The sequence below is a fragment of the Sediminibacterium roseum genome (genome assembly GCF_009939005.1).
GTDB lineage: Bacteria > Bacteroidota > Bacteroidia > Chitinophagales > Chitinophagaceae > Sediminibacterium > Sediminibacterium roseum.
Map to the genome: position 1 here is coordinate 1 of NZ_JAACJS010000004.1, position 48,227 is coordinate 48,227.

A 48,227-nucleotide genomic window follows, 5' to 3' on the forward strand; every position below is an offset into this window, starting at 1 on the left:
CGAGGGAACGATCCCTAAGCGGTGGAAGAAATACAAAAGAGCAACTGAATCAATAGAAACGTAATTTAGTGTAAAGAAAATACCAGGATTATCTACTAACAGTGTAAGGTTTTTTCAGGACGAGTCATGGTCTTTTCCTGCCTTTCTACAGGTTCTTCAGACTTGCCATTATATTTTCTTAGGCTAGAGTCAAACTGCTGGTGTAAAATGTCCTGTTCAATTTGTGAGGCTACCTTTTTGCCTTCACAAGATTGGCCTTGTTGTACAGAGAGAGGTTGAGGGAATATCTTTCTCCCTGAAATCTCCACCTTAACCTTAACCGTGTTCTGTAATTTTCAATGCTTACAGTTCCTTTTGGATTTTTGATACCCATTTGATACCCAATTTTGAGGTGAGAGGGTCTGCAAGGATCATTTTAGCACTTCCAAAATATTTGAGAGGATAGGGTTTATTCTGAAGCCAGAATAGCTATAAACCCCTAATATGATTGACTATAGCACAAAAAAAAGACCCTTCATTTCTGAAGAGTCTAAAGTCGCCCTGCCTGTACAAATTTCGAACTTATTCTTAATGGATTTAAAGCGGCTCGCAAGCATTGCGGTTTAATAACCCGTGCTTGCAGCCGCTTTTCTATTGCATAACCCAATAAAGAAATAAGTATATGGAAAAGCTCACATGCAGCGGGGCAAAGCAGATTGATCTGGTCGATTATCTCGCCTCGTTAGGGCATCAGCCCCAAAAAGTAACCAATCAGGATTACTGGTATCTCTCGCCATTAAGAGAGGAGAAAACACCTTCTTTTAAGGTAAACCGTAAACTAAACATGTGGTATGACCATGCTACAGGTAAAGGCGGCAACTTGATAAACTTCGGCACGCAGTATTTCAAATGTAGCGTTGCCGATTTATTGCGACGGTTATCAGGACGGGCAGTGCCTACTTTTTCTTTTCACCCGCAACAGCAAACAAGCCAGTCGCACAATATCCAAAATCTCTCTGCTGGTGAAAAGAAAGAAAACCCTGAAAGTAAAATCGTCATTTTGGGGAGCCGGGTACTGGCGGATAAATCATTACTGGACTACCTGCAAAAACGGAACATACCGCAGGACATTGCGAGCCGGTTCTGCCGGGAGGTGGACTTTCTTTTGTACGGCAAAAAGCAAACGGTCATCGGTTTTCAGAACAACGCCGGAGGTTATGAGCTAAGAAGCCAAAACTTCAAGGGCAGCAGTTCGCCAAAGGACACCACTTTTATAGATAACGGAAGTAAGTTATTAGATGTATTTGAAGGCTTTTTCAACTACCTGTCCTACCGGACTATGATCCATAAAGCGGGAGAACCCCTGACAAATTTTCTGGTGCTCAATTCCCTTTCCTTCTTTGAAAAGTCACGCAACCTGATGGAAAATCATGAGCAGGTAAACCTTTATCTGGACAGGGACAAGGCAGGCATTAATTGCACTCAGGAAGCCTTAAAGTGGAACCAGTATCTGTACAAAGACCAGAGCCATTTATACAGCAATCATAAGGACTTAAACGATTGGTTTGTGAAAAAGCAGCCGGACATAAAGCAAGGTCAGAAGATTGGAAGGTCTTTTTGACGTTTTGGGTAGCCAGCTATGTTTTGGTAAAACCAAAACGCTGGCTCACCTCATGCTATCGCATTCGATGAGGGATTTTTTTCATGCTATCGCATTCAAAAAATAAAGAGGAGGAAGATTATGGAGGAGCAGAATGTTATTACAAAGAACAAAGGCGGCAGACCTAAAAAAGCCGTTAAAAAAGACCAGCTCATGGCAATTAAATGCACGCTCTACGAGCGCAAGGTAATTGAGGCCAGAGCCAAAAGTGCCAACCTTTCCGTTTCGGAATACCTGCGGGAAATCGGGCTGACCGGAAAAATTGACAGGCGGGATAAGGCATTGCCAAAGGAAGTTTTAAACCTTACAGCTGCGCTCAACCACATGGGTGCCAACCTTAACCAGATCGCTAAAAAGCGGAATGGTACGGATGAATTAAGCCCGTTGGAGCGTGCAGAATTAAAGGTACAGTCAGGCCAGCTAAAAGAGATTGCAGTACAGATTAAAAGCTATTTACAATGATAGGGCATGTATCAATAGGGGCGTCTTTTTATCACTGTATCAGCTACTGTCTGGAAGATAAAAAGGAACTGTCCGAGCAGCAGAAACAGGAGCTTTCCATGCAGGATCATTTGCAGCACAGGGAACGTGCGGAAGTACTGGAATACAATAAGTGCTTTGGCAATAAGCATGAACTGACCCAGCAGTTTAAGGACGTTCAGAAATTAAGCAGGCGGGTCGAGAAACCTGTACTGCATTTATCCCTGCGGCTGGCTCCGGGCGAAACGCTGACCAAAGAGCAGCTTATGGAAATTGGCAGGGCTTGCGCCGCAGCGTTTGGCGTGGCAGAGAACCAGTATATCTGCGTGCTGCACAAGGACACCAAAGAGCAGCATATCCATATTGCAGCTAACCGTGTAGGGTTTGACGGTAAGGTTGCCAGCGACAGCAACAGTTATAAACGCATGGCCAGCCTTTGCCGGAGCTTGGAGAAGCAATACAACTTGCAAGAGGTATTAAGTCCCCGTGCGTTTCTTTCACCAAAGGACAGGCTATTGCCTCGCCACGACCAGCGCAAGAAACGGTTAAAGGAGGATATCCGGCAGACCTTAGAGAAAGTAAGCCTCTATTCCGCCTTTGAAAAGCAGATGCAGGCATTGGGCTATAAGGTTATCAAAGGCAGGGGTATTTCCTTTATCGACGATAAAAAAGTAAAGATTAAGGGCAGCGCGGTTGGTTTTTCGTTGTCAAAGATTGATAGGATTTTAAGTATCAAGCAGCAACTGGAAATAAACAAGGCCAAGCAGCAAAGACAGGCAGACGGTAATAAACCATCCATGACTTACTTAAAAGCATCGGTGCAGGAGCATAAACAGGAAGTACAAGAATCCTTTGGAATGATTGAAAAACAGCTTTCCAGCATCTTATACGAATTACTAACCTGAATACGAGGTGGATTATATCAATCCTGAACTTATCAAAGAGGCTAAGAAAAAAGGTAAAAGGCCAACAATACAAGTAAACAGATAATATTAAAACGCATTATTATGGACACTACAGGAAAAAATGAACAGATCGAAAAAGAAACATTGGGATTGGTGCTGGAAGAATTTGCCCAGGAACAGAAAACCACCAATCAAACCATTAACAATCTCGTAGCTGCCGTTAATTCTATCGGTAGCAAGGTTGATAATTTTACGCAAGAACTGGATAATCCTAAATCCGTTTCGGTAACAACCGATACCAAGCCCATTCAACAGATTGTGCAAAACGGCTTTGCTGATGTAAAGCTAATGATCGGCACACAACCGAAAAGTATTGTCAGGAAATTCCAGATACTCCTATTTCCTGAGCAGGATGCCAAGCTGTTTTACAAAGTGGTTTTCAGCCGTTGGTTTTTGTGGCTGACTATTATGCTCTTTCTCACCAATCTTTATAAGTGGGGTATCCATTACAGTGACAACCAGAAGGAGATCAAGCTGGAACAGATTGAAAACGACCGCATAAGGAAGTCGTGGAACTATATATATAATAATAATGGCAAAGAAGTAAAAAAGCTGATGGAGAAGGCTTATGTCAATTCAGAAAGTTCTGAAGGAGAATAATTGCAGAGAATTGCAAATACAGTGTATTCGCAATTAAAATTACGTTCCGTAGCTATTTAGTCAGCTTTATCCTGACTAAATAGCTACCTTTACAAAAAAAATAGCTCTATTTGTATATCAGTAAGATTATTTTTCATATCATTGTAGTCAGGTTTAACCTGACCATTCAACTATGAGAAATAAGTATATCTCTACGCAATCTAATGAACTTCTCTCATATTTTAATGAACAGGACAGGTTTTGCTTTGGTTATGCAGAGGCTTTTAAAGCTTTACCTGAATCAAGCGAAAGCGCAGTAAAGGAATTACTCAGTGATATGACCAAAAGGGGGCTTTTAATGCGCTTAAAAGAGGGAGTTTATTATATTATACCCTACGAACAGGATGCTGAAACATTTATGCCCGACTGGCACCTAATACCGGAATTTATTGTAAAAGATGCCCAATATTATATTGGCTACTATTCTGCGTTGCAAATTCATAATTTGATTACACAGCCATCACTAAAGGAGCAAATTGTAGTTTCCAAACAGCTTAGGCCTTCAGTAATTAAGATTAAAAACGTTCCCTTTCAGTTTATATACCATAATCCGGATCACTTCTTTGGTATGAAAAAGATTTGGATTGACAACTTTCATAAAGTGCAATGCTCAGATCTTGAAAAGACAGTAATCGACTGCCTTTTTAAGCCTGATTATGCAGGAGGCATCGTTGAAATTGCAAGAGCAATCGGTATTTCTGCAAATCAAATTAAATTTGACAAGCTGCTGGAATACGCTAAAAGGTTTAATTCACAGGCGGTTATTAAGCGGCTTGGCTTTCTCTTGGAGCTGTTAGAAATTAATAATCCGATTATAGAAAAATTATTAAAAGAAAAGACGGCCTCTTATGTTTTATTAGATACTGAACTACCTAAGTCAGGAAAAATGATAAGCAGGTGGGGCATTCAGCAAAATCTGGAAACAGAAACTATTAAATCAGCTATTTACACATGATTAAGCCCGGAGAAATACAGCAAAAAGCAAGAGAAGTCGGTGTTCGTGACCAGCAGATAGAGAAAGACTATATTCTTTCCTGGATATTAAAAGGTGTGTCTCAACATGACCAGCTTTCAAACATCATGGCATTCAAAGGTGGAACTGTATTAAAGAAAATCTATTTTCCCGACTACAGGTTTTCAGAAGACCTTGATTTCACATTGTTGAACAACGAAATTACCAATGAGCAAATATTTGCATGGTTTAAAGAAGCATTTGAATATATCCGGGACGAAGCAAATATTCCCCTTGACATAATCGATAATAATGAGCATGAAGATGGTGGAATAAACTTCTATATCAGTTATGTAGGGCCATTGGGTGGACAAGGCAATAATAAACGGGTAAAAGTAGATATTTCAAGAAGCGAAAAACTTGAATTTAAACCTGTCTTAAACGCTGCTTTTATTGATTATACTGATTTAGAAGAATATGATCTGCTATGTTATCCACTCGAAGAAGTATTGATCGAAAAGCTACGCTCTGTAATGCAGCGTATGGCAGCAAGGGATTTCTACGATATCTGGTATTTATTGGTCGAGCATGGAATGGAAGCTGATTTTTACTTAGATGAGTTCAAGAAGAAATGCGCAAGCAAAGGATTAAACGCCGCTGATTTTCCTAAGAAATTAGTGGAACGTCTGCCGCAATATAAAGGCCGTTGGAAAAGCTCCATGAGTGAACAGATAAAAGACTTACCTGAATTTGACAAAGTAGAAAGAGAGGCTCTGAGACAACTAAAACAAATTAAGCTGTGACGATATCATGAACAAAAAGACTTTATCGGAAAGAGATATTTGTACCAAGTTTATCACCCCTGCACTTGAAAAAGCAGGTTGGGACAAACACGTTCAGCTATTAGAGGAAGTGTCTTTCACTGATGGTAAAATCTTTGTTCGGGGTAAATTGACAGCAAGAGGAAAAGGGAAAAGAGCTGACTATATTCTTTATTACAAGCCGAATATTCCCATTGCCATTATTGAAGCGAAAGACAACAGTCATTCCATAAGATCAGGTATTCAGCAGGCGTTAGACTACGCTAAAATATTAGATATTCCTTGCGTATTCAGCAGTAATGGAGATGGGTTTTTATTTCACGATCGTACGGCAACGGACGGAAATATTGAAACTGACATTGGTTTAGACGAGTTTCCAACTCCCGAACACCTTTGGAAGAAATACAAAAAGTATAAAGGCATTGAAACACCTCAAGCAGAGAAAATAGTTTCACAAGACTATTACTTTGATGGTAGTAACCGCAAACCAAGATACTATCAACAAATTGCTGTAAACAGAACAGTTGAAGCCATTGCCAATGGGCAGAACAGGATTTTGCTGGTTATGGCAACAGGAACAGGAAAAACTTATACCGCTTTTCAAATCATCCATCGACTTTGGAAAAGCGGAGCAAAAAAACGCATTCTTTTTTTAGCAGACCGAAATGCCTTAATCGACCAAACACGCAGAGGAGACTTCAAACATTTCAAGGATAAAATGACTGTCGTAAAACATAGGCAGATCGATAAGAGTTTTGAAATTTACTTGGCACTTTATCAAGGACTTTCAGGAACAGATGAAGCGGCCAATGTTTACAAACAATTTTCAAGGGATTTCTTCGACCTGATTGTAATTGACGAATGCCATAGAGGAAGTGCAAAGGACGACAGCAGTTGGAGGGAGATTTTAACCTATTTTCAAAAGGCTACACATATAGGTTTGACCGCAACACCAAAGGAAACTAGCGAAGCGAGTAATTCAGAATATTTTGGCGATCCTGTTTATACCTATTCTTTGAGACAAGGGATTGATGACGGTTTCTTGGCCCCCTATCGTGTGGTGCGTATTGCATTGAATGTAGATACAGAAGGTTGGCGCCCAGAGCAAGGAAAAACCGACAAAGATGGAAACGAAATTGAAGACCGAATTTATAACCGGAGGGACTTTGATAAAAATTTAGTAATTGAAGAAAGAACAAATACCGTTGCAAAAAAACTAAGTGAGTTTTTGAAGGGTTACGACCGTTTTGCAAAAACCATTGTGTTTTGTGTGGACATTGACCACGCTGAACGTATGCGAACCGCATTATCAAGACATAACGCGGACTTGGTTGTCGAGAATTACAAATATGTAATGCAGATTACAGGTGACAATGGCGAGGGGAAACGAGAGTTGGACAACTTCATCAATCCCGAAGAAAAATATCCTGTTATTGCAACTACTTCCGAGTTGATGACCACGGGTGTAGATGCTCAAACTTGTAAAGTGATTGTGTTGGATTCCAATATCAATTCAATGACCAAGTTCAAACAGATCATCGGTAGAGGTACAAGAATTAATGAGGAATATGGGAAACTGTATTTTACCATTTTAGATTTCAGAAATGCAACAGACCTTTTTGCTGACCCTCAATTTGATGGTGACCCAATAAGAATCAAACCTGTTACAGAGGCAACTGACTTAGGAGATATTATTGACGAAGAGGAAGAAAACGCAGAACCAATCATCGATATCGAAACAGGGGAAGAAATCGAAGTTACTCCACCAGAAATTCGTTATCCTGAACAAGAATTTCCGCCATCAACTGTAAATGAACCAAGGCGAAAGGTCTATGTAAATGGTGTTGATGTTTCGGTTTTGATTAGTCGGGAATTACATTTTGACCAACATGGAAAACCCATCACAACAAGTCTTAAAGACCACACCAAGGAAATCATCAAAGAGCAGTTTTCCTCCTTAGATGATTTTCTAAACAAGTGGAAAGGTTCAGATCGAAAAGAAGCAATCATTGCGGAATTGGTAGAACAAGGTGTAATGGTGGAAGCATTGTATGAAGCCGTTGACAAGCAAGTAGATTTATTTGATTTAATCTGCCACGTTGCGTATGACCAGCCACCAATGACAAGAAAGGAAAGAGCAAACGGAGTGAAAAAACGTAACTACTTTACCAAATATGGCGACCAAGCTCGAAAAGTATTAGAAGCGTTACTCGACAAATATGCTGATCAAGGCATCGAAAACATTGAGAATATTCAAATCTTAACTGTTCCACCCATAAATGAGTTTGGTTCGGTAACTGAAATCATCAAAGCGTTTGGTAGTCGTGAAGAGTACGAAAGAGCCATCAAAGAATTAGAAAACGAACTATATAATATAGCATAATTTATGAACGAAAGAGTAAGAACATATTTAGTTGAAATTGCTCGTAGTGGTAAAACAATTACATACCAGGAATTATCAGACCAATGTAAACTTGGTTTAGTAATGAGAGAATCTGAATATGCTAGAGCTGAAATCGGCAGAATATTAGGTGAGATTTCTGTTTACGAACATGAGAATGGCAGACCACTCATCAGTTCATTGGTAATTAGTAAAGGAGACAATTATCAAGGAGATGGTTTTTACAAATTAAGCGAGGAATTAGGATTTGGAAATTGGAAGAAATTAAAGGCTGACATATCTTTTGAAATTGGTCAAATGAATGCCTGTTATGATTTCTGGAAAGACAATACCAATTATTCAAAATATAAATTGAAATGAGCAACATAGGAGGAATAATAAAATCAATCAGAGATATTTTCCGAAAAGATCCGGGCTTGAGCGGTGATGCACAACGCATAGAACAGTTGGGCTGGATGATATTTCTAAAACTTTTTGATGATAAAGACAAGGAGAAGGAAATACTTGAACCTAATTACAAATCACCTATTCCTGCGGAATTGCAATGGCGAAATTGGGCGGAAAATGATGAAGGCATTACAGGAGATGAACTGATTGCTTTTGTGAACAACAAGTTATTTTCCCAACTGAAAAATCTAACTATTGGCTTAGATGATAAATTAGGGGTCATTATCCGCAATATTTTTGACGGAACTAACAACTACATGAAAAGCGGAACAACGTTTCGTCAGGCCATTAACAAACTCAATGAAATTGATTTTAATAGTAGTAAAGAGCATCATATTTTTAATGCCATTTACGAAGACATATTACAAGGACTTGCTACAAAAAAAGACACGGGCGAGTTTTATACCCCACGAGCAGTAACCCAGTTTATCGTGGATATGGTAAACCCTAAACTGGGCGAAAAGATTAGCGACCCAGCTTGTGGAACAGCAGGATTTTTGGTTTGTGCTATTGAACATTTGCGAAAACAAGTAAAAAATATTGGTGACCAAAAAACCTTACAGGAAACTGTAACAGGTACAGAGCTAAAGCCTTTACCATTTATGCTGAGTGTGGTAAACCTGATTACCCACGATATTGAAGTACCGCAAATTGTAAATACGGATGCACTCAGCAGGGAATATACTTCGATAAAACAAGCTGATCGTGTAGATATAATTGTGGCAAATCCACCCTTTGGTGGTGTGGTAGGTGATGGAATGGAAACCAATTTTCCTTTGAATTACCGTACAAAAGAAAGTGCCGACCTCTTTTTAATTCTGTTTATCCAAATGCTGAAAGATGGCGGACGAGCGGGAATTGTATTGCCCGATGGCAGTTTAACAGGCGATGGCGTAAAACAAAGGGTAAGACAGAAATTATTGGAAGACTGTAATGTTCATACCATTGTTCGATTACCCCAATCAGTGTTTGCCCCTTATGCCACCGTAAACACCAACCTGATTTTCTTTGAAAAGGGTAAGCCTACCAAAGAGATTTGGTATTACGAGCATACTTTGCCTGATGGCTATAAAGCATATAGCAAGACAAAACCCATACAGATTTCCGAATTTGATGAAACTAAGAAGTGGTGGAACAAAAGAACAGAACACGAATTTGCTTACAAGGTTTCAATTGACGCCATAATTGAAAGAGGTTACGATCTGGATGTAAAAAACCCTAACAAGATTGTTGAAGAAATAAGTTATGAGCGCCATGAAATAATTGAAACGATTAAGAAAAATCAAAACCGAATTACAGAACTGATAACCGAATTGGACAATGAGCCGCTTGAATTTTGACTATGTTCCTCTTACGTTTATCAATGACCAAGAGGAAATAAAAAAGCAAATACGAAACACTTTAATTCTCATTCACTTGTTTGAGAAATATAACAATCCTGTTCGATTAGAAAAGTTAATCGAAGGCACACAATACGGTTACAATGCCTCTGCTTTACAATCAGGTAAGAATAATTTTTTGCGAATAAGCGATATTCATGAAAGCAAGGTAAATTGGGAAACAGTTCCTTATTGTAATTGCGATGATGAAGAAACTTATCTGCTTAAAAAAGATGATATTTTAATTGCACGTACAGGCGGAACAACAGGAAAGAGTTTTAAAATAGATAATCCACCTGCGCATTCCATTTATGCGGGCTACTTGATAAGGATTAGAGCAAAGCAGAAAGTAAACCCTGATTACATCTATTTGTTTTTACACAGCTTCGCCTATTGGAGCCAAATTGTAAACCTTAACGAGAGAAACTTCAGACCAAAAGCAAATGCTGAAAATCTAAAATCATTGATTTTACCCGATTGCCCAACTGAAATTCAAAATGATGCTGTTAAAATTTCAAACGGTGAATTGGTAAAGGGTTATGAAGACCTTTATTCTGCAATAAAAAAGGCATTGATAGAATATGATAAAACACAGGAAGTTCAAAAATTGCTTTGCGACCAGCTCACTCAACTCGAAAACCTTAACCAAGCGATTTTACAAGAAGCGGTGCGGGGAAAATTGGTAAAACAAGACAAAGAAGACGAACTTGCAAGCGAATTGCTCAAACGCATCAAAGCAGAGAAAGCCAAATCAGGCAAGAAAGAAAAATTATTGCCACCTATTAAACCCGAAGAAATTCTGTTTGACATTCCTGAAAATTGGGTGTGGTGCAGATTAGGGGAAATTGCAGATTCTACTTCTGGCGGAACCCCAGACAGAAGTAATACTACTTATTGGAAGGGAAATATAAGTTGGCTTAAATCAGGAGAATTAACTGATAGCTTTATATTGAATGAGTCAGAGGAGAAAATAACAGAGGAAGGCTTTAAAAACTCTTCAACAAAACTATTTCCTAAAGGCACATTGTTGATAGCATTATACGGTGCAACAGCAGGTAAACTTGGTATCTTGAATTTTGAAAGTACAACGAATCAGGCAGTTTGTGGTATTTTTGAAAATATATTTTATGAAACCAAATACCTATTCTATTATTTGTGGGCATTCAGAAATAAAATAATCGAAGATTCTTGGGGACAAGCACAACCGAACATTAGCCAAACCTATTTAAAAAATTTCGCATTAGCATTACCCCCACTATCCCAACAAAAACGTATAGTGGCAGAAATTGAAAAGCAATTAGCCAAAACAAAACAATTAAAAGAACACATCATTGCCAACCAACAAGCCACCGAGCAATTGCTCAAAGCATTACTGCATCAGGCGTTTGAGGTTGAAAATAAAAATGCAGATAAAAAACCAGTAGAACAAACTAAAGGGAAAGTAATTGAACTAAAGCCAACTAACGTAGATTATTACCGCAGAACAGTTCTTGCAGCAGAAATAGTATGGCAATTACATAAAGAGCCAACGTTAGGCCATTTGAAATTACAAAAGCTAATCTATCTCTGTCAAAAATCAGCGGATATGCAATTGCCAACTAATTTTCTTCGTCAGGCAATGGGGCCTTATGATAACAGATTAATGCGTTCCATTGATAAGCAATTAAAGGAGAAGAAATGGTTTGAATATCAAAAAGACCAGGTTTTAAAATATCAGCCATTAGAAAAAGCAGGGCAACACCACAATGATTTCCTGAAATACTTTTCAGCAGAAAGCGATAGCATCCAGTTTATCATCGATAAGTTTAAAACTATAAAATCTGATATTGTGGAGATTGTGGCAACGCTTTACGCATGTATGGATAATATGCTGCAAGAAAACGTGATTTTTTCGGAAGCATTGCTTATTCAGCGGTTTTATGGCTGGTCGGAGGAAAAGAAGAAATTTAGTGAAGACCAGATAAAAAGGGTATTTTCTCGAATGAAAGAAACAGGCATCATCCCCAGAGGTTTCAATATATAAAATGGAAAAGGATAGCAATTTCATCTTAACAGGAAAAGCCGTCGAAAGATATTTCGACCTGAATGACGCATTGATGGAGTTCCATAATCTTTTTACTTATGAAAGTAAAGACGATAGAGCCATTGCCATATTGGGAGGTACTTTTTTGGAAATGATATTAGAACATATCCTTTACGCCTTTTTCCCCGAAGACGATAAAGAAGTGGGAGAAATGATGCAATTTAATCAGCCTTTAGGGAACTTTAGCAACAAAATCAAAATGTGCTATTGTTTAGGGTTGATTGATAAAATTATTAAAGACGATCTGAACTTGATAAGAAAAATACGCAACGAGTTTGCCCGCGATTTATACGCCTCGTTTGAAAGTGATAGAATCAAAAGCTGGTGTTTACAGCTTAAGTGGCATAAAATAATTGTTACACCGTACCCACCATCAGATGCTACGCCAAAAGATTATTTCCAAGTTGGAGTTAATAGTCTCATAACGCATTTGAACGGGTGCGTGTCTATTGCAAGAAACGATAAACGCATCATAAAGGATAACTTTTAAATCAAATGGTATGGCTAACTTCTGGAAACAACATGGCATTCCGCACAAAGGTTGGACTTTGGTAGATGTTATTGATGTTAGGGAAGACGGTCAGTCAACAACTTTTATCAATTTTTAAATAGTGAGGTTGACAGCTACTTGAATGGTCGAGCATTTTGTCCATTTGCAGTTTGTGGCGGTGTAAGAGTCAAGATTGAAGAAATTGCTTATAATAAACTGCAAAATCAAGCGGCACAAACTGAATTTTTAACAACAAAAAAGACAAGATCTAAATTAGAAAAGGCAGAAGAAATGGGAGTGGTTTCACTTGAATCACATTATCTGCTTGGGATAATTTATAACGAAGGGATGCACTGGAAAGACGGTTTTGATAATGTGTCGCCGATTGCATCCAAACTGGAAAATTTGACTATTAAGAAGTTGATTAAGGATGTCTTTACCACTTAGCCTAAAATATCTATTTATTTATCATTTTTTAGGTTCGCTAAACATTTTTTAACCTGTTCCTTTATTTCACCAGCATCATTTTTAGGATAATATTTTTGCAGGTACTCTGTAAATGAAGTTTGCGTATCGCCAGTTTCCCATTCCATAACCGTAAGGCTGAGCATAGGCCATTTTTTTGTCTGCTGCATAAATCCATATAACGGTAAATACGGTGGCGCATAATACAGTGAATTTTCGACCAGTTCCTCATAAAGGGGTTTTGTAAACGCCCGTTTCATATCCCGTACCACATCATACGCAATGCGGTACCTGCTGCCTTCCCGGATAGCTACAGCAAAGGCAGGCATACCCTTATCCTGAAAGAAGGTGTACATATAGTCAGTAAAGCCTTCCTCTGTAACATCGCACAGATCCCTGCTGTAAAAGGCGTATTCCTGTTTGAACATGTCTAACGAAAAATCGTCAGGATGCTTGTTGATGATAAAATCAATGACTTCGTTTTCTTTGGCTGTTATTTCCCCAATAGAGGGGCCACGGCTCAATCCGGCAGCAGACAAGAAATACCTGGACTTTGAAAAAAGCTCAAAATAGTAGCTTTTGAAAAAGATAGTCTTGCGCTCAAAGGTCACCTGAACGTATAAAGGATAAGTTTGCTGGCCATGCAGGTACACCTGCTTTAGCCGGTCGTTAAGGTAGGTTTTGTAACTAACTTTATACACTTTGCTCATTTGCCCTTACTTACTGGTTTTTAGCTTTCTTATGCCACTACATATATTTTGCCTATGGTCAAACTGCATCAAATTTAATCAAATGCGATAGTGTATTTATATATTATCTCAATCTCCTGACAAAGATAATAAAAAAAGTTTTGGTAAAACATAAACTATCAAAACAATTTGCTATCTTAGCTTTCTGAAAGGTGTCCTTCTGCACGAAGGTTTTGTGTGAATGATTTAATGAAGAGGTGCAATGGAAAAATTAAAACCAGAGCAGGCGGTAGAACTGCTGCGCAGATATAGAAAAGAAACGGGAAGTAATTAGTTCGATGTTCCCTGAAAAATTGCATTTTGAGAATAGTTCACTTCGAACTGGCAGATTAAATGAAGCTGTTAAATTTATTTACATGATAGACAGCAATTTAGGCGGAAATAAAAAAGGACAAGCCAAAAATAAATTTGACTTGTCCTGTAAAGTCGGGAAGACAGGAATCGAACCGCCTTGTTTTATTTAATTATTTTTAATTTATATATGTACTTAACTAACTGATCTTAACCTAATTTAATATTTCAAAAGTTAAATATAACTAAAATAATAGTTATCTAAATTAAGAAAATCTGTCCGAAATCTGTCCGAAATAGGTTCGATTCCTCATAACTTTGAACCTATGGCATTCATCAATTATTATCTGGACAAACCCTTTTCACAAGAGGTAGCAAAAGAGAAAGTAAAACAAGTTGTCGCAGACTGTTCTGCTGGTAATAAACCATATCCAAAGAATATTTTAAACGATAAGCCCACCGCACTTTACCTGTTTTTTACATTTGAAAGAGGATCAAGAATTAAAATAAAGACCAACTTCCGGATATTACCGGAACAGTGGGACTTTAAGAAGGGCAAATATAAAAGCACTACCCGTGGGAGCCTGGAATTAAACAACGAACTGGATACTTTATCTAATACACTTCTTAAACAATTCAGTAAACTGAAGGATGATGACCAGGCAGCATTGGATCTATCTGCAATTCAGAAAATGCTTAGCACCGCTATCAATGGTAAAACTACGGCAAAGGCAAATTCACTTACTAAGGCAAGAGCCGATTTTCAAATAAAAAAACAACGCGTATTAACAGAAGGTACACTCAAAGAATACCGGACCATCTTTAAGAGTCTGGATGATTATGAGGATACCAAAAAAGTTATATTAACCTTCCAGAGTTTTAACCAGACATTCTTCAATGATTATGAGAAATTCCTTTTAGGAAAAGAAAATCCTTATAAAGAAGAAAGGGGGTTATTAAATGACACGATAGCCAAATATTGTGCTACGCTGAAATCTTTTTTGCAATGGGCTTATGAAAATAAATATCACAGCAATGCGGCGGGATTTACCAAGATCAAAACCCAGATCAAGCGAAAAAGTAAAAATGAAATTGTAGCACTAACAGAGGATGAGTTGTTTAAAATTCTCAATTTTGATCTTTCCGAAAATCAAAAACTTGAAAGAGTGCGTGATCTATTTTGCTTTGGCTGCTTTACCGGCCAGCGTTTCTCCGACATCATGCGATTCAATCCAGATGATTTCGATGGTAAGAAATGGAACTTCGTTTCTATTAAAACAAAGAAGAATACCATTGTTCCCTTTACCGGTTTTATCGCGAACGCTTTGCCAATACTAAAAAAGTTCAATTACCTGTTCCCGGAAATCTCTAACCAGAAATTCAATGAATATTTAAAAGATATCGGTAAGCTTGTCAAGATTGATACACCCGTTCGCATAATCCGTTTTAGCGGTGTTACAGAAGTTCAGATCCGGCAGCCTAAACATGATTTCATGTCATCACACATGGCAAGGCGTACTTTTGTAACCTTGATGCTTGAAAAGGGTGTCCCTATGACGGTAATTCAAAAAATAACACAACATTCTGATATTAGAACCCTCCTGAAATATGAAGGTCATGGAGAAAATGCTTTATTTGAAAGTTTAAAAAATACCTGATCCTATGTCCATACGTAGCTTCCTGATGAATAGCATGGCATTCCGGAATATGATGCTGATTTCCGGGTATGAAAATAATTACAGCCGGAAAAAAGGAGCGTTCATCCCTTATTTTAATTATGTAATTGGTCCTTATCAGCAAGAGAGTTTCCTGCTTAATTTTCCAAAGGAGCCTTATGCAGAACAGTATTATAATTTCATTTTTACCAAGTTGTTTGCCTATAATGCTGCGGATGCAATCCGGTATATAAGTACGCATTATGATCTCTATCCTGATCAACCGGCCTTTCTAAATTTTCTTCAGCTTGAACTGCGGCACCGGATTGATCGTTTGGGAACTAATTCCAAAACATCCAACATTATCAAGTGGCGATCAATTATGAACCTGAGCCTGGAATGGGTCGAAAAGAAAATAAATGATGTTAGCGACTCACGTAAACAATTAATGTATAATCAGTTTGTGCGTAACGATTTAACGGTGCTTGTAAAAAATGAATTGCAAGGGTCGAATAATTCTAATGCATTTGATGATGCGCATTTAGATAGGCTGGCTGACAGAGTAAGCGAAAAAGTACAACCTATTGTTGAAAAGATCATGGATCAGGTTGATGGCAGATTGGCTGACCAACAACAAACAGGATCAATCAAACTTTCAAATATTCATTTGAAGGATAAGTTAATCGGGCTGTTCCAGGTATTAAAAGAATTGCAAAAGGAAGTTAAGTCCAAAGACACAAATAAGCACCAGCAGGGCGAACCCCTATTTACCAAAATGGATAATATTGATATCGCTCATTTATTACTCAATTTTGTGCCCTTCAATCAATCCAAAATAGAGGCTGCAGAAAAGCAATATTACAGGGTACGGGGAGATATAGACAGAGATGATCCAACCTATCAACAACTTAATAAGGCGTTGCAAAAGTACTTTTTTGGATAGTCCATTGTAACATTAACTATTTAAACCAACCATTCATATTTTACCTGTGATCCATTCCAGGTAATTGTCCTGATCGACAACAGCAAAGCTTGCTTCCGGGTATGCCTTAGCAAAGGCCACTGGCTTTTTCGCTTTTGCTGCTTTCCATTTACATTCAATGGCCTGTAATTGCCCATTATTCAATTCGATTAAATCGATTTCCTGGCCGTCATAAGTTCTCCAGAAAAAATACTGTGGTTGGTAGTTCCTGTAACTATTGTATTTTATCCGTTCGCTTAAAATATATTGTTCCCATAACTGGCCTATATCATTGCGCAGTTCCAAAGGATTGAAATTACCGATCAGCGCATTTCGGATACCGTTGTCAAAAAAATACCATTTCTTGCTTTTTGTAATTTCTTTGCGAAGGTTGTTGCTATATCCCGTTAATGGATAAATAATAAATACTTTACTTAACAGATCAAGATACCTCTCGACTGTTCCTTTATTTAGCTGCAGGTTGTTGGCTAATTCGACGGTACTAACCTGGCTTCCTATCTGCCATGCCAGCATTTGTAGCAACTTGTATAAAACATCAGCCCCTTTTATATTCTCCATCGTCAACAGGTCTTTTAAAAGGTAGCTGCTTACCATTTGTTTCAAATAGTTTTCCTGTTCCTGTGGTTTATCAATATGCCATAATTCCGGATAGCTTCCATGGATCAACCGTTGTTCCAGGTTTCTTACGGTAGTAAGGTAATCTTGCGTAGCCGAGAGTTCTACCTGCGCAATGGGATAAAGGTAATATACGAGGTTGCGCCCGACAAGAGGTTCACCGGTAGAATATACTAGGTCGAAGCTACTACTACCCGTTGCGATCACCGTTATACCTTTTACAGAATCGATCATTAGTTTTAAAATTTTGCCTATCTCCGGCACGACCTGCGCTTCATCTAAAACTATGATCTTTTTTCCTGCTGTTAGCTGCTTGTAATTAGCTACTGTTCTTTTTTGCAAAAGCTCAGCTACCTGCATATCCTCACCTTGCAGCAATAAGGCTTCATCGCCATATTTTTGGACAATATTTTCAATAATCGTCGTCTTTCCCGTACGGCGGGTACCGTACAGCATGATTACTTTCTGAAGGCCAATTTTGGCTTCTATTTGCTCCTGAATAACTCTGGAAATATCCATTTTTTGTAAATTAAGCTAATCAACTGTCGCAATTTACATTAATTAGGCTACTTAAATAGCCTAATTGATACTTTTTAATACTTAATGTCTTGCTAATATACCAGCCTTATCAAACTGATACTATTTAAAGAATTACCATGAGATTGTCCGCAAACTTCTTTGATACCGAAATGCTTACTTTCCTGGGCAAGCTTATGGCCATGGATCCATCAAAAGAGATCTTCTCCAATACCTTTATTTTAGTACCGATTCCAATATCAACCTGTTGTAAGTATTTAAGAAAAACAGCAGAACTATCGTTTACGCCAACTACCTCGCAGCTTTTATTAATTTGTACATCAGATAATGTAATTCTTTGACCTGCGTGTAGTTCACCATTTGCAGAAGGTATCGGGTCTCCGTGTGGGTCAAACTTCGGGAACCCCAAAAACCTTTCCAGCCTGGTGATTAATTCTTCTGATTGAATATGTTCCAGTTGTTCAGCTATTTCGTGAACCTCATCCCAGCCGAATTGTAATTTTTCATGCAGGAAAACTTCCCATAGCCTATGTTTTCTTATTACCAGAATTGCGAGCTGCTTGCCGGATTTGGTTAATTCAATCTTTCTGTACTTTTCATATGCTATCAGTTTCTTATCAGCAAGCTTCCTTAGCATATCTGTGACGGTAGACGGCTTGGTGGATAGCTGTTCCGCAATATGACTTGTAGATGTTTCCGGCGAGCCATGCTTTTGCGTAAGGGAATAAATGGCCTTAAGGTAATTTTCTTCCGTAAAACTCAAAAGAGTTGCAGACTTCATAACCGAAAGATACACCTAATTCTAAAACATAATTATTAGGCTCGTCTAAAAATATATTTTGGCATAACCAAATATATTTTACCTTTAGCCAAAATTACGGATGGGTAAAAGGCAAATTTTATTGATCACCATGTTACTGGGATCTGTTGTGGTCACGGTATCCTGCAATAAGCTATTGCCAGGCCTTCCCGCAGATGATAGTGTGCTGGACGGGCCTGTTGAAGGTCTGAGCGGCGAACAAAACCAGGCTTTCCTGCGTGGGGACATTGCCTTTAATGATGATATTTTCACCAGTTCTAATGGGCTGGGGCCAACCTTTGTAGCCACCTCCTGCGGTTCATGTCACGCGGGCGATGGAAAAGGACATCCCTTTACCACGCTCACACGTTTCGGACAGAGCGATACACTTGGAAACAAATTCTTACATCTGGGAGGCCCGCAATTACAATCGAGGGCCCTACCCGGCATTCAGCCTGAAACGATTCCAACAGGCGCAACTTTTTCCAGTTTTACACCTCCCGCCAATACGGGACTTGGATTACTGGAAGCGGTGCCTGATGCTACCCTTCTTGGTTTATCAGATGAACTGGATGCAGATGGCGACGGTATATCCGGAAGACCCAACTGGATACATATTCCCGTGTACTGTTTATCACGCCCAGGAACGATTGAGCGTAACGGAAGATATATTGGCCGCTTCGGTAAAAAAGCAGCAGTTTATGATCTTCAACAGCAAACAGCGAACGCATACAACCAGGATATGGGTGTGAACTCGTCCTATGAATCTTACAACACATATAATGGACTACAGATCGATCCGGAGATCTCCAATCAAAAAGTACTGGATGTGATCTTTTATCTGAAAACCCTCAAAGCGCCGATACAGCGGGATCAGAACAATGCGGATGTAATAGCGGGTAAACAGATTTTTACCAATATTTCATGTGGCAAATGCCATACACCGCAAATGCAAACAGGCCCTTCAACTATCGCAGCATTAGCTAATAAAACAATTTTTCCTTACACCGATCTCTTATTGCATGATATGGGACCATCGTTAAATGACGGTTATACTGAAGGAACAGCTATGCCAGCCGAATGGAGAACGCCTCCGCTTTGGGGATTGGGCCTATCAAAAAATTCGCAGGGCGGTAAAGTATTCCTGTTGCACGATGGAAGAGCGAAAAGTATCGAAGAAGCCGTTTCATTTCATGGTGGTGAAGCCTCACAGAGTAAAACTAAATTTCAACAGCTTAACGCGTCAGATAAAGCGAAACTGATACAGTTTTTAGAATCATTATAAAAAGAGAAATGGACAGGAAGGATTTTATCGTTAAAGCGTGCACGGCCTGCTTATCAATGACGGCTATGGCTTCTGTGCTTTCATCATGTGGCGTAACACATTTTATTGCGGGCAACATCAGCAACGATGGAGTAAGGATCAGTAAAAATGATTTCAATTTTAACCAGAAGGGAACACCGGCATACCGCTCTTTTATCATCATAAGAAATGATACGCTGCAATACCCCATCTATGTGTACCGTTTCAGCGACCAGGAATATTCTGCCTTGTGGATGCGTTGCACACACCAGGGAACAGAATTGCAGGCATCCGGCGATTCGCTGCAATGCCCTGCCCATGGAAGCGCCTTCAACAACAAGGGCATCGCTACCAATGGTCCCGCAGATAATTCCTTACGCAGTTTCCCCATACAGGTTACTAACAGCGACATATTCATCGACCTAAGAAAACAATCATGAAAAATCTCGCGATATTATTTCTGCTGGCTTTGAGTATTTGCAAAGGATTTGCGCAAATAGACCCGGTCCTGTTACGGAAACCTGTTACCGATACTTCAAGGATGTTATTGAATATGGATGCCGTGTACAACAGGCCGTTGCTCGCTGCCGGTAAGCTGCCTGTTTCGTTGGGAGGATATGTAGAAGCCAATTATCAATACCTGAATGAAAATGGTATCAGCGAGGGCCACCAGTTCCAGATGAGAAGGCTCACATTGTTTGTTGCCTCTTCCATTTCCAAAAGACTAAAATTTCTTTCCGAGATCGAATTCGAAGATGGAACCAAAGAGATCAATATAGAATTTGCATCTATCGATTTTGAACTGGCACCCCTTTTAAATTTCCGCGGTGGCGTGGTCATGAACCCCATCGGTTCTTTTAACCAGAACCACGATGGCCCCAAATGGGAATTTGTTGACCGTCCGATTTCTGCTACACAGATGCTGCCCGCTACCTGGAGTAATGTTGGATTCGGCGTATATGGAAAAAAATACAGCAAAGATTGGGTATATGGTTACGAACTTTATTTAACAAACGGGTTTGATGAAAGCATCATATCGAATGGGCAGAACAAAACTTATCTGCCTGCAGCAAAGGAAAACCCCGACAGGTTTGAAGAATCTTTTAATGGTGTGCCGTTGCTTACTGCAAAATTTGCCCTGCGTAACAACCGCATTGGAGAGATCGGACTTTCTTATATGGGTGGCGTTTACAATAAGTTCCAGGACGACGGCCTTATCCTCGACAAAAAAAGAAACGTAAATGTGTATGCGATTGATTTCAACACAACACTTTCCAAAACAAAAACATTCATCAATGGTGAATGGGCATGGGTTTCGGTAGATGTTCCCAACACCTATACTGCGCAGTTTGGGCGCGCGCAACAAGGTGGATTCCTGGATATTGTTCAACCCGTATATTCAAGATCACTTTTTGGTTTTGAAAAATCTGTTATCAACGCAGCGATCAGGTTAGAACATGTGGATTGGAATAAAGGAAAATTTATCTCAACTGGGGATAATATTGCAGATCATATTTATTCAGTTGTTTCCGCCATCAGCTGGCGGCCGACACCGCAAACAGTTTTCAGGTTTAACTATCGCTATAACTGGCAAACAGATCTTTTAGGTAATCCTCCATCCAGGCTGGCAGGATTTCAATTCGGATTCTCGACTTATTTTTAAGCCCTCTTATTAGGTGCCATATTGCAGCAATGGAAATTAGTCTTCGGGCTCGGTAGCCAAGAGTAATTTTTCCATTTTTTCTTTTATTTCCCACGCAGGTTAAAGTTCTTCGCAATTTTACAGTTATTTTTTTTACTATTACCTTGTTTTAGAAATCTACAGCATGCTTAAAAATATATTTTCGCTTTTTTTTATAGGATTAACTTTGGGCTTTCTGAATGCCTGCGATTCGCAGTATACTCAATTTGAGATCTTTCCGATTGATCCTGGCGGAAGTCATTTGACAGTCTCATCGGTTGATTCGCTTCCTGTTAAACATTTCTTCCTTGATGGACATATTGACCTACCAGACAGTGTAGAAGTCAGGAAGAAAATCCTTGCATACGTTTCATGGAATGAAAAAGAAACACTTACTAAAAACAAAGCGGTTGAATTGATGTTTTATATATCTCAAACAGGATTTAATAAAGATGCTAAAGCGGTGCACAACGATTTAAACAAAGTGCATGACCCGTACTTATCTCTCATTTATCGAAAAGGTAATTTGTACAGTTCTGCATTTTATGACGGCAAAAAAATGTTGGGTGTTTCTTATGAGATGTATAAATGATCCAGATTAGTATAGCTACGGATTTTAAAGCGCAATAGAAATTACATTACGGCGCAGGCGGCAAGAATTGACTTTCGGCAAAACTGTAGATTAAGTGATCTCATTTTACTCGACCCAATTCCATCCCCTAAGATTATAATATTTTTTGCGTGGGGTGGCATTCAATGGATCTATGCCATTCTTGCGGCAGATTCTAAAATGAATAATAGTTCCAGCTGCAATTAATACAAAAGGGAGAATAATTGCATAGTGGCCAATAATGTAATACAGCCCAAGGGTTATCGTATCGATCAGCAACCATTTCAGGAGTTTCTTCCAGGCAGGAGTTTCAATTTCAAATTTGGCAAAAAATGAATTTGCAAAAGCTTGTATGATGAGCAAAATAATTAATTCAAGTTCTATTCCCATTGTATGTCAATTTTAATTACCGTGTAACAGGGTGGTTTCCTCACTATTAAAAAATGAATCAACAATTGTTGATCACTTGGATCATTGATTTTTCCGTGAAAGCCTGTACATTCCCCACCAGGCAACAGGTGCGAGTAGCAAAACACTGGCCATCCCAGGGAAATATCCGTACGGTTGTCCGGTAAAAAAAGGAAAAATAAAATGGGCAAGCTCTGTAATTCCCATAGCCGCAAAAAATGTCCATGCTAAATAATAACCAAATGCATAACCCTTTTTTACAAGAACTGGAATGGTAATCCAGGCACCTACAGAAACCAGCACGAGCAGTATTACAGGCCACGAAGAAATAGCGGGTGTTTGAACGCCGGTAATATCCGAAAGACGGGCAAAAAAACCGTAAATCTTTTCTTCAACTCTATGTACGATGAATAAAGAAAATGATACCCAAAACGGAACACGTAGGGAAGCAAAGGATGGCTTTCCCGTTACGAAGATCCACAACAAATAACCGCCAAGAAAACCTGAGGTAAAAATCAACGCTGTCCAAAAACCAAAAGCAATATAGCCCAATAATAGAATTACTGCAGTAAATAGAAATGCGCCTATGACAGTAACAGTTTGCTGTTTCATGTGCAATCTAAATAGAGAATCAATGGGTAAAAGAGGCCTGATCTTTCGTAAAAATATTCTCAAATTTAAACCATTTGAACGGGACTAACATTGGTATATTTACAGATAGTAAATTTGTAAAAAAAACAATGCCATGATCCGGGGGCTTCTTGTATGTTTATATGTTGGCTTTTTGTTTTCCTGTCACGACACGTCGGACCACAACATTCATGGGCCTGAGCCGGATACTGCAGATATAAAAGCAAAAAATCAAAAGCCTGACACCTCGCATCACATTGGAACCATTATCGGTTTTACTGACAAGCTAACGCATGAGCTGAAAGATGCGGAAAAGGCAGTAAATACAGAGATTGCTTTTATCAAATTAATCACTATACATCGAAAGGCATTGATAGATATCGCAAATGTTGAGCTATCGGTAGGAGGCCGGGAAGGCCCAGTCGTGTTAGCAAGTGATATAATCTCACGCAGTTATAAATTAATTGGTGCTCTTTCCAAAATTGTAATCAAAGACACCAGTGTACAAAAGCCCCATCAACTTTTGTATAAAATTCCCATGTCGGAAAATGATTTTGAGAAAATGGCTCATTCAGGGTCAGATGATCAACTGTCTCTTGAAATGTCGGTCCTCATTGAAAAAAGTGAAATCATGATAGCCCGTTCGTACCTTAAGACAGGAAAGGACTCTTATCTTCGGGATATCGCTGTCAAGCTCATTAAAGACAACACTAATGAAATAGCAAAGCTTGCCTCGTTAAACACTATTAAATAAGTGCAATGCTTCAACTATTGATTAACACATGCCTGCTGGCTCTGATGCAGGCACTTATACCTAATCACTGGCTTCCTTTAGCCGCCTTAAGCAGGTCAGAAAACTGGACCCGGCAGCGCCTGGAGCTGATGGCATGTATATGTGCATGTGCGCATGTTATGGGTACTTTACTGTTGGGTATTTCATTTGGAATAGCGGGAACAAAACTCTCCCATACTTATGAGACATACCTTCACCTCGCCGCACCAATTGTTCTTATCCTGTTCGGCATTGCTTATTTCCTGGTTGCCAATAAAAATGAACGAAGAGATGAAAGTTATGAACAGGAAAAGCGCACAGGCAAGGCATGGATGGTGGGCATTTTCCTTATGATGCTGCTCTCTCCCTGCCTGGAAGTGCATGATCTTTTTATCGCGGCCGCGGATTATGGTTTTAATAATATCTTATTGCTCGCCATGTTTTATGCTATGGTTAATATTTCGGGGGTACTGCTGATAACGTTCCTGGCTAGCAAATGGTCTGGTAGGATTTACGCGAAGCATGGTAATACACGTCAAAAAAAAATAACGGCACTATTGCTTGTACTCGTAGGCGCAGCGAGTTTTTTTATTCATTGACGGTGTACAGATTTAACATATCCAACCAGCCCTGCTTTCGTATCTTTAACACCCACTAAAATCAATTATAATGAACAGAACATATTGTTACAAATGCGTAATCGTACTGGCTTCACTTATGGGTATGGCCAGCCTGATGTCTTAAATTCATTTTTATGTAATGGGCAAAAAAATGCGGGTTTTATACCCGCATTTTTTTTGCTTTTAGCCCATTGTTTATCACGGCTGCGTGTCGTCAAATTTAATCCGCTGTATTCTTACTGCATTTAAGATCGCCAGTAAAGCAACACCTACGTCTGCAATTACGGCTTCCCATAAAGTAGCAATACCACCGGCACCCAGGATCAGCACGATCACTTTTACAGCCATGGCCAGAATGATATTCTGCCATACTATCTTGCGGGTAATCTTTCCAATTTTTATCGCTACCACTATACGCATCGGCTGATCGTTCTGGATCACCACGTCTGCTGTTTCGATTGTTGCATCACTGCCCAGGCCTCCCATCGCAATACCCGCATCTGCGAGCGCCACCACAGGTGCATCGTTAACTCCATCACCTGCAAATGCAATATGCCTGCCTTCGTTTTTCAGTGCCTGCACCTTTTCTACTTTCCCTTCCGGTAAAAGATCTCCATATGCTTCATCAATACCTATCTGTTTAGCAACATTGTCTACCACAGCCTGCTTGTCTCCGGATAGCATCACTGTTTTGATGTTGAGTTCATGCATGGCTTTGACCGCGGCTGCTGCATCCTCTTTGATCTCGTCAGCAATGGTTATATAACCGGCATATTTACCGTTCACACTCACCGTAACAATGGTATCTGCTATAGATTCAATTTCTGCGGGATAACTGATATTAAACTTTTTAAGCAGCTTAACATTACCCGCAAGCACTTCTTTACCATCCACTTTGCCTTTCAGACCGTGGCCCGCTATCTCTTCGATATCCGTTGCTTTTGCGAGGTCCCCCTTCTCCTTTGCATAGTCAGAAACAGCTTTGGCAACCGGGTGGGTAGAATTTGCTTCAACAGCAGCAGTCAACTTTACCAGTTCGTCTTCCGACATATCCTGCGGTTGTATTTTCTGTACTTTGAAGACACCCTTGGTCAGTGTGCCTGTCTTATCCATGACGATTGTATTGATCTTTGTCATGACATCCAGGAAATTTCCGCCTTTGAACAGTATCCCGTGCCTGGATGCAAGACCGATACCGCCAAAGTAACCCAAGGGAATGGATACTACCAGCGCGCAAGGGCAACTGATGACCAGGAACACCAACGAACGGTAAAACCAGGTCTGAAAAATATAGTTGTCTACAAAAAAGTAGGGAACCAGGCATACGCCAAGTGCGAGCAGGAATACGATGGGTGTATATACTTTGGCAAATTTTGAAATAAAGAGTTGCGTCTGTGATTTACGCGCGGTTGCATCCTGCACCATTTCAAGAATGCGGCTGAGTTTACTGTCTTTGAAAAGCGCGGTCACTTTGATTTCAGCAACACCGTTGAGGTTGATCATACCAGCCAGCACTGCCTCGCCTTTGCGTTTGGTATCAGGCTTGCTTTCTCCAGTGAGCGCTGCAGTGTTGAACGAAGCGCTTTCAGAAATCAGTTCACCATCAAGTGCTACTTTTTCTCCCGGTTTCGCCTGTATGGATTCCCCGACCAGTACTTCTGCGGGCGATACTTCCAGTGGGCTACCGTTACGCAACACCGATACTTTATCGGGGCGCACATCCAGCAATGCCTTGATGCTTTTTTTGGCGTTAGCGACCGCTGCATCCTGGAACCATTCCCCTATACAATAGAACACCATGACTGCAACACCTTCACTGTATGAACCGATAATAAATGCACCGATCGTTGCAACCGACATGAGAAAAAATTCGTTGAAAAAATCAGCCCGCTTCGCTTTGCGCCATGCCATATCCAGCACGCGCCATCCTGCCAGCAGGTAAGCTGCGAGGTTTATGATAAGATCGGGCAATGGGGGTGGAACATATCTAAACCCGAATTTGAGCACCATCAATACGGCTAATATCGCAAGCGCCAGCAGAAGATCCCAGTGCGATTTCCAGCCCGTCGTTTCTGCTCCTCCATGATCATGCCCATCATCGTCACTATGTTCCTCTTCATCCCCGTGATCGTGACCGTCGTCTTCAGTGTGTTTTTTTTCACCGTGATCATGCCCGTCATCTTCGCTATGTTTCTCCGGTTTGCCGGATGGTACAGCAGTTCTTTCTGTCGCCTCCGGTTCAGATGATTTTTCAGCTTGCTGATCATCCTGCGTGTTGTAACGATCTTTTGCCATGGTATTAAATTTAAAAAATAAAAAATGATAGTATACCTGTTATGATAAGTGTGATGCCTGTAATGATGCCTGCATTATGTTCCAATGCATGCCAGTTAAGTTTTAGCAAACCCTTATATGCCCGTGACACCAGCCATGTCATGCCAGCGGCTGTAATAACTACATACATAGCAGCTATAATTACCACCAGCCATTGTGACTGGGTGCCAGCCATCAGAAAATAAGCTTCGATTTCCATACATGGCGAGAAAAACATAGCTAGTACCAACGCAATAATGATTCGATTTTTGCTATAAATTTTCTGCGGCACATCCGAGAGTTGAAAATGTTTATGCCGGTGGTGACGGTAGATAAAGAAAGTTCCAAGTATGATGAAAATAATTGGGGCCACCAGGTGCGTAAAATGATTGATCTTTTGTGCCATTGAATTCCCCAGAAACCCTAATAGGAGGCCAATGACAACCGTGCTCAGCCCGTGCGCCAGTGCTGCCACCAGGGTCACTTTGGAAGTTTCAGCAGCCGACCATTTTTCCCTTCTTCCTATGGCAAGTACTGGTAGCCAGTGATTGGGAATAATGGCGTGTAAAACACTCAATAAAAAACTTCCGATAAGAATACTGAACATTTGTTTATTTATTTTCTCTCGTTTTTTTAAAACTGTAAATAGATCAGTGCAATAGCAGCAACTGACATTATTATCAGCGTAAGCCATCCGAGTACGTTGGATAGCTTACCATTTGTATTCTCTTTCATAATCTTCTTATTATTGGATATATGCAGGACAATCGCTATCAGTATAGGCGAAGTTAATCCATACAGAATGGCTGTATACAGCAGTGCCTTGATTGGGCTGATACCAAAGTAGTTAATGGAGAGTCCGAGTAAAAGTGAAATGATGATAACAATATAAAAGGATTTGGCCCGGTAAAATTTTGCATCCAGGTTTCCCTTCCAGCCAAAAGTTTCAGATACAATGTAGGAGAGAGATCCACTTAAGACTGGTATAGCAAGAAAGCCGGTTCCGATTACCCCAATGGTAAATATCAGGTAGGAAGCTTTTCCTGCCACAGGCTCCAATGCCTTAGCCGCCTGTTCTACTGTATCTATTTGTGTAATTCCATTGGCAAACAGGGCGGTGCCGGTGGCAAGGATGATAAAAAACATAACCAGGTTGGACAGCAGCATTCCCAGGTTTACATCAAGCCGCATTTTAGCAATCAACAGGCTGAGGAAGTTTTTTGTTTTTGCCTCTAAGACTTTGGTGTCCTCATCCCTTCGGGCAATTCTATTTCTGGCGAGTATGAGCTGCCTGGAAGATTTGACGTCTTCGGCTTCCATGGTAACCTGCCAGAAAAAAAGATAAGGCGATATGGTTGTACCTAAAATAGCAACAAGTATTTCAACAAACTCTTTATTGAAATGGATGGTAGGAACAAACGTATTTTTAAGGACTGCTCCCCAGTCCGGGTGCGTAAAAAACGGAACAGCAATGTATAGGAACAAGGAAAGGCATAGGTATTTCAGGACAGACACGATCTTTTGGTAAGGAAGGTAGACTATCATAACAATCAGAACCGCAGTAAACAAAACGCTGAATAAAAGAGGTGATACCGAAGGAAAGATCAGGTTTGCGACCGCACCCATGCCCGCGATATCTGCCCCAATATTTAGGATGATCGCTGGGACACTGAAGAGAAGCATCAGGTAAAGTATCGGTTTGGAATAATGTTTCTTAAGTGTTGTGGTCAATCCAACCGAAGTCATAATGCCGATGCGGGCGCACATTTCCTGGATCGCTGCCATCAGCGGGAAAGTGATCAGCGAAGCCCATAGGGTCGCAAGGCCGAATTTCGCGCCCGCCTGGGAATAGGTGGCGATACCCGACGGATCGTCATCACTGGCACCGGTGATCAGCCCTGGCCCTAGGGCTTTAAAAAACTTACTAATTTTTGCTGAATATTTTTTCATAGTCGGTTCGCCGCTTTTTTTTTGCGTTTTTGTTTTTTACAAATGCTATTCTCAAGTACACAAATACTGCTAAAGGTGTCAGCATGTTTACCGTTGTCGAAAATCCGGACCTGAAAAAGGCATGGTGAAAAAATGAATACGCATTGGTTGCAATACAAACAACAATAAGTGCTTCAAGACAATAAAAATATTTTTTCACTTTCCCTGTTTTTAATTGTTTACTATTTACACACTATTTGCCAAATCCCGCAATGGTATTAATGGTCAAAGCCACTATTATCGTATTAAACACAAACGAAATAAGACTGTGCATCAGCACAAAACGCCTGATTACCCTTGATTCAACCTGCACATCAGAGACCTGGAAGGTCATACCGATCACAAAAGAAAAGTAAGCGAAGTCTACATAGTCGGGGGCTTCTTTGGAAGGGAAACTGATACCGCCCACATTGCTTCCTGTTGCCAGTGAATTATGATCGTGATACAGATGCGCATACCGGATGGTAAAAATGGTGTGCAATAGTATCCATGATAAGAGCACAGGCGACAATGTGATTGTCATGTAGAGTATTTTATCCATGTAAGGTTCTGACTGACTGCTTAAAAGCAACAACGTGGCAAATACGCTGAAACAAAGCGCAACGAGCACAATGGTAAAAATTACTTTTAATCCTTCATCCTGAACAGCCACGACGTCACAGAGTTCTTTTTCTCCGGTTGAAAAGAAGAGAGCCCAACTCAGTGCGATCATAGTAAGGCAGAAGGCATCCCATGCGAGGATCATGCGGCATTGCATTTCAATGTTGGTAAGCCTTAAAAGAAAAAAAACAATTGCAGCCATGCAAATAGCAAATAGCAGTTTGGTTATGCCGCTGGTTTGTTTCAATTTCCTGTATCTGATCTTTTTCATGATATGGCGCATGGATTAAATATTATTAAGAACGTCCTCTGTTTTGTCGATGTGTATTTCGATAGTGGTGTGGTTAATTTTAAATCTGGTAGCCAGCAATTCTTTAAGTGACCGTGAAATTTCGCTGGCCTCTTCAAGTGAGGTTTCGGGTTCCATAATTACATGCACACTTAAGGCATACATACCTGAAGTAAGTGTCCAGATATGGAGATCATGAATACTGATGACACCAGGCTTGGCAGTAAATAGGTTATTCACTGCATTGTAGTCTATATCTTTAGGTACGGCTTCGAGTAAGATATTCACCGACTCTTTTAAAAGATTATAGGTCCGGGGTAATATAAAAAGGCCAATGGCAGCGCTCATAATTGGGTCAATGTATAACCATCCTGTCGCCAAAATGATACATCCCGCAATAATCACTCCCACAGAACTCAACATGTCGCTTACCACCTCCAGGAATGCTCCTTTGATATTGATGCTTTCCCTGGAACCGGATCTCAATATCTTCATCGAAATCAGGTTGATGATTAACCCGCAGAAAGCCACCACCAACATAGGGATACCAGCTACAGCGGGCGGGTTGCTGAACCTTTGCCAGGCTTCGTATAAAATGTAGCCGGAAATAAACAACAACACAACCGCGTTGAGCAGTGCCGAAAAAATTTCCGTGCGGTAGTAACCGTATGTCTTCCATGCATTGCGCGGCCGGGAAGACATCCAGATAGCAAACAGCGCCAGGCCTTGTCCTCCAACATCCGTAAGCATATGTGCTGCATCAGATAATAAGGCAAGGCTGTTGGACATAAAACCCACCACCACCTCGATCACGAAATAGACGAACGTAATAATGAAAACGGTTTTAAGTGACCGGTTGTGTTTACCTCCTGCTGAAAGTGCAACAATATCCTGTGCCATAACTGAAAAATTCTTGGATAATGATTTTAGTCTTCGTCTTCGTGATGCCCCGCACCCTTAACCATTCTTTTCTTCCACTGAATATACCATTTCTGGTGGTGCAGGGAAAGGAGAAAATACAGGGTCAGTGCGCCAGCCAATGCTATGATATACATATCCAGGCCGATAGCCACCCCCACGGCAGCAGTACACCAAACAGTTGCTGCAGTAGTAAGCCCGTGCGAAGTGCCTGCACTGTTGTTTCGATAGATAATTCCCGCGCCAAGGAAACCAACACCTGTCACAATGTTAGCAATCACCCTGGAGGCGGCAGCAGGGTCACCGGTGAGATGACATGCGATAGCTGTAAATAGTGTCGAACCAATACATACAGCAGCATATGTCCTGATGCCTGCATCCCTCCCATGTATTTCCCTGTCATACCCGATCAAGGCACCGAGTATAAAAGAGGCCAGTAATTTTACGATGATGATGAGTTCAAATCCGATGTCCATAACTTGCATTTAAATTTTTCTTTTGCATTTGCTTTCTCCAACAATACGCCCTTTTCACTAAACAATATTTCGCCTTTTGCAGTATTGTAAAAAGCGGGAAGAATTGCTGGGATTTTTTACATTTTAAGGTATTTCAGTCAAAACACTTTTCTACACCTCGATCCATTTCATCGCTTTTTTGCGATCCTGCAAACCAAAGCATCGAACGTCTGCGTTTGGTGCAATTCCTTTTATTACTGTTAGAAATACCTGCCATTTTTCAGTCGCAACTATCGCTATTTTCTCCATCGCTGCTGCGCGTGGGAAAGCCAGCTGGTAATCACCATCGGTCGCCGGTTTGCTGCAATAACTTTCGTCTAAAATGGAATTATCATCTATTTCAAAATACCATCTGACCTTCTTGCCCCTGCTTTCAATGTTGTGAACAAGCGGAAGAATCTTCGCATACCCGGCAGCGCTCAACATGGTGTCTGTGCGGGTAGCGATGATATTGTTATGCGTAAATTCAAGCAGTTGAAGCATCTTGTAAGAGGTTTAAAACTGATTATTCTTCTTCCTCTTCCGAGTTGTTCATTTTAGATAACAGGTCATAGGCACCTTTGATTACAATCTTGCTTTTGGGGTCAAATTTTTCAGGCAGGATCACGGCCGTAAAACCGTTCTCCGTTACGCCTATACCCACTTCGACCCTTCTGAACGAATGGTGCTTTTCTTTGTCCGCTGTTTTTGTGTTTTGCTCTCCTTGTTTGGATGGCTCTTCCACAAAAATGTAATGCTTTCCACCTGAAGGCACGACCGCAGCCTGCGGCAAAGCTGGTGTGCTGGACGTACCGATTTCAACGATGGCATTGACGAACATACCGGGCAGCATATTGCTGGTTAATCTTTCAATAGCGGCATGCACTTCCACGGTCCGGTCGGTATCGATGTCTTTACCAATCAGGAATACTTTGGCCGTACGTTCTACGCTGTCACCGGTGGCACGGAAGCGTACCTTTTGCCCGAGTTTTATATTCGGCAAGTCTTTTTCAAACACTTTAACCCTGATCATGATGTTATTGGTATTGGCCATATCAGCCATCAATTCGTTGGGTCCGATGAATTTGCCGACGTTGGAATATACGTGGGTAATGTAGCCGTTGGTCGGGGCATAGATACGGGTTACGGAAGTAAAATTACCGGCCTTAACGCTGGACGGGTTAATGTTCATGATTCGCAGCCTGGCCTTCAAGCCCTCAAGCCTCGCATTCATGGTGTTGTATTCACTCGTTGCTTTCTGTAACGATTTGCGCGCTGCGATGTTTTCTTTCACCAGTTCTTCCTGTCTTGTAAGATCCTGCTGTAAAAAACTGAGCTGGCTGCTGGTTTCCAAATAATCCTGCTGCACCTGAACAAACTCCGGATTTTCAATGGTGGCGATCAGTTCGCCTTTCTTCATGTATTTTCCTTCGATGACAGTGGTGCTCCTGATCGACCCTCCATAAGGTGAAGTAATACTTACCAGATCCTGTGGGGGAACATCAATGGTGCCGGATGCCTTAATATAGTTGCTTAAGTTGGTAGTGATAACCCCACCGAAACGGACATCTACAGTCTGGAACTGTTCATTGGTAAATTCAACCACATCCGGGTTGTGTTCCTCTGCCTTCTCTACCTGAACTTCTTCTTTTTTGGAAGAACAGGCTGTAAAGAAAAAAGAAAGGGTGAGTGCTATTGCATAAAGTGTTTTGCGCATGGTAGTAAAAATTTATAAACCTGTAATTAATTCCAGTTCGATCGCTGACTGGTTGTATTGATTCAATAATTCGATGTATTGGCGGCGGACACTGTTTGCATTGTTCAGTGATTGAGACAACTGGTAGTAATCCATTTCTCCGGCTTCAAATGCGCGCTGCGAGGTACGTATGAGCAGCTGTGCCTGGGGAAGTGCCGTTTTGCGGTAATAATTCAGCTGAATCGTAATTCGCCGTAGGTCAGAAAGGAGTAATGACCCTCTTTGTGAAAGGCTGAAATAAAACGCCTGGACTTCAGCTTCCCTTCGCTGCCGGTTGATCTGGGCCGCACGTATCCGCGCTTTCTGGGGTCGGGCAAAAATCGGTATGCTGATACCTGCCTCAATGCCCTGGAAACGTTTACCTGCGCCATAATATTTAGGAGACCCGTTTACATCGTAGGTACCTACCAGTGACTGATTAAAATAGCCCACGTTAAAATCAGGCAGGAGTTTACTCTTTTCTACGCTGATCTCCTTTTCCGCAACGGCGATTTGTGACCGGAGTGCCTGTAGCTCAGGGTTATTACTGAGCAAGCCTGAATCGAGATTCATTACAAGATGTTTTTCTACCAGAAGTGTATCTGCAATCCCGCTGAGGCTTGAGTCGAAAGTGAAACTGGCCAATTGTCCGAGATCCGTCCTGATCTGTTCCCCAAGTTGGTTGCTCTGCGCGATGGCTTCCTGGAGCTGGGTATTGGCGTTGTATTTCTCCAGGATATTGGTTTCACCGGCCGTAAAGCGGGTGTCCGCTGCTTTGAGTACCCGCTCATATAGGCTAACCAATGTGTCGTTAAGCCTGCGTTGTTCCTGCCGGTAAATCAACCTGTAGTAAATGCTTTTAACCTGGTAAGTCACCTGGCTTCTATAGATGCCCACCTGCAGGCGGCTCGCATCGATCGATGCATCGCTGAGTTCGGAAAGCCGTTTTAAGTAAACAGGGTTGGGAATGTTCTGCGTAATGGTGATGTTGTTGTCATACACGATCGGACTGTTATACTGCCCCAGCGTTAAGGTGATATTGGTTTTGCCGATATCTTTTGCCGCCCCTTTAAGCGCCTGTTGGTAATCAATGTTCAGGTTGCCCGCCCTGATGTTAGGGTTGGCATCCAGCGAACGGCTTATGGCCGACTGAAGGTTGATCCTTGTATTGGTGGCAGTAGCCGGCACCTGTGCATTCACTGTAGCTGAACCGCCCAAGAACAATAACAACATGGTCACTACCGCCGTCACTTTTTTGGGCTCTTTACCTTTGCCGAACCTTTCAAAGAAAGTGTAAAGCACAGGCAGTACAATGAGTGTTAGCAGTGTTGCCGTAAGCAGCCCACCAATCACAACTGTCGCTAGCGGCTTTTGTACCTCGCCACCGGCACCGGATGAAAGTGCCATAGGCAGGAAACCAAGTGAAGCCACTGCTGCAGTCATCAGTACCGGCCGCAATCGGATAGCGGTTCCCTTCATTATGATATCATTTAAATTGGTTAGTCCAGTTTTTTTAAGCCGGTTGAATTCCGAGATAAGAACGATCCCGTTCAGTACGGCAACGCCAAAGAGGGCGATAAAACCTACACCGGCTGAAATACTGAAAGGCATGCCGCGGATCAGCAGTGCGAACACTCCGCCGATGGCTGACATCGGGATTGCGGTGAATATGAGTAAAGAATATTTAAAGGAGCCAAATGCGAAATACAGTAACAGAAGGATAAGCCCCAATGCTACAGGTACTGCTATGGAAAGCCTTTTGTTAGCTTCTTCCAGGTTCTTAAACTGACCACCGTAAGTAATGTAATAACCCACCGGCATTTTGATCTTCTGGTCAATTTTCAGCTGCATTTCTTCTACCACAGATGCGATGTCTCTTCCACGAACGTTAAAGCCAACTATGATTCTGCGTTGCGCCTGTTCACGCTGCACCTGGTTGGGCCCTAATACCAGATTGATATCTGCCACCTGTTCGAGCGGAATCTGGGTTCCGTCAGCAGCCACCACAAAGAGCCTGCGTACATCTTCAATACCCTGGCGCTCGGCCTGTTGTAATCGGATAACAAGATCAAATCGCTTCTCTCCCTCAAATACGGTACCGGCCTTACCACCGGCAAAGGCAGTATTGATTACCTGGTTGATATCGGATACATTTAGACCAAACTGTGCGATCTTGTCACGGTCGAGCTTAACTGAGATCTGTGGCAGACCACCCACCTGTTCTACGTACAGGTCCTCTGCCCCTTTGACTGTGGGAACGATACTACCGATCTTTTTAGCCAGTTCGGCAAGCACCTGCATGTCTTCCCCGAATATTTTAATGCCCACGTCCTGGCGCACTCCCGAGATAAGCTCATTAAAACGAAGTTGTATGGGCTGTGAGAAACCAAAACTTACACCGGGGATTCTTTCCAGCGCTTTTTTCATTTTCTCAGCCAACTCTTCGCGTGTACCTGCGCTCACCCATTCTTTTTTGGGTTTAAGAATAATAGTGATGTCTCCAGCTTCGATAGGCATGGGATCAGTAGGTATTTCAGATGCACCGAGTTTACCAATTACTTCTTTCACTTCCGGAAATTCTTTGGTGAGTATATTGGAAGCCTGGGTTATTTTTTCAACAGTCTGGCTTAGGGAACTTCCCGTCAACAACCTTGTTTCAACCGCCAGGTCGCCTTCTTCCAATTGCGGGAGAAATTCTCCACCCAATTTAGAGAACACGAAAAAAGCAATAACCATCAGAGAAACTGCGATCAGTACCACTATTTTTTTCATGCGCAGGGCGCCTCTGAGAACAGGTGTATAAATACGATGGAGGAAATCCATCATCTTATCTGAGAGATTTCGTTTATGTTTTATGTTTTTGCTGAGAAATAACGCACTCATCATGGGAACATAAGTCAGTGACAGCAGGAAGGCGCCAAGGATAGCAAAAGAAACGGTCTGCGCCATTGGCCGGAACATTTTACCTTCTATGCCTACCAGTGCCAGGATAGGCATGTAAACTATAAATATTATGATCTGCCCGAATGCTGCCGAGTTCATCATTTTTTTTGCCGACGAGCCCACCTCGCGATCCATCTCCGCCTGGTCAATTCTGCCCTCTTTACGGCTGGCAAGGTGATGCATTGTAGCTTCAACGATAATGACCGCTCCATCTACGATCAGCCCAAAATCAATGGCGCCAAGGCTCATAAGGTTTCCCGATACGCCAAAGAGATTCATCAGCGAAATGGCAAAGAGCATGGCTAGTGGAATCACGGAGGCAACGATCAGGCCTGAGCGGATATTACCCAGGAAAACCACGAGTACAAATATGACGATCAGCGCTCCTTCTATGAGATTTTTCTTAACCGTATCGATCGCCCTTCCTACAAATTCACTGCGGTCAAGGAAGGCTTCGAGCACCACACCTTCGGGAAGGGTCTTCTGTATCTGTAAGACTTTTTCTTTGACTCGTTTGACTACTTCGCTGGAGTTACTGCCTTTAAGCATCATAACGATTCCTCCAACAGCTTCACGATCGTTTCGCGTCAGTGCGCCATAGCGATTGGCTGCCCCAAAACCGACGGTTGCAATGTCGCGAATGGTAACCGGGAAACCGGATTCAGTTTTTTTCACCACGATGCGCTCGATATCACCGAGGTTGGTAATGAGACCTTCACTGCGTATGAAATAAGCGTTTGGTTTTTTATCAATATAGGAACCACCGGTATTCTGGTTGTTTTTTTCCAACGCGGTAAATATGTCCCCAATGGAAATATTGTAACTGCGCGTCTGGTTTATGTTCAGGGCGATCTCGTATTGTTTTAAGAAACCACCGAAACTATTGACCTCAGCGATGCCGGGTGTACCGAGCAGTTGCCTCCTTACATACCAATCTTGAAGGGTCCGCAGGTCGGTTGCATTATATTTATTTTCAAAACCTTTTTTGGGATGAAGTACATATTGGTATATCTCGCCGAGTCCGGTAGAGATAGGTGACATTTCCGGTTCTCCGGTGCCGTCCGGTATTTTGCTTCTTGCCTCCGGAAGCCTTTCAGCTACCTGCGAGCGGGCCCAATAAATATTGGCATCATCATGAAAGATGACGGTTACCACTGAAAGCCCAAAGCGGGAGATAGAGCGAACCTCCTGTATTTCCGGAATCAGGGACATGGTCTGTTCCACCGGGTAAGAAATGAGCTGCTCTACTTCCTGGGCGGCCAGTGACGGACTAACTGTGATGATCTGTACCTGGTTATTGGTGATGTCAGGAACCGCATCGATCGGAAGTTTGTTTAGAGACATTACGCCCCATATAATGAGGGCAAAGGTGAAAATGCCGACGACTAATTTATTCTTGACAGAAAAATCTATGATCTTATTTAACATGACCTATAAATGATTTGAAATCAGATGAAAGTATTTCAACAACATACCCGCCATAGCCAGCAGCAGAACAATAGACAGCACAACAATGGTAATGGACTTGGTAATTCGGATCCATTTTGGTTTAACCGGGTCTTTTATTTTGCTATAAACAATTTTCTGCTTGCGGCCTGGCGGCTTTGACTTAGCCATAACCACACTGGTTGGATAGTGAGAAAATGATGATAGTCCGTGCATTAAGCACAGCAGAATTCGTGCGTTTTAGCGCACTACAATTAAGCTATTAACTGCGGAGGTTGCCAGATGGGCAAGGATATACCGGTGATGTCACCAGGTAAATAAGAAGGTATTTTGTTAATGTAAATCTGAGGTGGCATTTCCAAAGAGAGGAAACTTGTTTTGATAAATACATTGGCGCAGCAACCGCAATGGCAAAACGGCGGGCAAAGATCATTGTTACCCTGGTTTTCTTCGTGGTTGGTTTGGGCAGTGATTTCTGTGTTTGCTTTTCCAGCTTTCATAGCGTTGCCCCTGTCTGCACACGGGAGAAGACTCAGTCCCAGTACAATAAACGTTAATATGAAAACGGTAATACGCATGAGGTGCAAAAGTAGGGTGTTTATCGGCAAAACAATTTATTAGATAGGGTAAAAAATCACAATGTGGTTGCAATTACATTATATGGAGTCCTCAGGTTCCGTTTCAATAAGTAGTTTTTCCAGCCTGTCCTGCACTTCTGCAGGTAGTTCCGGATCCAGCTCCAGGTTAAAAGTATGGCTGGTTTCATCAGTTTTCAAAATAAAGGTCTCTTCAAAGCGTTTATGCAGTAAAAGTGAATCATAACTGGCCTTTAGTCCTGATACCCCCATTTCAAAAGAAGTCCGCCATTTTTCCATTTTAAGCCCATCCATACATGTATTTTACAAAACAGTGGAAAAAATCGTGCCCACACTCCAAATCTTTGCCAGGGGTAAGATTTTCCTTAAAAAATGAGAAACAGGTACGCTGAGAATTAATTATCAGGATCAAGGATCGAGTGAAAAGCGGCAAGGTCTCTGTCAATATCAAAGGGTGACTTAATCAGAATGGAATTGTAGCTGCCTAGCTGTTTGGCAATGGAAACTTGAAAAAATAACTCGCTTTCCAGAAGAAACCTTTGGATTTCCGGGACAGCTCCAGATTGTAAAAAATGAAGCAGGGCTCCCGATCTGTTTGGGCTGAGTCCGAAAAGACTGCATTGAGATGAGGCTTCCCCAAACAGGTCTTCCGGAAGAAGGGAAAGATCAGGAAAATTGTTCGACGCAAAAAGCACAACAGATGGGTTGGCAGTATCATAATTCATCGTTTGTACAAACCCTTTGTCGGCGCCCAGGCCGTCAACGTCATTTGAAAGCAATTCAAACCGCCACCGTGATGCCCCGAGCCATAATAAGATGTCTGAATTTTCCGTATCTGGAGACGGCGGCAATAAAACATATTTGTCCATTTTACCACAACAAAAATCCGCCAGTGCCAAATAGTGGCGGAAAAGACTGCTATATATGATAGGGTCTACAGGTTGAAGGCCTGTGGCCGGATAGGATAAGCTTCCGTCAGTCAATCCCGGCATTGATTCGTATGCGGGCGGTTCGACATAGAGATAAGTAAACAGTCCCTTTATTTCTTCTTTTCTAAACTGGATAGGGGTCATGAGTCAAAAGTAGTTCTTGTGCCAATTGGAAAGACTTTGGTACAATTATTTTACAAATAAATTTGCAGGTTACTGGACGCTCCTAACCTCAACAGCATTGTGAGCGATTTAACACGACCTTTTTTGGTTAGTGCCTAGTTTTTGACCTATTTAAAAAAACACCTTTATGAAAAACCCGTTTATAAAACTCTTTTCTCTTTTTGCCGTTTCCGCTATACTGTTCACCAGCTGTTCCTCAAAGGCTTATATTCAGCGGGATGACACCGTCGATCTTAGCCAGTACAAAACATTTGCATGGTCAGAAACACAGGAAGTGCACGAGCAGAAAAAACACAACGACATTCAGGAAAGTAAAATCAGAAATGCTGTAAATCAAAGTCTGATAAGTGCAGGATGGCGGGAGGATCCCACAAACCCGGACGCTGTTTTAGCTTATGATGTACTTGTTGAAAGAAATACCCGAAGAACAAGTGATCCTGTCTACACGCCCTCTTATTCGCGCATGTATTACAACCCCTATACAAGAAGATTGGGAACTCTTTACTATCCCTCCCGCTTTGCCGGTTATAACAATTCGCAATATCAGGTAACGGAAGGTACTTTAACCGTAAGTTTAATCGATGCAAAAACAGACAAAACCTTCTGGCAAGGCTGGACAACAAAAGAGGTAAATACCAAACTGTTATCAGATCAGGAAATTGAAAGTTCAGTAAAAAGCATTTTCAAAAAATTCAGTAAGTAATCAAATCTAAATGCTGATTAATAAATGCTTTTGTTACTCCTTACTTCGTTGGAAGGATAGTCTATCTGCAAAAAAATTGCATTAGATCTATAATAAGGTGGTGTGAAAACTATATGTCTTAAAAATCATGTTTAAGATTACCCGATTAAAAACAATTTTTAATCGGGTAAAATCTTAGGGTTACTTCCTAGGATGATGTTCTTTCTCTTTATGATGCTCATCATGTTCATGATGCTCTGCTTCCGGGTGTTTTTCCAGCACATTAGGATCCGTATTCCCATCGTGATGTTCAGGATGTGGATGATGTTCCAGTTCCTGATGATGTTCAGCATGCTCATGCTGTTCCGGGTTCGCTTTACCTGTGCCAGGCGTTTGGTTGACACCGTCTTTTTTTTCTTCGTTATTGTTTGTCATAATTTAAATTTTATTAAAATATGAAAAAAACATGCCACCTCTCTACTTAGATTAACCTTCTGAGGTTAGCATCTCTGCATCTTTGCCTGTCCACTATATTCTACGCTTTGTAGTTATTTAAATAGCTGGTTACGCTACCTGGTCTAATTAGGTAAAATGCCATACAATCAAAATAGACTATTTGATATCTGCCATCTTCCGCGCTGCATCAAATGCTCACCTTGGGCTAACAACAGTTCTCTCCCCCCTGCATTGGCGGACATTTCACTGTTCCATAGCTGCAAAAAACACAGCAGTCGCCTTGTTTTGGTTTTAAGCGTGTTTTGCAGTTTTTGCACTCGTAAAAAAAAGTACATGCATTTGTTGGCATTATTTCCTCTTTTGAATGGCCGCATTCCGGACATTTAATAATGGATCGCAATACAATTTCATTTGCTTTGTGAAGCCTGTTTCTTTGAAAATTCCAAATGGTTGCCGCCAACATTCCAAACATTCCGGCGTAGAGAAAATAAATCCAATTGTCGTTATCATTAAAATGATATGCGTAAAAAATGAGAAGCCCACTGGGAACGGCCACCAATAATGGATACAAACAACCATGTTTTCGGTAAGAAATATAAAGCCCAAGTATTGAGACCAAAACCATAGCCTGAAAGATCCACATCGTCCAGCCACCAAAAAGTTCCGCGCTGCCCAATCCAAGAGCAGATGCCGCAAATGCAAAAAGCGGGAAACAACAGGGTGAAAATATTGCTGTCAGAAATAACCCTGCTGTACCGAATTTGTCTATATTTTTTGAAATTTTAAATGTCATCTATTACCAGGTAATTTATTTGTTTAAATTTCAATACTGTGTTTATTGTAACTTTTTGGGTTCCGGTATGTTCAGGGCAGGCAGTACGGTAATTGGTTATTTTCATGTACTAAGTCTTTTTATTTGCCTAAGCATATATCTTCGGATAATCTGGCTAAAGGGCCTTACAAAGAACCAATAAGCCCTAAATTTTGATTTCATTTCCCTGCTACCACACCATATTCTTGTTTCAGTTGAAACCACGCATTTTGATGAACCTTGTTCTTCAACCTTAAAATTAATCACTGCTTTGATTATTCTCTGTCCTTTCGTTTCAATAAATAGCGACGGTGAAGAAATTGATACGCAGCCATTGAACATGGGACTTTCTGTAACTATTCCAAACACAATTTCGTCTCCAGGGTTTTCTTCTAATTTGATAAAGCCCATTTTCGTAAGGCCTTCGATAGTATATGCTCTTTTCGGAATCCCTCTTAACCAGAATAGTAATGTAACTACCGTAGCCCCGCTTAAATCACGATGTAACATTTTGTGATAGATTTCATTAGCTGGACCATTCGCTTTAATGGAATGAAATTCTTTGAAATCGTAAACAGAAACATATTTATCTATTAACATTACTCGTTTTTAGCAGAATCGTTCAATCCCTCCGTTTAATATGCATTGAATAAATTATACTCTAACCGCACAAACAACCCGTTCGGGGCAGTACGGTAAAGTGAACTGCTCATTTGTTGCCTGTAACCTATATCAACCCTGGCAACACTATTAAAGATAAGCTGCATAGAAGGAGCAATATCCATATAATATTTGCCTGATCCCAGATTGAATTGGTTAAGGAATTCCAACATCAGGTTAAGATTGGTTTGTTTATAGTCCGTATACTCTTTCGGCAACATCAATTTACCGATAGATAATGTATAATTGATCGCCTGCCTGTCCAGATTTCCGTACGGAAATTTATTGTTGCCGCCGTTGTCCAGTGTTTTGATAAATGAAAGGCCTGATGAAATCGCCACTTTGTGGAGTAACTGTGTAGCAACGATACCGGCCTCAAATCCTGTATTGTGACCGTACAGGTTGATCTCTTCCTGGTGAATATCGCTGTTATTAAAACTGTACCTGCCAAATGCTGCCATACGAAAATGTTTCTGCACTTCATCATTGCTCAGGAAGCGGTATTTGGCATAGATGCTGCCACCCTCTACGGATAATCCTTTGTTTCTGTTTGATAGAAAAGCATCAAAATGAACCATGGTGGTTTTGGAAACGCCAACCATTATCTCAGGTATCATGTGATAATTGGATTTGGCTGTGTAAGATTCCGGCATGATGAAATTATTCAGCCGAAGGCCGATACTCTTGGCAGCCATGTTGCTGGCCGGTTCTGTATACACATATAGTTCCTGCGCCATGCTGCTGATCGAGATCAGCAACAATGCAGTAATTAGTTTGGTCTTCATATAAAAAATTAAAGGGCTTTGCCGCTAAGCAAAGCCCGATGATTAAATGGTTACATTATACACGCCGTTTCCGCTGGTTGGGGCAGCCAGTGTATTTTTCTTGAAATCCTTTGTTGATACAAATCCTTTATCAACGATTCTTACCTGTTTTGCGCCGTTCAAGGATTTTTCTTTTGCATTAAGAATGTAAAAAGTTTTATCACCGACCTTAACGGGTTCGTTGGATTTTATTTCTGTATTATTGAAATTCACAAAAGCAACAAAGCTCGCAACAGTAAACCCCGCATCTTCTACTTTCTTTTTCAGTTTATCGAAATCAACAGAAGAACCCTCCTTAAAGGTTATTTCGAATGTAGACGTTTTGATATTTGGATTTACAGTCTGCACAAAATCGATTGTCTTTAAAGCCTTATTGATAGAGTTACTGCACATGCTGCAGGTTAAACCACTTGCCTGCAGGGACACCTTTGAAACCTGCGCATTGGTTGCTATCGAAATTATTGCTGCTATTAAAAAAAGAAATGTTTTCATGATATAATTTTTAGGTGATCGTCTTTTTAAAAATAATTACTAATCTTTCGTTGTAGGTTTTACCGCTGTTAAGGCCATACCACATTTTGAACACTTGCCCGGTTTATCGCTGGTGACATCTGCATGCATGGGACACCTATATCCATTCATCACTTCCATTTTCATTTGTTCTTTTTTGGAAAGATTCAGGTTCTTCCCGCATTTGGAACACTGGCCCGGTTTATCGCTTATCACTTCCGGGTGCATTGTACATGCATATTTTACAACACCGGCCTTCATCAATTCTTTCTTAGAAAGATTGAGAGCCATACCGCATTTAGAACATTTTCCCGGCTTGTCACTGGTTTCTTGCGGATGCATTGGACACGTATAGCTAATAATAGTAGTGGAAGCCTTAGCATCTTTGATACGGTCTGATTTATTGCTTTGCGCGTTAACAGTATGAGTAGTTGCTAATGCAAAGAGCATAGCAAACAGTATTTGAAACTTTTTCATTTGTAAATATTTTATTAATTATTAATAGTAGAATACAAGCATTGTAGAAATGCCTTTTACCCGCAGGAGGCGGGAATTACAGAAAGAAAAATCAAATACGGAAATTACAGTTGCGGATAAAAATAGGTACTGCTCCCCAATCCGGCGGTGCGTGAGATACAGGATAGTCAATAATGATTGACTGAACGTAACTGAAATAAGAATATGCAGGAACACTTATATCGGAAACAACAGTGAGAAACTGGAAAGATGATTCAGATATCTTCTGGTCCTTTTCGATCTGCAGTTTTTTCTGTTCATCTTTGCAGCAGCCCTTATGCCCTGCCTTCTCCATGCCACAAGTGCCGCAGGAACCTTTTTGCTCCTGTTTCATATCGACGGTCATCAGCTTACCCATACAATAATGCAAATTGATGGTCGCGCCGCTTGAAACGGTGAGATATGCAACAGCTAATATGGTAACCAGTAGCTTTTTCATTTTCTGCTGATGTAAATATAAACTTTTTGTAGGCTAAATCGAAATTACGCTATGTTAATAAATGAGTTGAGGCAGCCTATTCTGACAATTTTGGTTGCTTAAAAAGAATCAATTTATTAAATTCCCATACGTAAAACACTTTGTCCTTATTCAATACAAAGGCTTTCAAAAAACTACCTCTAACGGTAGTCATTTCTTCACCTTCGGAGCTGATGATTTTTGCCGATTCTCCTTCCTGGTAGGTAATTAACCATTTATCATTTTTTGGATTGTACGTGATGGCCGGCCCGCGACCATCTACTCTTTTTATTTCTGGTTCTCCTGGCCTGCAGGTATATACGACACCTTGCCGCTGCCACGTAGTTTGTATGCCTCCTTTATTATCAATGACGAGACCACCTCCATCCATCGGACACGCTTTCAGCGGCCAGGTGCCCTCTCCAAGTTTTTGAACAGGTCTAAAATTACGTCCGGCGTTAGTTGATTGAAGCAGGTACATATCACGTGATCCGCTAATCCAGTTGCGAAACATAATTGCCACTTGATTATTTTTTACCGTGATGTTGGGTTTGCAGCATTCACATACATGACCATCCGGCGACTGGTAAATCAGTGTGTTTTTTGACCATGCTTTTTGTGTCGGATTAAGGTAAGAGAAATAAATATTATTTTTTTTCTCCAGGCGGGTGTCCAGCCATACAGCATAATAATGATCATTTTTATCTGCGGCCAATCCCATTAAGCCTTCCGGCGCTGAAGAGCGCAGATCATTTACATAACCTTTGCTGATCCACGCACTCTTGTTATTGTCCAATTGGAAAAAATGAATATCACCTGCTTTATCCATTGCGGTAATAAGTGAGGTCGTAGCTGAGCTGGCAATCTGCGGCCCTCTTGACATCCCCAAATGCATCCCGGTAACTTTGCCCACAAGAACAGGGATGGAAAATGTAGTTCCCTGGTTAACGGAAGTCGCACAAAATATGCTGTCATTTCTACCAAAAACAACACGCATCACGCCTTTGGGATCTACACTGATTTGAGGTTGTGTTCCTGCACCTATTACCCCACTATCTGGTGCTTTCCATGAAATCGATAATGAAATTGTGATCAGGAAATATTGAAATAGCATAAGTTTTTTCATAAAATATCTATAATGACATTAAGAATTTATAAAGCGAGTCGTGCTGTATTTATTTTTTTTAATTTATCATCCGTCCAGGCAAATAAAATACTATTCCCAGATTTTGTCATTTGCGGGAAACCGCTTGATCTTGATTGCGATGATGATGCAATTGTAATTGAGGACTCTTTTTTGCCATCTGCATGGATTTTTGCAGCTTTGATGGCATCACCTTCCATCCAACTCACCATGGCAGTTTTATCATCGAGCAATACAATATCTACCCGGCCAATGGCTTGCCCCTCATCAACACGGATCGGAGTGCCGAAACTTGCCCCTCCATCTTGCGAAAAAACAACGCTAACCTGTCCTTTTTTATCCGGTGATGTAAATCGTGCTACAGCAATATTATTGCCGTGTGCATCAACCCTTGGGCCATTAACAGGACAGCCAGCGATCTTCCAATTATCCGGAAAGATCGTTTTAGGTTCTGTCCATTGGCCATTTACCAAACGGACAATAGATATATCCCTTATCTCGTCGTCAGAACGGTCGCGATAAATAACGACAGGACCATTTGCTGTGATCGCTGCTGTTGTTTGACAGCAGTCACACACCCTGCCATCGAGTTCCCATTCTGCAGATTTGGTTCCTGATTTATCAATGATAGCAGCTCTCAGCGTCATCTGTCCATGGTGCCCTTCGCTATGCCCACCTTCACCTTCGGAGGCGGCATTTCTTCCATCAAGCCACGCAACGAAAAAATTATTTCCATAGGGAACAAGTGAAACAAATCCATGTTCCGCCTTCTTGCCATCTTCATTCAGAATTCTTGAATTACTCCAGGTATTTCCAGCGTCAGCAGAGGTGATTAATTTTACATCATACGTGTATTTCCCTTTTTCGCTTTTTTCAAGAAAATGAGCCACCATGCCGCCAGATCCATCTGAAGCAAGCATAGGATAATCTGCCCAGTTAACAAACCAGTTGTCGCCGGAACTGATAACAGTTGGCTTTGACCATTCATCTCCATTCAGCCGAGAAAAAAGAAACGTACTTTTTTCTTTCGCTTTCTCAACCCATGAAAGAAAGTTGACACCAGCGGAATCTGTAAATAAAAACGGTTCCCCACTGACTGAGTCCACATTTAGAACAAGCGGCTTTACATTGCTTTGTTCTGCTGATTGATTTTTACAGGCAATAACCAAAACGGTTAATGCCAAAAGAAATAATAGTTTATTCATGTTGTTGGATTATTTTTTTGATCAGGTTGATATTCTCACTTTCACCCCAATTGCGGGAGCCCATTTCCGAGAAAACAAGTTTCCCCTCAGGATTAATAATAAAAGTGGTTGGTAGCGCCTGGATATTAAGCGATTCCCCGTTTTCCAAATGAACATACTTGAATTTATAATTATGGTTGATACTAAATGATTTTATTTCTTCTACACTCTCACTTGATGCCAGCAGGAAAACTATTTCTTTATCGTTCATCATAACCTGTGCCTTTTCTATTGACGGCATTTCTTCTATACAAGGCTTGCACCAGGTGGCCCAGAAATTTATAAAAACTGTTTTCCCTTTATAGTTTTCGAGACGTATCGGTTGACCTTTTAAATCCATTAACCTGATTTTGGCAGTTTCCGAATCATTTGAAACAGAGTTGTTTTTTTCAGTCTGATGACAACCCAGCGCTCCCATAAGCAATAGAATTGCAAGCTTTCGTATATACATCATTAACCTGTGGTTTTGAAAGTTCGAGTATAGTGTTAAAAGGAATAAGTTCAAGATAATCTAACTCCCTTAATCTATACAGATTTTGCAATTTTTTCCATGATATGATGTGTTTCTCCAAACCTGCAAAGTGCATCACAATGCTGCCGTAAATCAGAGAACATTATATATTTAATAATTACTTTATTTTGCCTGATAGCTGGACGCTGTAACTGTAATACAACATCTTTCTCTCTTTTATCAGGCACAATTAAATAAAATACTTCATCTCCGTCAGCAATGGTAAAAGACAAATCTGCCAGCCGAAGGATCCCGGAATAGATACTTGTGCTCTTTTCCACTTCAAAAGCTGCAATCACATTATTAGTTGCCTTTTGGAACCATAGTACATCAATCAGCTTCACTGTGTTGAGGGTATCTTTCTCTAACTCTATAGTGGGGAATTGCTGTAAACTGATAAATGAAAAATTAGCACCACTAAATGATTTTGACCGGTCATTTGATGCAGCGATTACATCATATCCTAAAGCATTACCTATTTTTAATAAATGATACTGCATTTCTGTATGTAAATCATCTTCTGCCTTTTCCTGTTCCACAGCTTCTCGCCGTTTTTCGATGAGTTTTTCTATCTTTTGACGTTCGTTCTGAGAAAGGTATTCATCCGCGCCCAATACAAGTTTTTGAGAACCTATTTCAAAAAGAAGCCCGGCGACAGCACCTAAATCCGATGACAGATCTCCACGATGCTGGTTATTTGTATCTATCAATACCTCCCTTAATTTCAAGTATTCGCTCCAGCTCCCTAATTTTTTTTTATCCTTAAAGAGGAAATTGAACCCATTGATAATTGCTGTATTAAAAGGAGGAATGATGGTTGGATGTAGAAAATACAGAATGCTGGCAACAGCAGGACCTAACCCCTTGATTTTTTTATTATCAAGGGTAATGATTTGCCTGATAATCTGTTCTTCAGTTTTAGCATTCAGGCAATTTTCAAGGAACTGGCCAAATCCCTGTTTATTTGATTCATTTTCATAAATATCCGGGATACGGAGTTTGGGTTTCCAGTAAAATGGGTGTGAAGCACCTTCAAAAACCTGTTTTTGTTCTGCAATGCAGGAGAGAACAAATTCTAGGGATGACCCTTTAAAATCATTAGGGAACCGATGTGACTTTATATCCTCTACAACTTGCATTACCCCCCTTCGAATGGAGCGAAAAGCTTTTAGCCGTTCTTCATTGTTTATGAACCATGTATTATAAACTGACTCTTTATCAGTTTTGTATTGCTGAATAATTTGAGATAAGTTTCCTTGCATGAAGTACCGGGTAAAAAAGGCAGAGGCAAAATAGTTATATTTCCTGATTAGTTGGTTGTTTTCTGGGAATGCTCATGCATTGGCATTTTTAAATAAAATAGATGTTCCATTCTGATTATTTATGAAGCCGGTAAAGAATTAATGCAAATACCCATGGCAAAGTAAAAATTAGCAATTGTCTAGTCCTAAAATAGCTTTACAGCAATGCCTCTAGGATGACTGAAAAGAAAAAGCAGAAAAGCCAACCAAGCCCGCTCAGCAAAGTGCCATGGAAGCGGCGCAGTAAAGATGAAATGGAGTTA

Annotated in this window: 50 protein-coding genes and 1 pseudogene; 21 read left to right on the forward strand and 30 right to left on the reverse strand. The window is 40.9% G+C overall.

Translation table 11 applies throughout. From position 1 onward, the window contains the following. Positions 1 to 661 precede the first annotated feature (661 nt). The 12 genes from GWC95_RS04620 (at position 662) to GWC95_RS04670 (ending at position 12,743) form a co-directional block, all read left to right on the forward strand. Positions 662 to 1,600 carry a toprim domain-containing protein gene (locus GWC95_RS04620; RefSeq protein ID WP_161817530.1) on the forward strand — a complete coding sequence of 313 codons (939 nt, stop codon included), beginning with the start codon at positions 662 to 664 and terminating at the stop codon, positions 1,598 to 1,600. Positions 1,601 to 1,720: 120 nt separating this feature from the next. Then, complete coding sequence (locus tag GWC95_RS04625) at positions 1,721 to 2,101, forward strand: plasmid mobilization protein (RefSeq protein ID WP_160843303.1); 381 nt, start codon at positions 1,721 to 1,723, stop codon at positions 2,099 to 2,101. Beyond that, a complete protein-coding gene (locus GWC95_RS04630) occupies positions 2,098 to 3,024 on the forward strand; it encodes a relaxase/mobilization nuclease domain-containing protein (protein ID WP_161817531.1) in 927 nt (308 codons plus the stop codon). Before GWC95_RS04625 ends, GWC95_RS04630 begins: the two co-directional genes overlap by 4 nt. Before the next feature lie 102 nt (positions 3,025 to 3,126). After that, positions 3,127 to 3,684, forward strand: coding sequence for a hypothetical protein (locus GWC95_RS04635; RefSeq protein WP_161817532.1), 558 nt, complete (start codon positions 3,127 to 3,129; stop codon positions 3,682 to 3,684). A gap of 172 nt (positions 3,685 to 3,856) precedes the next feature. Next, on the forward strand, positions 3,857 to 4,678 hold the full coding sequence (locus GWC95_RS04640; protein WP_161817533.1) for a type IV toxin-antitoxin system AbiEi family antitoxin domain-containing protein: 822 nt from the start codon (positions 3,857 to 3,859) through the stop codon (positions 4,676 to 4,678). Continuing rightward, positions 4,675 to 5,478, forward strand: coding sequence for a nucleotidyl transferase AbiEii/AbiGii toxin family protein (locus GWC95_RS04645; protein ID WP_161817534.1), 804 nt, complete (start codon positions 4,675 to 4,677; stop codon positions 5,476 to 5,478). Before GWC95_RS04640 ends, GWC95_RS04645 begins: the two co-directional genes overlap by 4 nt. 7 nt (positions 5,479 to 5,485) lie before the next feature. Beyond that, the gene (hsdR, locus tag GWC95_RS04650) at positions 5,486 to 7,879 is read left to right on the forward strand and encodes an EcoAI/FtnUII family type I restriction enzme subunit R (protein WP_161817535.1); all 2,394 of its coding nucleotides are present in this window, start codon (positions 5,486 to 5,488) and stop codon (positions 7,877 to 7,879) included. Between the two features lie 3 nt (positions 7,880 to 7,882). Then, positions 7,883 to 8,257, forward strand: a complete 375-nt coding sequence (locus tag GWC95_RS19585; RefSeq protein WP_202409372.1) for a hypothetical protein — start codon at positions 7,883 to 7,885, stop codon at positions 8,255 to 8,257. Continuing rightward, positions 8,254 to 9,684, forward strand: coding sequence for a class I SAM-dependent DNA methyltransferase (locus GWC95_RS04655; RefSeq protein ID WP_160843297.1), 1,431 nt, complete (start codon positions 8,254 to 8,256; stop codon positions 9,682 to 9,684). The genes GWC95_RS19585 and GWC95_RS04655 overlap by 4 nt, the downstream gene beginning before the upstream one ends. After that, complete coding sequence (locus tag GWC95_RS04660) at positions 9,665 to 11,746, forward strand: restriction endonuclease subunit S (protein ID WP_160843296.1); 2,082 nt, start codon at positions 9,665 to 9,667, stop codon at positions 11,744 to 11,746. Before GWC95_RS04655 ends, GWC95_RS04660 begins: the two co-directional genes overlap by 20 nt. A 1-nt stretch (position 11,747) precedes the next feature. Beyond that, positions 11,748 to 12,296 (forward strand): hypothetical protein, encoded by a 549-nt coding sequence (locus GWC95_RS04665; protein WP_161817536.1) that lies wholly within the window; start codon positions 11,748 to 11,750, stop codon positions 12,294 to 12,296. A gap of 138 nt (positions 12,297 to 12,434) precedes the next feature. Continuing rightward, positions 12,435 to 12,743 (forward strand): hypothetical protein, encoded by a 309-nt coding sequence (locus tag GWC95_RS04670; protein ID WP_161817537.1) that lies wholly within the window; start codon positions 12,435 to 12,437, stop codon positions 12,741 to 12,743. Positions 12,744 to 12,757: 14 nt separating this feature from the next. Here the strand turns inward: GWC95_RS04670 and GWC95_RS04675 are convergent, their stop codons facing one another. Beyond that, on the reverse strand, positions 12,758 to 13,471 hold the full coding sequence (locus GWC95_RS04675) for a hypothetical protein (protein ID WP_202409370.1): 714 nt from the start codon (positions 13,469 to 13,471) through the stop codon (positions 12,758 to 12,760). 656 nt (positions 13,472 to 14,127) lie between these two features. Here GWC95_RS04675 and GWC95_RS04680 point away from each other — a divergent pair. Both GWC95_RS04680 and GWC95_RS04685 read left to right on the forward strand, forming a co-directional pair. After that, complete coding sequence (locus tag GWC95_RS04680; protein WP_161817538.1) at positions 14,128 to 15,459, forward strand: site-specific integrase; 1,332 nt, start codon at positions 14,128 to 14,130, stop codon at positions 15,457 to 15,459. 4 nt (positions 15,460 to 15,463) lie between these two features. Continuing rightward, positions 15,464 to 16,399: a hypothetical protein gene (locus GWC95_RS04685; RefSeq protein WP_161817539.1), complete on the forward strand. Its 936-nt coding sequence runs from the start codon at positions 15,464 to 15,466 to the stop codon at positions 16,397 to 16,399. Positions 16,400 to 16,432: 33 nt separating this feature from the next. Here GWC95_RS04685 and GWC95_RS04690 read toward each other — a convergent pair whose 3' ends face one another. After that, the gene (locus GWC95_RS04690) at positions 16,433 to 17,572 is read right to left on the reverse strand and encodes an ATP-binding protein (protein ID WP_161817540.1); all 1,140 of its coding nucleotides are present in this window, start codon (positions 17,570 to 17,572) and stop codon (positions 16,433 to 16,435) included. Between the two features lie 124 nt (positions 17,573 to 17,696). Continuing rightward, entirely contained in the window at positions 17,697 to 18,371 is a 675-nt protein-coding gene (locus tag GWC95_RS04695) for a metal-dependent transcriptional regulator (protein ID WP_161817541.1), read from the reverse strand. A gap of 100 nt (positions 18,372 to 18,471) precedes the next feature. Here GWC95_RS04695 and GWC95_RS04700 point away from each other — a divergent pair, with 100 nt between their 5' ends. From GWC95_RS04700 to GWC95_RS04715, 4 genes are all read left to right on the forward strand, one after another. Beyond that, entirely contained in the window at positions 18,472 to 19,674 is a 1,203-nt protein-coding gene (locus GWC95_RS04700) for a di-heme oxidoredictase family protein (protein WP_161817542.1), read from the forward strand. Positions 19,675 to 19,682: 8 nt separating this feature from the next. Further along, positions 19,683 to 20,132: a QcrA and Rieske domain-containing protein gene (locus tag GWC95_RS04705; RefSeq protein WP_161817543.1), complete on the forward strand. Its 450-nt coding sequence runs from the start codon at positions 19,683 to 19,685 to the stop codon at positions 20,130 to 20,132. Further along, positions 20,129 to 21,355 carry a hypothetical protein gene (locus GWC95_RS04710; RefSeq protein ID WP_161817544.1) on the forward strand — a complete coding sequence of 409 codons (1,227 nt, stop codon included), beginning with the start codon at positions 20,129 to 20,131 and terminating at the stop codon, positions 21,353 to 21,355. Before GWC95_RS04705 ends, GWC95_RS04710 begins: the two co-directional genes overlap by 4 nt. A gap of 163 nt (positions 21,356 to 21,518) precedes the next feature. Then, on the forward strand, positions 21,519 to 21,965 hold the full coding sequence (locus tag GWC95_RS04715) for a hypothetical protein (protein WP_161817545.1): 447 nt from the start codon (positions 21,519 to 21,521) through the stop codon (positions 21,963 to 21,965). A 105-nt stretch (positions 21,966 to 22,070) separates the two neighbouring features. Here the strand turns inward: GWC95_RS04715 and GWC95_RS04720 are convergent, their stop codons facing one another. Further along, positions 22,071 to 22,373: a hypothetical protein gene (locus GWC95_RS04720; RefSeq protein ID WP_161817546.1), complete on the reverse strand. Its 303-nt coding sequence runs from the start codon at positions 22,371 to 22,373 to the stop codon at positions 22,071 to 22,073. A gap of 81 nt (positions 22,374 to 22,454) precedes the next feature. Continuing rightward, positions 22,455 to 23,003, reverse strand: coding sequence for an HXXEE domain-containing protein (locus tag GWC95_RS04725; protein ID WP_161817547.1), 549 nt, complete (start codon positions 23,001 to 23,003; stop codon positions 22,455 to 22,457). Positions 23,004 to 23,136: 133 nt separating this feature from the next. On the opposite strand from GWC95_RS04725, the gene GWC95_RS04730 reads away from it, so the two are divergent. Both GWC95_RS04730 and GWC95_RS04735 read left to right on the forward strand, forming a co-directional pair. Then, a complete protein-coding gene (locus GWC95_RS04730) occupies positions 23,137 to 23,775 on the forward strand; it encodes a hypothetical protein (protein WP_161817548.1) in 639 nt (212 codons plus the stop codon). 5 nt (positions 23,776 to 23,780) lie between these two features. Next, the gene (locus GWC95_RS04735; protein WP_161817549.1) at positions 23,781 to 24,392 is read left to right on the forward strand and encodes a hypothetical protein; all 612 of its coding nucleotides are present in this window, start codon (positions 23,781 to 23,783) and stop codon (positions 24,390 to 24,392) included. A gap of 219 nt (positions 24,393 to 24,611) precedes the next feature. Here GWC95_RS04735 and GWC95_RS04740 read toward each other — a convergent pair whose 3' ends face one another. The 13 genes from GWC95_RS04740 to GWC95_RS04800 all read right to left on the reverse strand — a co-directional run bounded on the left by GWC95_RS04740 (position 24,612) and on the right by GWC95_RS04800 (position 38,809). Continuing rightward, entirely contained in the window at positions 24,612 to 26,708 is a 2,097-nt protein-coding gene (locus tag GWC95_RS04740) for a heavy metal translocating P-type ATPase (RefSeq protein WP_161817550.1), read from the reverse strand. A 10-nt stretch (positions 26,709 to 26,718) separates the two neighbouring features. After that, complete coding sequence (locus tag GWC95_RS04745; RefSeq protein WP_237722080.1) at positions 26,719 to 27,420, reverse strand: hypothetical protein; 702 nt, start codon at positions 27,418 to 27,420, stop codon at positions 26,719 to 26,721. Further along, positions 27,360 to 28,676 (reverse strand): Nramp family divalent metal transporter, encoded by a 1,317-nt coding sequence (locus GWC95_RS04750; protein ID WP_161817552.1) that lies wholly within the window; start codon positions 28,674 to 28,676, stop codon positions 27,360 to 27,362. Before GWC95_RS04750 ends, GWC95_RS04745 begins: the two co-directional genes overlap by 61 nt. A 232-nt stretch (positions 28,677 to 28,908) precedes the next feature. Beyond that, positions 28,909 to 29,586, reverse strand: coding sequence for a DUF1345 domain-containing protein (locus GWC95_RS04755; RefSeq protein WP_161817553.1), 678 nt, complete (start codon positions 29,584 to 29,586; stop codon positions 28,909 to 28,911). A 15-nt stretch (positions 29,587 to 29,601) separates the two neighbouring features. Next, positions 29,602 to 30,504, reverse strand: coding sequence for a cation diffusion facilitator family transporter (locus tag GWC95_RS04760; protein ID WP_161817554.1), 903 nt, complete (start codon positions 30,502 to 30,504; stop codon positions 29,602 to 29,604). 26 nt (positions 30,505 to 30,530) lie between these two features. Then, the gene (locus GWC95_RS04765) at positions 30,531 to 30,998 is read right to left on the reverse strand and encodes an MgtC/SapB family protein (RefSeq protein ID WP_161817555.1); all 468 of its coding nucleotides are present in this window, start codon (positions 30,996 to 30,998) and stop codon (positions 30,531 to 30,533) included. A 150-nt stretch (positions 30,999 to 31,148) separates the two neighbouring features. Continuing rightward, entirely contained in the window at positions 31,149 to 31,520 is a 372-nt protein-coding gene (locus GWC95_RS04770; RefSeq protein ID WP_161817556.1) for a SpoIIAA family protein, read from the reverse strand. 22 nt (positions 31,521 to 31,542) lie between these two features. Then, complete coding sequence (locus GWC95_RS04775) at positions 31,543 to 32,733, reverse strand: efflux RND transporter periplasmic adaptor subunit (protein WP_161817557.1); 1,191 nt, start codon at positions 32,731 to 32,733, stop codon at positions 31,543 to 31,545. A 12-nt stretch (positions 32,734 to 32,745) separates the two neighbouring features. Beyond that, a complete protein-coding gene (locus GWC95_RS04780; RefSeq protein WP_161817558.1) occupies positions 32,746 to 37,122 on the reverse strand; it encodes a CusA/CzcA family heavy metal efflux RND transporter in 4,377 nt (1,458 codons plus the stop codon). 3 nt (positions 37,123 to 37,125) lie between these two features. Then, complete coding sequence (locus GWC95_RS04785; protein WP_161817559.1) at positions 37,126 to 37,311, reverse strand: hypothetical protein; 186 nt, start codon at positions 37,309 to 37,311, stop codon at positions 37,126 to 37,128. Positions 37,312 to 37,394: 83 nt separating this feature from the next. Further along, positions 37,395 to 37,718 carry a DUF6660 family protein gene (locus GWC95_RS20045; protein ID WP_394351247.1) on the reverse strand — a complete coding sequence of 108 codons (324 nt, stop codon included), beginning with the start codon at positions 37,716 to 37,718 and terminating at the stop codon, positions 37,395 to 37,397. 78 nt (positions 37,719 to 37,796) lie between these two features. Further along, entirely contained in the window at positions 37,797 to 38,030 is a 234-nt protein-coding gene (locus tag GWC95_RS04795; RefSeq protein WP_161817561.1) for a hypothetical protein, read from the reverse strand. Between the two features lie 101 nt (positions 38,031 to 38,131). Continuing rightward, positions 38,132 to 38,809: a hypothetical protein gene (locus GWC95_RS04800; RefSeq protein ID WP_161817562.1), complete on the reverse strand. Its 678-nt coding sequence runs from the start codon at positions 38,807 to 38,809 to the stop codon at positions 38,132 to 38,134. 166 nt (positions 38,810 to 38,975) lie between these two features. Here GWC95_RS04800 and GWC95_RS04805 point away from each other — a divergent pair, with 166 nt between their 5' ends. Then, positions 38,976 to 39,551 carry a DUF4136 domain-containing protein gene (locus GWC95_RS04805; protein WP_161817563.1) on the forward strand — a complete coding sequence of 192 codons (576 nt, stop codon included), beginning with the start codon at positions 38,976 to 38,978 and terminating at the stop codon, positions 39,549 to 39,551. A gap of 180 nt (positions 39,552 to 39,731) precedes the next feature. On the opposite strand, the gene GWC95_RS04810 is transcribed toward GWC95_RS04805, so the two are convergent. The 12 genes and pseudogenes from GWC95_RS04810 to GWC95_RS04860 form a co-directional block, all read right to left on the reverse strand. Continuing rightward, positions 39,732 to 39,965 carry a hypothetical protein gene (locus GWC95_RS04810; RefSeq protein ID WP_161817564.1) on the reverse strand — a complete coding sequence of 78 codons (234 nt, stop codon included), beginning with the start codon at positions 39,963 to 39,965 and terminating at the stop codon, positions 39,732 to 39,734. Between the two features lie 226 nt (positions 39,966 to 40,191). Then, the gene (locus GWC95_RS19955; RefSeq protein WP_317164091.1) at positions 40,192 to 40,449 is read right to left on the reverse strand and encodes a GDCCVxC domain-containing (seleno)protein; all 258 of its coding nucleotides are present in this window, start codon (positions 40,447 to 40,449) and stop codon (positions 40,192 to 40,194) included. Further along, positions 40,435 to 40,779: pseudogene (locus GWC95_RS19960) on the reverse strand (MerC domain-containing protein); the annotation flags it as partial. The pseudogene GWC95_RS19960 and the gene GWC95_RS19955, both read right to left, overlap by 15 nt. Positions 40,780 to 40,881: 102 nt before the next feature. Then, a complete protein-coding gene (locus GWC95_RS04820) occupies positions 40,882 to 41,397 on the reverse strand; it encodes a hypothetical protein (protein WP_161817566.1) in 516 nt (171 codons plus the stop codon). A gap of 35 nt (positions 41,398 to 41,432) precedes the next feature. Further along, positions 41,433 to 42,242, reverse strand: a complete 810-nt coding sequence (locus GWC95_RS04825; protein ID WP_161817567.1) for a hypothetical protein — start codon at positions 42,240 to 42,242, stop codon at positions 41,433 to 41,435. Between the two features lie 42 nt (positions 42,243 to 42,284). Further along, positions 42,285 to 42,773 carry a heavy-metal-associated domain-containing protein gene (locus GWC95_RS04830; protein ID WP_161817568.1) on the reverse strand — a complete coding sequence of 163 codons (489 nt, stop codon included), beginning with the start codon at positions 42,771 to 42,773 and terminating at the stop codon, positions 42,285 to 42,287. Positions 42,774 to 42,812: 39 nt separating this feature from the next. After that, positions 42,813 to 43,268 carry a heavy metal-binding domain-containing protein gene (locus GWC95_RS04835; protein ID WP_161817569.1) on the reverse strand — a complete coding sequence of 152 codons (456 nt, stop codon included), beginning with the start codon at positions 43,266 to 43,268 and terminating at the stop codon, positions 42,813 to 42,815. A 91-nt stretch (positions 43,269 to 43,359) separates the two neighbouring features. Further along, on the reverse strand, positions 43,360 to 43,746 hold the full coding sequence (locus GWC95_RS04840; RefSeq protein ID WP_161817570.1) for an HYC_CC_PP family protein: 387 nt from the start codon (positions 43,744 to 43,746) through the stop codon (positions 43,360 to 43,362). Positions 43,747 to 43,822: 76 nt separating this feature from the next. Further along, on the reverse strand, positions 43,823 to 44,890 hold the full coding sequence (locus tag GWC95_RS04845; RefSeq protein ID WP_161817571.1) for a hypothetical protein: 1,068 nt from the start codon (positions 44,888 to 44,890) through the stop codon (positions 43,823 to 43,825). 26 nt (positions 44,891 to 44,916) lie between these two features. Continuing rightward, positions 44,917 to 46,113, reverse strand: a complete 1,197-nt coding sequence (locus tag GWC95_RS04850; protein ID WP_161817572.1) for a sialidase family protein — start codon at positions 46,111 to 46,113, stop codon at positions 44,917 to 44,919. Beyond that, positions 46,106 to 46,606, reverse strand: a complete 501-nt coding sequence (locus GWC95_RS04855; RefSeq protein ID WP_161817573.1) for a TlpA family protein disulfide reductase — start codon at positions 46,604 to 46,606, stop codon at positions 46,106 to 46,108. The genes GWC95_RS04850 and GWC95_RS04855 overlap by 8 nt, the downstream gene beginning before the upstream one ends. Positions 46,607 to 46,677: 71 nt before the next feature. Further along, positions 46,678 to 47,925, reverse strand: a complete 1,248-nt coding sequence (locus tag GWC95_RS04860; RefSeq protein ID WP_161817574.1) for a hypothetical protein — start codon at positions 47,923 to 47,925, stop codon at positions 46,678 to 46,680. Positions 47,926 to 48,227 lie beyond the last annotated feature (302 nt).

Excerpts from the sequence above, each read along its gene's own strand:
- GWC95_RS04640 (WP_161817533.1), top strand. The coding sequence starts at position 3,857 with ATGAGAAATAAGTATATCTCTACGCAATCTAATGAACTTCTCTCATAT.
- GWC95_RS04665 (WP_161817536.1), top strand. The coding sequence starts at position 11,748 with ATGGAAAAGGATAGCAATTTCATCTTAACAGGAAAAGCCGTCGAAAGA.
- GWC95_RS04655 (WP_160843297.1), top strand. The coding sequence starts at position 8,254 with ATGAGCAACATAGGAGGAATAATAAAATCAATCAGAGATATTTTCCGA.
- GWC95_RS04700 (WP_161817542.1), top strand. The coding sequence starts at position 18,472 with ATGGGTAAAAGGCAAATTTTATTGATCACCATGTTACTGGGATCTGTT.
- GWC95_RS20045 (WP_394351247.1), bottom strand. The coding sequence starts at position 37,718 with ATGCGTATTACCGTTTTCATATTAACGTTTATTGTACTGGGACTGAGT.
- GWC95_RS04820 (WP_161817566.1), bottom strand. The coding sequence starts at position 41,397 with ATGTTAATAGATAAATATGTTTCTGTTTACGATTTCAAAGAATTTCAT.
- GWC95_RS04695 (WP_161817541.1), bottom strand. The coding sequence starts at position 18,371 with ATGAAGTCTGCAACTCTTTTGAGTTTTACGGAAGAAAATTACCTTAAG.
- GWC95_RS04775 (WP_161817557.1), bottom strand. The coding sequence starts at position 32,733 with ATGCGCAAAACACTTTATGCAATAGCACTCACCCTTTCTTTTTTCTTT.
- GWC95_RS04835 (WP_161817569.1), bottom strand. The coding sequence starts at position 43,268 with ATGAAAAAGTTTCAAATACTGTTTGCTATGCTCTTTGCATTAGCAACT.
- GWC95_RS04860 (WP_161817574.1), bottom strand. The coding sequence starts at position 47,925 with ATGCAAGGAAACTTATCTCAAATTATTCAGCAATACAAAACTGATAAA.
- GWC95_RS04625 (WP_160843303.1), top strand. The coding sequence starts at position 1,721 with ATGGAGGAGCAGAATGTTATTACAAAGAACAAAGGCGGCAGACCTAAA.
- GWC95_RS04710 (WP_161817544.1), top strand. The coding sequence starts at position 20,129 with ATGAAAAATCTCGCGATATTATTTCTGCTGGCTTTGAGTATTTGCAAA.
- GWC95_RS04740 (WP_161817550.1), bottom strand. The coding sequence starts at position 26,708 with ATGGCAAAAGATCGTTACAACACGCAGGATGATCAGCAAGCTGAAAAA.
- GWC95_RS04720 (WP_161817546.1), bottom strand. The coding sequence starts at position 22,373 with ATGGGAATAGAACTTGAATTAATTATTTTGCTCATCATACAAGCTTTT.
- GWC95_RS04735 (WP_161817549.1), top strand. The coding sequence starts at position 23,781 with ATGCTTCAACTATTGATTAACACATGCCTGCTGGCTCTGATGCAGGCA.
- GWC95_RS04635 (WP_161817532.1), top strand. The coding sequence starts at position 3,127 with ATGGACACTACAGGAAAAAATGAACAGATCGAAAAAGAAACATTGGGA.
- GWC95_RS04760 (WP_161817554.1), bottom strand. The coding sequence starts at position 30,504 with ATGGCACAGGATATTGTTGCACTTTCAGCAGGAGGTAAACACAACCGG.
- GWC95_RS04675 (WP_202409370.1), bottom strand. The coding sequence starts at position 13,471 with ATGAGCAAAGTGTATAAAGTTAGTTACAAAACCTACCTTAACGACCGG.
- GWC95_RS04800 (WP_161817562.1), bottom strand. The coding sequence starts at position 38,809 with ATGACCCCTATCCAGTTTAGAAAAGAAGAAATAAAGGGACTGTTTACT.
- GWC95_RS04850 (WP_161817572.1), bottom strand. The coding sequence starts at position 46,113 with ATGAATAAACTATTATTTCTTTTGGCATTAACCGTTTTGGTTATTGCC.
- GWC95_RS04660 (WP_160843296.1), top strand. The coding sequence starts at position 9,665 with ATGAGCCGCTTGAATTTTGACTATGTTCCTCTTACGTTTATCAATGAC.
- GWC95_RS19585 (WP_202409372.1), top strand. The coding sequence starts at position 7,883 with ATGAACGAAAGAGTAAGAACATATTTAGTTGAAATTGCTCGTAGTGGT.
- GWC95_RS04730 (WP_161817548.1), top strand. The coding sequence starts at position 23,137 with ATGATCCGGGGGCTTCTTGTATGTTTATATGTTGGCTTTTTGTTTTCC.
- GWC95_RS04840 (WP_161817570.1), bottom strand. The coding sequence starts at position 43,746 with ATGAAAAAGCTACTGGTTACCATATTAGCTGTTGCATATCTCACCGTT.
- GWC95_RS19955 (WP_317164091.1), bottom strand. The coding sequence starts at position 40,449 with ATGTTGGCGGCAACCATTTGGAATTTTCAAAGAAACAGGCTTCACAAA.
- GWC95_RS04630 (WP_161817531.1), top strand. The coding sequence starts at position 2,098 with ATGATAGGGCATGTATCAATAGGGGCGTCTTTTTATCACTGTATCAGC.
- GWC95_RS04765 (WP_161817555.1), bottom strand. The coding sequence starts at position 30,998 with ATGGACATCGGATTTGAACTCATCATCATCGTAAAATTACTGGCCTCT.
- GWC95_RS04805 (WP_161817563.1), top strand. The coding sequence starts at position 38,976 with ATGAAAAACCCGTTTATAAAACTCTTTTCTCTTTTTGCCGTTTCCGCT.
- GWC95_RS04715 (WP_161817545.1), top strand. The coding sequence starts at position 21,519 with ATGCTTAAAAATATATTTTCGCTTTTTTTTATAGGATTAACTTTGGGC.
- GWC95_RS04725 (WP_161817547.1), bottom strand. The coding sequence starts at position 23,003 with ATGAAACAGCAAACTGTTACTGTCATAGGCGCATTTCTATTTACTGCA.
- GWC95_RS04845 (WP_161817571.1), bottom strand. The coding sequence starts at position 44,890 with ATGAAAAAACTTATGCTATTTCAATATTTCCTGATCACAATTTCATTA.
- GWC95_RS04745 (WP_237722080.1), bottom strand. The coding sequence starts at position 27,420 with ATGGCTTACGCTGATAATAATGTCAGTTGCTGCTATTGCACTGATCTA.
- GWC95_RS04795 (WP_161817561.1), bottom strand. The coding sequence starts at position 38,030 with ATGGATGGGCTTAAAATGGAAAAATGGCGGACTTCTTTTGAAATGGGG.
- hsdR (WP_161817535.1), top strand. The coding sequence starts at position 5,486 with ATGAACAAAAAGACTTTATCGGAAAGAGATATTTGTACCAAGTTTATC.
- GWC95_RS04830 (WP_161817568.1), bottom strand. The coding sequence starts at position 42,773 with ATGAAAACATTTCTTTTTTTAATAGCAGCAATAATTTCGATAGCAACC.
- GWC95_RS04685 (WP_161817539.1), top strand. The coding sequence starts at position 15,464 with ATGTCCATACGTAGCTTCCTGATGAATAGCATGGCATTCCGGAATATG.
- GWC95_RS04705 (WP_161817543.1), top strand. The coding sequence starts at position 19,683 with ATGGACAGGAAGGATTTTATCGTTAAAGCGTGCACGGCCTGCTTATCA.
- GWC95_RS04780 (WP_161817558.1), bottom strand. The coding sequence starts at position 37,122 with ATGTTAAATAAGATCATAGATTTTTCTGTCAAGAATAAATTAGTCGTC.
- GWC95_RS04855 (WP_161817573.1), bottom strand. The coding sequence starts at position 46,606 with ATGATGTATATACGAAAGCTTGCAATTCTATTGCTTATGGGAGCGCTG.
- GWC95_RS04755 (WP_161817553.1), bottom strand. The coding sequence starts at position 29,586 with ATGAAAAAGATCAGATACAGGAAATTGAAACAAACCAGCGGCATAACC.
- GWC95_RS04825 (WP_161817567.1), bottom strand. The coding sequence starts at position 42,242 with ATGAAGACCAAACTAATTACTGCATTGTTGCTGATCTCGATCAGCAGC.
- GWC95_RS04750 (WP_161817552.1), bottom strand. The coding sequence starts at position 28,676 with ATGAAAAAATATTCAGCAAAAATTAGTAAGTTTTTTAAAGCCCTAGGG.
- GWC95_RS04620 (WP_161817530.1), top strand. The coding sequence starts at position 662 with ATGGAAAAGCTCACATGCAGCGGGGCAAAGCAGATTGATCTGGTCGAT.
- GWC95_RS04785 (WP_161817559.1), bottom strand. The coding sequence starts at position 37,311 with ATGGCTAAGTCAAAGCCGCCAGGCCGCAAGCAGAAAATTGTTTATAGC.
- GWC95_RS04810 (WP_161817564.1), bottom strand. The coding sequence starts at position 39,965 with ATGACAAACAATAACGAAGAAAAAAAAGACGGTGTCAACCAAACGCCT.
- GWC95_RS04770 (WP_161817556.1), bottom strand. The coding sequence starts at position 31,520 with ATGCTTCAACTGCTTGAATTTACGCATAACAATATCATCGCTACCCGC.
- GWC95_RS04645 (WP_161817534.1), top strand. The coding sequence starts at position 4,675 with ATGATTAAGCCCGGAGAAATACAGCAAAAAGCAAGAGAAGTCGGTGTT.
- GWC95_RS04690 (WP_161817540.1), bottom strand. The coding sequence starts at position 17,572 with ATGGATATTTCCAGAGTTATTCAGGAGCAAATAGAAGCCAAAATTGGC.
- GWC95_RS04680 (WP_161817538.1), top strand. The coding sequence starts at position 14,128 with ATGGCATTCATCAATTATTATCTGGACAAACCCTTTTCACAAGAGGTA.